Here is a 56317-nt window from a genome sequence, read left to right on the forward strand (position 1 = left end):
CCAGCATGCGCATGCGATAGGCCAGATTTGGCTGACGCACGGCCACGCGTACGCGATAGCCCGACTTGGCGAGGGCGCGCACCACCTGGCTTCCAACGAAGCCGGAGCCGCCAAACACCGTGACCAGACCCTGCATCTTCCATTCCTCAGTCGCTGCGATGATGGGGGGATTAGACGAGCCTGGGGATGTTCGCAAGAAAAGTGAGAAATGCGATTGACGCCGCCAGAACCTTTGCATAAACGTCCCGGCCTCGCAGCGGCCCAACGGGTTGCGCCGCGGGCCCAGGTGGCGGAATTGGTAGACGCGCTGGCTTCAGGTGCCAGTGACCGAAAGGTCGTGGAGGTTCGAGTCCTCTCCTGGGCACCACCCCTCTCGCAAGCATGCGATGAGGCGGTGGCGCCAAGCTTTCCTTACAATAGATACTCCGTTCATCTGGCGTGCATCGCCGACGCTCCACTATAAGACGTCGGAGCGGCGCCGGTCGCGACGACGCCGACGCGTGGAGACGAAAGACACTTGGCCAGCTTTGTTCATGAAGGCGACCTGCCCGACGGCGTGTTCGCCGGGGCGACCGCGATCGCCATCGATTCGGAAACCATGGGCCTGCGCCTCGGACGCGATCCGCTGTGCGTCGTGCAACTGTCGTCAGGCGACGGCGACGCACACGTGGTGCGTCTTGACCGCTCGACCTATCACGCGCCGAACCTGAAGAAGCTGCTGGCCGATCCGGCCGTGCTGAAGCTTTTCCACTTCGGCCGCTTCGACATCGCCATGTTCCTGCTGCATCTGGGCGTCATGACGGCCCCTGTGTATTGCACGAAGATCGCTTCCAAGCTCGCCCGCACCTATACCGACCGCCACGGCCTCAAGGACGTGACGCGCGAGCTGATGAGCGTGGAGCTGTCCAAGGCCCAGCAGAGCTCCGACTGGGGCGCTGATTCGCTGAGCCCCGAGCAGGTGGCCTACGCCGCCTCGGACGTGCTGCATCTGCATGGCCTGCGCGAGCGTTTGAACACCATGCTGGTGCGCGAGGGCCGCATGGCCCTGGCCCAGGCCGCCTTCGACTATCTGCCCCACCGCGCCGCGCTCGACCTGGCCGGCTGGGAAGACGTCGACATCTTCGCGCACGCTTAAGGGAGACGAGCCGTGGCGGACGTGGCGATGAGGGGGGGCTTCAAGCGCGATCTGCGGCGCTGGCGCCGTCGTTCGCGCCTGGTGCGCGGCGCGCGCCTGCTGCTGCCGGTGGCCATCCTCGGCCTGATCGGCGCGTCCGCGGGCCAGGTGATCTGGCGCACGGTGACGGCCGCCGAGCGCGCGCCGGAACGGCCGCAGGCCCAGATCCGCATGCTCAACCCGCGCTTCTACGGGCAGTCCAGCGAAGGCCGGGCCTTCCTGATCACCGCACGCTCGGCGATCCGCGACGACGCCGACCTCAAGCGCGTGCTGCTGGACGACCCGACGCTGACGCTGGGCACCGACGAGCCCAAGCCGACGCGGGTCACCTCCAAGAACGGCGTCTATCGCGAGGACACCCTCAAACTGGTGCTGCGTGGCGACGTGCGCATGGACGACGGGGGCGGCTATCGCTTCGCGTCGGACGAGGCTTTCGTCGACACCAAGACCGGCGTGATCACCGGCGAAACCCTGCTGCAGGGCGAAGGCCCCACAGGACAGGTGAAATCCAACGCTTATTCCGTATATGACAAGGGCGACCGCATCGTTTTCCGGGGCGGCGTGAAAACGCGCCTGGACCGCGTCGACGGCGACGGGAACTAGAGGACGATGCGACAGATGAGGGCGAGGTCGATGAAACGAGCAATGGCGGCCGCTATCGCCGCGAGCCTGCTTGGCGGGCTTTCGGCCGCTCCGGCCCTGGCGCAGAACAGCTCCAGCGCGCCGGTCGACATCTCGGCCGACGAGCAGGAGACCATCTCCAGCCAGTGCAAGACGATCTTCCGCGGCGCCGTCGAGGTGCTGCAGGAGACCTCGCGCCTGCGGGCCGCCAAGATGACCCTCTACAATCAGAAGAAGCCCAAGAGCGGCGACGGCAGCGGCTGCGGCAACGTCGACCGGGTCGAGGCCGAGGGCGAGGTGTTCTACGTCACGCCCAAGCAGACCGTGCGCGGCGACCGGGCGACCTACGACTACGCCTCCAACACCATCGTGGTGACCGGCAACGTCATCGCCATCCAGGGCCAGGACGTGGCCCGCGGCGATCGCATGGTGGTCAACACCAAGACCAACGACGTGCGGATGGAATCGACCACCAAGGGCGCGGGCAAGAAGAACCGCGTGCGCGCCGTGGTCTATCCCAGCACCGCGGACGACGCCAACAAGCCCGCCGCCGGCAAGCCCTGAGACCCCAGATGCAGTTCACCACCCTGGGCGGCGGCTCGACCGAGGACGGTCTCTATGTCGACGGCGTCGGCAAGACCTTCGGCGACCGGCCCGTCGTCAAGAACGTCTCGCTGCGCCTCAAGCGCGGCGAGGTGGTCGGCCTGCTGGGCCCCAACGGCGCCGGCAAGACCACCACCTTCTACATGGTCACGGGCCTGATCGCAGCCGACTACGGCTCGATCTATCTCGACGGCGAGGACATCACGGCCCAGCCGATGTTCCAGCGCGCCCGCCTGGGCGTCGGCTACCTGCCGCAGGAAGCCTCGATCTTCCGCGGCATGACGGTCGAGCAGAACGTCATGGCCGTGGTCGAGATGCGCCAGAAGAACCAGCGCGTGGCGCGCGAGACGGTGACCAGCATCCTCGAGGAACTGCGGATCACCCACATCCGCAAGTCGCCGGCCGTGGCCCTGTCGGGCGGCGAGCGTCGCCGCGTGGAAATCGCCCGCGCCCTGGCCAGCGAGCCGTCCTTCATGCTGCTCGACGAGCCGTTCGCCGGCATCGACCCGCTGGCCATCTCCGACATCCGCGAGGTCGTGAACTACCTGAAGAACCGCGGCATCGGCATCCTGATCACCGACCACAACGTCCGCGAGACGCTGGACATGGTCGATCGGGCCTCGATCATCGCCGCCGGCGAGGTGCTGTTCGAGGGCTCTCCGAAGGAGATCGTCGACAACCCCGAAGTGCGCCGGGTTTACCTGGGCGACAGCTTCGCCGACCGCGCTTAAACGGTTCGGACCAGATTGCGGCGCGGCGAGTGGCCGCGTCGACCCTGAGAAAGGCCTTGCCCAGCAAGGCCTTTTTCTTTTTTCGCGGACGGATGGTCGCACCGGCCCGATATTTGCAGGCGTTCGCGCCCCGTTAACCAGACCGGCCTTTCAATGGCGATCGTAACTTCCGTTCGATTTGCCAGGAGGGCGCGTTGGCGCTCAGCCCCAGACTCGATATCCGGCAGGGCCAGGGCCTTGTCATCACTCCGCAACTGCAGCAGGCGATCAAGCTTCTGCAGCTGTCGAACATCGAGCTGGAAGCCTTCGTCGAGGCCGAGCTCGAACGTAATCCACTGCTTCAGCGCGACGACAGCGACCGCGAGGTCGAACGCGAGGGCGAGCCCGAGCGCGCCGTCGAGAACCTGGGCATGGAAAGCATTTCCGACGCCTCGGCCAACCGCGAGATGGACACGCCCGGCGACGACGTCAGCCCCGGCGAGCGCGCCACCGGCGACGGCGAGGGTTTCGGCGCCGAGCACGCCGGCGGCCAGATCGACTGGTCGCGGGCCGGCGGCGGCGGCAGCTTCGAGGGCGACGACAATTTCGAAGGCGCCCTGAACCGTCCCGAGACGCTCTCCGAACATCTGAACGCCCAGCTGCTGCTGGCCGGCCTGTCGCCGTCCGACGAGGCCATCGCCGCCATCCTGATCGACGCGGTCGACGCCGCCGGCTACCTGCGCGCCGATCTCTGGGAGATCGCCGAGCGGCTCGGCTGCGGGTTCGACCGCGTCGAGCGCGTGCTGAAGGTCGTCCAGGGCTTCGAGCCCTGCGGCGTGGCCGCCCGCGACGTGCGCGAGTGCCTCGAACTGCAGCTGCGCGACGTCAACCGCTACGACCCGGCCATCGCCGCCCTGCTCGACAATCTCGATCTCCTGGCGCGCCGCGACCTGGCCGCCCTGCGCAAGATCTGCGGCGTCGACGACGAGGACCTGCGCGAGATGATCGCCGAGGTCCGCGGCCTCACCCCGCGCCCGGGCGCGGCCTTCCACAGCGATCCGCCCCAGACCCTGGTGCCCGACGTCCACGTGCGCGAGGGCCTGGGCGGCATGTGGCACGTCGAGCTGAACACCGACACCCTGCCGCGCGTGCTGGTCGACCAGCGCTATCACGCCCGCGTCTCCAAGGGGGCGCGCAGCGACCAGGAAAAGACCTTCGTCTCCGACAGCTTCGCCACCGCCAACTGGCTGGTCAAAAGCCTCGACCAGCGGGCCAAGACCATCCTCAAGGTGGCCAGCGAGATCGTGCGCCAGCAGGATGGCTTCCTGGCCTACGGCGTCGAGCACCTGCGGCCGCTGAACCTGAAGACCGTCGCCGACGCCATCGGCATGCACGAGAGCACGGTCAGCCGGGTCACTTCCAACAAGTACGTGGCCACCCCGCGCGGGGTGTTCGAGCTGAAGTTCTTCTTCACCTCGGCCATCCAGTCGTCGGAAGGCGGCGAAGCCCACTCGGCCGCCAGCGTCCGCCACAAGATCAAGGGCCTGGTCGACGCCGAGAAGGCCGAAAGCGACGTCCACTCCGACGACCGCATCGTCGAGATCCTGAAAGCGGCCGGCGTCGACATCGCCCGCCGCACGGTGGCCAAGTACCGCGAGGCCATGCGCATTCCCTCGTCGGTTGAGCGTCGCCGCCTGATCAAGGAAAGCGTGTAGCTGCTCCGGCGCTTTGCCGAATAGCGACGTTTTCGCGCAAGCGATTTGTGCGCGTCCTGCGTTATACCTGCCTTGCGAAACAGGGCCGGGAATGAGCGACGAGAAGCTGTCAGACGTGATCGAGGGGTTCGGCGAGGACCCGCGGCCGGTGCTGACCGTCGCCCAGATGCTCGAAGCCTTCGACAGCCGCGCCTTCGGGGCCACGCTGCTGGTGTTCGGCCTGCTCAACTGCCTGCCGCTGCCGCCGGGTTCCTCGACCCTGCTGTCGCTGCCGATTCTGCTGCTGGCGCCGCAGATCGCCTGGGGCGCCAACGCGCCATGGCTGCCGCGCGGCGTGCTGGAAAAACCCCTTAAGCGCGACGACCTAAGGGGCCTTTTCCGGCGCATCACGCCGGTTCTGCGCCGCCTTGAGGTGGTGACGCGGCCAAGGCTCGGCTTCATGTTCGCGGCCGGCGGAGAGCGGTTCATCGGGGTGATCTGCACGCTGCTGGCCCTGGTGCTGGTGCTGCCGATTCCCCTGGGAAACCTTGCTCCTGGGGCGACCGTGGCCGTCCTGGCCCTGGCGCTGTTGCAGCGCGACGGCCTGCTGGCCCTGCTAGGCTACCTGATGGCGACCGCCAGCGCCGCCCTGCTGTTCCTCAGCGCTGGTGTCGTGACCGCCGCCGTCAAGAGGCTGATCGGGGTCTTTTCGGGACTCTTCTGAGGCCGTTTTCCTCCCGCTTGACACCGCCCCCGGACCGGCGCGTTGATAGGGCATGCAAGTCCAAATATCCGGCAAGCATGTCGACGTTGGTGAGGCTCTGCGAGCGCGAGTCGCCGACGAAATCGCCCTGAGCATCGGCAAGTATTTCGACCGAGGCGGTGACGCCGACGTCGTGATCAGCAAGGAGGGCTACGCCTTCCGTGTCGATTGTTCGGTAAAGCTGGCTTCGGGCCAGCAGCTCATGAGCCACGGCTCTGGCGGCGACGCCCACATGGCGTTCGACCAGGCCCTGGCCAAGATCGAGACGCGCATAAGGCGCTACAAGCGCCGTCTCAAGAGCCACACCGAGGCGGCCACCGCCAAGCAGGCCGAGAACGCGGCCTTCTACGTGCTGCGGGCTCCCGAGGACGAGCACGAGGACGAAGACTGGTCGATCGAGGAGGACCACCCCGCCGGCGCCCCGTCGGCCATGGTGATCGCCGAGACCCAGGCCTCGCTGAAGACGATGACCGTTTCCATGGCTGTCATGGAACTGGACTTGACCGAGTCCCAGGCAATCGTGTTTAGGAACGCCGCCCACGGCGGATTGTCGGTGGTCTACCGCCGGCCGGACGGAAATATCGGCTGGATCGACCCCGAGCGCACCAAGCCGCTGAACGGAAACGGCTCGACCTTGAGCTAGCTGGAGCCTAAGCGGTCCCGGCGCGTTTCGGGACCGCGGCGGCCGAGCTTTCGGCGGCCGGTATAGAGCGAGCTAGTTGAAGTCCATGACTATCGGCGATCTTCTGGACCACGGGGCGGTGACCCTGCGCGTCAGCGCCAAGGACAAGCGCCAGGTTCTCGGCGTCATCGCCGACTTTGCCGGCCGCGTGCTCGGCATCGATTCCGACATCGCCCTCGACGGGCTGATCGAGCGCGAGGCGGCCGGTTCGACGGGCGTCGGCCAGGGCGTCGCCCTGCCGCACGCCCGCGTGCCGGGCCTGGACCGCGTGCGGGCCGTGTTCGTGCGCCTGGAAACCCCCGTCGCCTTCGACGCGCTGGACGACAAGCCGGTCGACCTGTTCCTGGCCCTGTTCGCCCCGCCCGAGGCCAACACCCAGCACCTGCGGGCCCTCGCCCGCGTCTCGCGCATGCTGCGCCAGCCCGAACTGCGCGAACAGCTGCGCCAGGCCCGCTCGGCCGACGCCGTGCACGTGCTGCTGGCCCGCGAGACCGCGACCCCGACGGCGGCCTGAAGCCCTACAGCACCTCGATCTTGTAGCTGCAGCCCGCCAGGGTCTTGCCTGGGTGCGTGGTCACGGTCGAGACGTTCAGCGTGATCCGCGTTTGGGTGGTCAGGCCGTCGGCGGTCTCGGTCTTCTCGGCGATCACCCGCTCGCCCATGAACTTGGCCGGCACGTCGATCGTCGGTTCGATCTTCAGCTGCTGGGCCAGCGGATGCGGATCGGCTTCGTCCAGCACCGCCATGGGCCCCGAACTGTTGAAGGCGATCAGGCTGGTCGTCCGTCCGAACACCTCGATCGGCCTGGCCAGGCGATACTGCTTGAGCATGAAGTTGGGCGACTTCACCTCGGTCAGGCCGAAGTGCTTGCGCGCATCGGCGCCTTCCGTTCCTGCCAGCCAGAAGGCCACGGTGTTGTAGGCCGGCACGTCATAGGTCTCGCAGGCGATCAGCCTGGCCAGATCCACGGTCCTGGGGTCGATCTCGTCGTCCTGAGCGAGGGCGGGGACGGCGCAGGCGAGGGCGGCAAGCACGCTGGCGGCCAGCATCTTGATCATGGGTACGCTCCTGACCGATGGGGTAAGCGCCGCCTCAGCGCGCGAAGATGCTCCGGGTCAGGCACGAGAAGACCAGCCGCCCGGCTTCATCGAGCAGGTCCTGCTGGGCGATGACGATGCCCTTGCCCTCGCCGACAGGGTCCTTGCCCATCACCGTCATGCGGCCGCGTAGCAGTTCGCCGGCCGGCGGGTTGCGCAGCCAGCGCAGGGCGTCGACGCCAACGCGCTTGGTCTGGGGCCAGTCGGCGCTGGCCTCGCTGTCGAGGCGGGTCCAGATCGCGAAGACCATGGCGTCGGGGGCGCCCAGCGACGGGTCCCAGCCGGGCTGGAAGGCGGCGATGAAGACGTCCAGCGCCTTCTCGTCCACCACCGTCGCGCCCAGGCTCACCACCTGGCCGATCTGGATGTCGTCGAACGAAGCCGGCACGCGTGTTCTCCTGTCGAAGCGCCCGTCGAAGCGGACCAGCGACCTGACCACGGCGCCTTGAAGGTTGTCGAGAGCGCGCGCACGGGCCATGTGTCATCGCGAAGTTTCTTTGCAAGGTCGCCGATGCTGTTGCGCAGGTTGTTCGCCGCCGTCCTGGCCCCGCTGGCCCTTCTCGCCGCTGCGCTCCCCGCGAGCGCCGAGGTGGTCAAGACCGGCCACATCGAGGTCGAGCTGGTCTCCCAGGAGGCCGCCGCCGTGCCCGGCTCGACGGTGTTCGTGGCCCTGCGCCAGAAGATCCAGCCCCACTGGCACACCTACTGGCGCAATCCCGGCGACGCCGGCGACGCCACCAAGATCGTCTGGACCCTGCCCGCGGGCTGGACCGCCGGCGACATCGTCTGGCCGACGCCGGAACGTGTGCGCGTGGGCCCGCTGCAGGACTACGCCTACAGCGGCGAGGTGCTGTTGCCCGTGCCGATCACCGTGCCGGCCTCGGCCAAGCCGGGCCAGACCGTGACCCTGAAGGCGGCCGCCGCCTTCCTGGTCTGCGAAGAGATCTGCGTGCCCGAGGACGCGGTGGTGACCCTGTCGCTGCCCGTCGTCGCGGGCCCCGCCAAGCCCGATCCCAAGTGGGGCGAGACGGTCGGGAAGGTGCTGGCCGCCGCTCCCAAGCCCGCCGGCCTGAAGGCCACGTGGAAGAAGGACGGCGAGACCCTGAAGCTGTCGGTGACCGGCGCGGCCCTGAAGGGCGCCGACTTCGCCGACGCCTATTTCTTCCCCTATTCGGGCAAGGCCATCGACCACGCCGCGCCCCAGGCGATCGAGCGCGGACCCGAGGGCCTGACCCTGTCGCTGACCGCCGGCTTCGACTTCGGGCCGGAAGCGACGGAAGCGCCGACCGAACTGTCGGGCGTGCTGGCCCTGAAGGGCGGCTCCTACGAGATCACCGCCACGCCCGGCGAGACGCCCGCAGGCTCTGTAGGGCTAGGCTCGCTTCCTGCGGCCGGCGCCGGTTCGACCGGCGGCTCGCAAGCGGCCGGCGGCGGCGCGGCTGACGCCTTGGGTGTCGGCGGCCTGCCTGTGGCCCTGCTGTTCGCCTTTCTCGGCGGCCTGATCCTCAACCTGATGCCGTGCGTCTTCCCGGTGCTGTCGATGAAGGCGGCCAGCCTCGCCGCCCATGCCCACGATGCCGGCAAGACCCGTGCCCAGGGCCTGGCGTTCCTGGTCGGCGTCGTGGCCACCTTCCTGGCGCTCGCCGGCCTGCTGATCGCCGTCCGCGCCGGCGGCGAGGCGGTGGGCTGGGGCTTCCAGCTGCAATCGCCGGCGGTGGTCGCCGTGCTGTCGCTGCTGATGCTGCTGGTCGCCCTGAACCTGTCGGGCGTGTTCGAGGTCGGCGCCGCCGTCCAGGGCGCGGCGGGCGGCGTCTCGGCCGGTTCTGGCCTGGCCGGCGCCTTCCTGACCGGGGCCCTGGCGGTGATCGTCGCGGCCCCCTGCACCGCGCCGTTCATGGCGGGGGCCCTTGGTTTCGCCCTGACCCAGCCGCCGGCCTTCGCCCTGCTGGTGTTCCTGGCCCTGGCGCTCGGCTTCGCCGCGCCGTTCGTGATCCTGGCCTTCGCGCCGGGCCTGCTGAAGAAACTGCCCAGGCCCGGCGCCTGGATGGACGTGCTCAAGCACGCCCTGGCCTTTCCGATGTACGGCGCGGCCGCGTGGCTGGTCTGGGTGTTCAGCCAGCAGGCCGGCGGCGTCGCCCTGGCCCTGCTGCTGGCCGCCGCCGTCCTGGTGGCCTTTGCCGCCTGGGCCTACGGCCTGGGCGAGACCCGCCGGTTCGCCGGCAAGACCCCGCTGGTCGCCTTCGGCTTCGCCCTCGTCGGCCTGGCCGGCGGCGCCGCGCTGACGGTCGGCGCCCTGAAGGCCCCGGTTCCCGCCGCTGGTCCGCAGACCGCGCAGGCCGCCGGCCCGGGCCTCGCCGCCGAACCCTGGAGCCCCGAGCGCGTCGCCGCCCTTCAGGCCGAGGGCAAGGTGGTGATGGTCGACTTCACCGCCGACTGGTGCGTGACCTGCAAGGTCAACGAGAAGACGGCCCTGGCCGGCCCGCGCCTGGCCGACGCCTTCAAGGCCCAGAACGCCGTCCTCCTGAAGGCCGACTGGACCAAGCGCGACGCGACGATCGCCGCGGCGCTGGCCGAGCATGGCCGCGCCGGCGTGCCGCTCTATCTCGTCTATCCCAAGGGCGCCGGCGCGCCGGTCATCCTGCCCCAGCTGCTGACCGAAGGCCTGGTGATCGAGGCGGTGGAAAAGGCGGCGAAGGGGTAAGATCCCTCTCTCTAAGAGAGAGGCGCTCTCACTTCTGCTTCCTGCCGCCCCAGGGCAGGCGTTCCTTGACCCCGTCCATCGGCGTGCGGGTGGTGGTCACCGGCGGCGGGGCGACGACGACGGGCTTGGGCAGGGGATAGGCGCGCCAGCCGGTCTGGATCAGGGCCTCGAAGCCTTGGCAGCGGGGCATGACCCGCACCGCGCCGGTCCTCGGCTTGGCGAAGGGCGGCGGCTGGGCGACGCTCTGGCGCCGCGGATCGATGAACCGCCAGTCGCCCGGCAGGCCATAGCCCTTCTCGCCGCCGGTCTTCACGGCCTGATAGGCGATGTTGGCCTGGAACGGCTTGACCCCGTACTTCAGCATGGCGCGCAGGAAGATGGCGTCGGCCTCGGCCCGCTTGTCCTTTTCGCCGATGGCGTACAGCCAGTCGTGGACGATGGCGGCGCGGGCCGTCGGGCCCTGCGGGTCGACGAAGCCCTGGCCGTACCAGGGTACGCTGGCGAAGTCGGTGACGTACCAGCGCGGCACGACGATCACCTTGCCGGTCTCGACGTCGCAGTAGGGGAATTCCGCCTCCAGGGTGAAGAGCTTGCGGCCCTCCTTGGACTGGTTGAACAGCATCACCGGCTGCGGCGTCAGCGAGCTGGGCGGGGTGGGGGCCACCACCGGCACGAAGACGGTCGTCTCCTTGGTCGTCGTGCACGCGGCCAGGATCGCGCCCAGGGCGAGGGCGGCGGCGAGCGAAAGCTTGGAGCGAAGCGTCATGATCGTGCGGGGCGGGAGGAAAACGGCGAAGCGATGCCGTCTTCTGGCGGCCGAAATGCGGCGGATCAAGCCTCGCGGTGAAGCTTTGCCGTTCACGACAAAGGATTGCGCGGCCGCTGCGCTGTTCCACCGCAGGGCGATCCGTGAGAATGTCTCGCAAAGCCGGCTTTCGCCCTTCGGAGGTTCCCCATGATCACCCGTCGCCTGATCGTCGCCAGCGCCCCGCTGGTCGTGCTCGCGCCCAGCCTGGCGCTCGCCGCGCCCGCGCCGGCCTTCACCGCCAAGGACATCGACGGCAAGACCCGCTCGCTGGCCGAGTTCAAGGGCAAGACCGTCGTGCTCGAATGGGTCAACGAAGGCTGCCCCTATGTGAAGAAGCACTATTCGGGCAACATGCAGGGCCTGCAGCAGGCCGCCACCGCCGACGGCGTGGTGTGGCTCAGCGTCGTCTCCTCGGCCCCCGGCAAGCAGGGCTATTTCGCCGACGGCGCCCAGGCCAGGACCTGGATGAGCGCCAAGGGCGCCAAGCCGACCACCCTGCTGCTCGACCCCGAGGGCGTGGTGGCCACCGCCTACAAGGCCAAGACCACCCCGCACATGTACGTCATCGATCCGGCCGGCCAGCTGGTCTACCAGGGCGCCATCGACGACAAGCCGTCCAACAAGGTCGAGGACATCGCCACGGCCAAGAACTACGTCGCCGCTGCGCTTTCCGATCTCAAGGCCGGCCGCAAGGTGGCGACGCCGGCCAGCCAGCCGTATGGCTGCGCGGTGAAATACAAGGACGCTTGATCTTCACTCCGTAAAATCCCCGCGAAAGCGGGGACCCAGGTGTTTTATCGTCGAGCGCCGCCGGTTTCAGAAAAAGCCCGGGCCCCCGCTTTCGCGGGGGTTTTACGGAGTTATGGACCACGTTGTTTGTGGGCCGCCCCTACGCCGCCGGCTGTGGCGGGGCGGTAATGACCTCGACGTTGTCGTTCAGCAGATAGACCATGTCGCGCAGGGCCTGGTCCTGGGTCTTGACGGTCTTGGCGTCGGCCATGGCCGTCAGCTTTTCCGGCAGGTCCGCAGCTATGCCGCGCAGGATGCATTTGAGGTCGTCGACCGCGCCGCGCTCCTTCAGGGTGACGTGGCCCTTCATGTCCAGCGCCGACAGGGCCTCGATCTCGGCCTTGAAGGCGGCAAAGCCCGGCAGGGCGACGGCCGGGGCGGCGGGATCCTTGGGCAGGGCCTCGCGATAGCCTTCGACGCGGGTCTTCAGGGCGGCGGCGCGCTTGACGATGTCGGCGAACAGCGGCTCGCCGGCCACCGAGGGAGGGGCCTGGCCGGGCTGCACGACGGCGGGCTGGTTCACCGGCGCCGCCGAACCGGTCGAAGCCAGCCACAGCATGGCGGAAAAAGCGATCGCGTCGCAGGACATCGGCTACTCCGGTCGAAAAACGTCATTGGTCTTCATGACGCCGAGACGGACCTTTGGTAAGCCCGGGCCCGTAAACGCCGTTTTACCACAAGCGTGGCAGCCGAAAGTGGACGCCGGTTTCGGCGGCCGCCACGCGCCCAACAAGACATGGAGACGACCTTGTCCGATCTCGACGCCGCCTGGATCCGCCTGGAAACCGCCGCCAAGGCCGCCGGGGAGAAGCGCATCGTCGAGTTCTTCGACACCGAGCCCCAGCGTCTCGAAACCCTGACCCTCGACGTCGCCGGCCTGCACCTGGACCTCTCCAAGCAGGCCTGGGACGAGGCCGGCCTGGAAGCCGCGCTCGATCTGGCCCACGCCGCCGGCGTCGAGGCCGCCCGCGCCCGCATGCTGGGTGGCGAGGCGATCAATTCGTCGGAAGGCCGGGCCGTGCTGCACGTGGCCCTGCGCGCCAAAGGCAACGCCGACATCAAGGCGCAAGGCGTTCCGGTGATGGCCGACGTCGAAGCCGTCCGCAGCCGGATGAAGGCCTTCGCCGAGGCCGTCCGGTCGGGCGCGATCAAGGGGGCCACGGGCAAGCCGTTCAAGGCGATCCTGCACATCGGCATCGGCGGCAGCGACCTTGGGCCCCGCCTGCTGTGGGATGCGCTGCGTCCGGCTAAGCCGGAGATCGACCTGCGTTTCGTGGCCAATGTGGACGGCGCCGAGTTCCTGCTGACCACGGCCGATCTGGACCCGGAAGAAACCCTGGTCGTGGTGGTCTCCAAGACCTTCACCACCCAGGAGACCATGTCCAACGCCGCCGCCGCCCGCGCCTGGCTGGTCGCGGCCGTGGGCGAGCAGGGCGCCAACGCCCACCTGGCCGCCGTCTCGACCGCGCTGGACAAGACCTCGGCCTTCGGGGTCGCCGACGAGCGGGTGTTCGGCTTCTGGGACTGGGTCGGCGGCCGCTATTCGCTGTGGTCGGCCGTCAGCCTCTCGGTGGCCGTCGCCGCCGGTTGGGACGTTTTCCAGGGCTTCCTGGACGGCGCGGCCGAGATGGACGCCCACTTCGCCACCGCGCCGCTGGAAAAGAACGCTCCGGTGCTGGTCGCCCTGGCCCAGATCTTCAACCGCAATGGTCTGGACCGCCGGGCCCGCTCGGTCGTTCCGTATTCGCACCGTCTGCGCCGCCTGGCTTCGTTCCTCCAGCAGCTGGAGATGGAGAGCAACGGCAAGTCGGTCGGTCCGGATGGCAAGCCCGCCCAGCGCGGAACCGCCACGGTGGTGTTCGGCGACGAGGGCACCAACGTCCAGCACGCCTACTTCCAGTGCATGCACCAGGGGACCGACATCACCCCGATGGAGCTGATCGGCCTTTCCAAGTCCGATGAAGGTCCGGCCGGCATGCACGAGAAGCTGCTGTCGAACCTGCTGGCCCAGGCCGAGGCCTTCATGGTCGGCCGCACGACGGAAGACGTGGTCGCCGAGCTGCAGGCCAAGGGCGTCTCGGAAGCCGAGATCGCCACGCTCGCCCCGCAGCGCACCTTCGCCGGCAACCGTCCGTCGACCCTCGTCCTGCTCGATCGCCTGACGCCGCAGACCTTCGGCGCCCTGATCGCCCTCTATGAGCACAAGACCTTCGTCGAGGGCGTGATCTGGGGGATCAACAGCTTCGACCAGTGGGGCGTGGAACTGGGCAAGGTGATGGCGGGCCGCATCCTGCCGGAACTGGAAGCCGGCGCGACGGGCAGCCATGATCCGTCGACGACCGCGCTGATCGGGCGGCTGAAGAAGTAGCCGCCTGCGGCGGCCCCCTCAGTCGCTCTGCGACAGCTCCCCCAGAGGGGGAGCATTTGGGCGCCTTAGATCCTCCCCCTCTGGGGGAGGTGGCCCGGAGGGCCGGAGGGGGTCGCGCAAGCGACCTAGAACGTCTTCCTCACCCGCAGGCTGACGAAGGTCCGCGGATCGATGTCGCGGACTTCCTGGTAGCGCACCGGCCGGGTGACGCGGTCGGCATAGACCGTGCGGGTGACGACGAAGTCGTCCCAGACGTTCAGCTGGACGCGGATGGCCAGGGTGTTGGTCGGCTTATACTCGGCGAAGGCCTCGTAGTAGGCCGCGCCGCGCCACTTGTTGGTCTGGTCGGGGTCGTAGGTGCCCTGGCCCAGCAGCGGCAGCCAGTTGATCCCCCATTGCACCTGGCCGCGCATCAGGTCCTGCGAGAAGCCGATGTTGGCCTGGGTCGGGCGCACCTGCGAGATCGGCCGGTCCTTGTGATCGGTCGGATCGGTGACGTGGGTCTCGTTCCAGTCGTTCTTGAAGGTGAAGCGGCCGCCCTTCACGCCCAGCTTGTCGGTGGGCACGACGATGTTCAGCGACAGCTTGTCGAGCGTGCCGTCGCCGATGTTGCCGGTCGCCGACAGGCCGCCGGGCAGGGGCAGGCGGTCGATGACGCCGATGATCTCGTCGTGGCGCCAGCCGATCGACACCACGCCCTCGCCCCAGAACCGCCGCTCGTAGGTCAGTTCGCTGATCCAGCGTTGCTCGGGCTCCAGGTCGACATTGCCGCCATAGACCGTGCCGTCGCCGAATTCGGCCGAGGCTGCGAAGTCGCCGAAGTCCAGCTGACCCAGCTCTCGCTCGAAGCGGAAGCGCAGCTGGTGGTCGGCCTTGGGCGTCCAGGTCGCCTGGAAGCGGGGCTTGGCGTAGAAGAAGCTCTTCTCCTGGTCGGCGTCGCCCGACTGGCTGATCGTCGAGGTCTCCAGGCGCACGCCGCCCTCGAGGGTCAGCTTGGGGTTCACCCGCCAGGTCGTCTTCAGGAAGGCCTCGCCGCGCGTCTCCTCGACCTTGACCGAGGCCGAGGGCAGGGGAACGGCCGTCCCGCCCACCGAATAGGCCTGCTTCACGTCGAGCATGTTGTAGGCGACCTCGCCGCCGAACTCGAAGGTCAGGCCGGGCTTACGCTCGTGGCGGATGGTGGCGCGCAGGATGGATTCCGAAGAGTCGCCCTCAGCTCCGAACAGCTCCTGCGGGCTGACCACGCCGCTGAGCGTGGCGTCGCTGGTGGCTTCGCTGTCGAATTTCTCGAACTCGTGCATCACCCGAGTCTCGAGGTTCCAGCGCGGGGCCAGGGGACGGGTGTAGGTCAGGCCGAGCTCGCCGGAGCGGCTGTCCTCCTCATAGGCGGTGCGGCGCTTGGTGGTCGCCGAGGTCAGTTCCTGCCAGTCCTGCCAGTCGTTGACGCCGTAGCGGGCGGTGGCGTCGATCTTGCCGCCCGCGAAGGGGCCGGCGTAGTTGCCGCGGATCGAGCGACCGCCGCCGTAGCCGTCGTTCAGGAAGGCCTCGTCGCGCAGGATGTTGCCCGCGCCGTCACGACGCACCGAGCGGCCTGCGCCGTTGGAGTCGCTGCTGCTGGTGCCGTCTGACAGGGTGACGCCCCAGCTCTTGTCGCCGTCGCGGGCGGTGAATTGGTAGGAGCCGCCCCAGACGTCGTGGCCGCCGTCGAAGATCTGGCTGTTCACGGTGAGGATCGACTGGCGGACCGCGCCCTTCTTCAGGATCACGTTGGCGACCACGCCATAGCCCTGCATGTCGATGCCCGGCGCGCCGCCGCGGATCAGCTCGATGCGCTCGACCTGGGCGGCGGGGGTGCGCGAGAGCACGTTAGAGCCGGTCTCGGCCTTGGAGGCGGGGCGGTTGTTGTTGATCAGCACATTGCCGACCGCGCCCTCGAAGCCGCGGGTGCCGGCGCCGTCGTTGAGCACGAAGCCGGGCAGGCGGCCCACCATGTCCAGAGCCGTGTTCGGACGCAGGCTGGTGAAGAAGTCCGGCACGAAGATCAGCACGCCCTTCTGGGTCGCGTCGTCCAGCGGCGCTTCGCTGACCGGGCCGGTCGGAACCGGCGCCTGGGCGGCCTGGGCGCTGTCTGCGGCATGCGCCGCGCCGGCGGCGAGCAGGGCCGCGGCCGCGGTGGCGAACAAGACGGTCTTCGACATCAACTTTCCCCTCAATCCCGGGGAAGGTCTTGCCGCGCGCGACCGGCGTTCTCAAATTAAACGCAGGAAATGTGGATTAAATATCCGAAATCATTACGGGAAATTCAGGTTGAGACTTCTTCGTCCGCGCCAATAAATCCTCCCCCTCTGGCGGAGGTGGCCCAGAGGGCCGGAGGGGGTGGCGCGGCGTCGGCGGATCTACCCCCTCAGTCGCTTCGCGACAGCTCCCCCAGAGGGGGAGCATCTTAGTTGGAACGCCGCTTGTAGAACTCCGCCTCGACGATGCTCAGCGCGCCGCCGGTCTTGACCTTCTCGGCGCCGGTGTCGAAGCCGCCCTTGGCGCCGGTGACCTCGACGATCTTGCCGAAGGCGTCGCGGTCGGCCGTGGCGCCGGTCAGGGCGATGCGCAGGCGCGAGCCCTTGGCGGCCTTCAGCGGCAGGGTGACATAGCCCAGGCTCTTGGGGGCCTCGCCCTCCCAGACCACCTTGCCGTCCATGGTGATCCGCAGCGGATAGGAGCGGATGCGCCAGCCGATCAGCTTCAGCGAAATTTCGTCGACCGTTTGGGCCTTGGCCAGGCGGTACTCGATCCAGGCGTTCTCCAGCTGGCCGTCGCTGGCCCAGTGGCTGGCTTCGTCGTCGTCGACGCTGGCGGAAACCTTGTCGGCGTTCGAGCCGGCGGTGATCTCCACGGCCTTGATGGTGTCGCGCCGGATCTTGAAGGCCGGGGTCGAGGGCGTGGGGCCACGCGCCAGACTGACGGGAAGCAGCGGCGCGTCGGCGGGAGCGGCTACGGCGTCGAGGGTCAAGGTGGCGGGTTTCAGGCCCTCGGCCTTGGCGGTGATGCTGACCTTGCCGGCCGCCAGGGTCGAGCGCAGGGCCACGCGGTTGATCCCGCCTTCCACCGGCAGGGCCTTGGCCAGGATGTAGTTGTCGTCCTTGCGGTTGGAGCCCGCGTACTGGGTCACGGCGTCGACGCCGGCCGGGCCCTTGGTCACCGGCTCGCCCGAGGCCGAGACCGGGGTGTCGGTCGGCTTGGCCCCGCTCCTGGAGTCGCCCTGGGCGATGCCGCCGCGCCATTCGGCCGGGCCGGCCACGTCGAAGCTGACCAGGTCCAGCGCGGTCGGCACGCGCCGGCCCTCCGCATCCACCGCCTCGACGTCTACCAGGGCGATATCGGCCGCGTCGGCCTTCCAGCCGCCGGGACCGGTGCGCGGAGTGAGCTTCAGGGCGACGGCCGGACCCGTCGTGACCCGTTCGTCGCGCGAAACCTCCTTGCCCTTGGCGTCGCGGGCGACCGCCGTCAGGGTTCCGGGTGCATAGGCCACGCCCTTGAAGGTGAAGAGGAAGCCGTCCGACTTTTCACCCTTGCCCAGCGACTTGCCGTTCAGGACCAGCTCGACGCTGTCGGCGCTGGAGACGACCAGCACGTCCTTCACCGTGCCGGCGGCGTAGTTCCAGTGGCCGACGATGTGCGAGCGGGGCTTTTCCACGTCGACCCAGCCGTCCCACATCACCTGGTGGGCGAAGAAGCCCTCCTTCTTGATCCGCATGGCGTCCACCTCGCCGCTGCGGCGGTAGTTGTTGTCGCCGCGGAAGTGGGTGTTGCTGTCGGAGAAGATGATGTTGACGCCGCCGGCGCTAACCCGCTCGCCGCCGCCCGGGCGCTCGACCCAGTAGTCGTTCCAGCGCTGCACGGTCTCGACGACCATGCTGTCCTGGTTGCGGTTGTAGCTGGGGCTGTCGGCGTGGAACGGGGCGGTGAAGGCGTCCTGGAACTTCCGCGCGGACTCGTCGCGGGAATATTCCATCGCCCACATCGGCTTGCCGGCGCTCTTGTTGATGTAGAGCATCTCGCCGCCGTACTCGGCGACCTTGCTGTCGAGCATCTCGCGCGAGCCGATGGCGCGGCCGCCGTGCGGATCCAGCCGATCGCGAACGGCCTTCAGCTGCGCCATGTGCGCTTCGCTGATGTTCTCGTTGCCGCCCTCGTAGAAGATGATCGACGGGTTGTTGCGGAAGACGACGATGGCGTCGGCCATGGCCTCGACCCGCTGGTCCCAGCGGCGGCCGGAGACGTCGCTCTCGGCGTCGCCGGCCGGCATGGCCTGCATCAGGCCGACACGGTCTGAGCTTTCCACGTCCTGGCGGGCCGGGGCGATGTGCATCCAGCGCACCAGGTTGCCGCCGCTCTCCACCATCAGGCCGTTGGAGAAGTCGCTGATCCACGGCGGGATGTTGGTGCCCAGGGCCGGCCATTCGTTGCTGGTCCGCTGGGCGTAGCCGTGCACCTGGATGGCGCGGTCGTTGAGGAAGACGGTCCCGTTCCTGAACTCGGTCTTGCGGAAGCCGGTGCGGGTCAGGGCGCCGTCGACGACCTTGCCGTCCTCCACCAGCTCGGTGGTCACCGCATAGAGATAGCCGTAGCCCCAGCTCCAGAAGTGCAGGTCCGATAGCCGCTGGCTGGCCGACACCGTCTTGGTCTCGCCCGGCGCGATGGTGACGGCGGGGGCGGTGAACTGGCCGGCCGGCTTGCCGTCGACGTCCTTCAGCGTGACCCGATAGGCGAAGGTGCGGGGCCTCGCGCCGTCGTTCCTCACCTGGCTCTCGGCGTGGATCGTGGCCTTGCGGCCCTTGATGTCGAACTGGTCGGCCCAGACATAGACGCCGGTGGTGCCCAGGCTGGTGTAGAGCGGCAGGGTCTGGTGCAGGTCGCCGGTCAGGTGCAGCCGCACCGCCCGGTGGATGCCGCCGTAGTTCACATTGAAGTTGTTGTTGTTCCACTGGAAGCCGCTGCCGGTGGCGCGTTCCTTGTATTTCCAATCGTTGTCGACCCGCACGGCGATGACGTTGACGAACGGGGCGGGCTTCAGAAGCTTGGTCGCATCCACCCCGAACGCCGTGGCGCCGTTCTCGTGGCCGCCGGCCCGCACGCCGTTGACATAGACGTCGCCGGCCTGGCGCACGCCCTCGAAGTCGAGGATGGCGCGGCCGCCCATGGCCGGACCCGCATCGGCCGGCAGCACGAAGCGCTTGCGGTACCAGGTGATGCCGGTCGAGTGCTCGTGGATGTCGCGCGAGAAGGCCTCGTCCTCGTTGAAGGCGCGGGGCAGGGTGACCGGCTTCCAGGCGGCGTCGTCGAAGGCGGCGGCTTCAGCGCCTGCAAGGTCGCCCGTGGCCATGCGCCAGTCGTCGTTGAACGGGATCTCGCCGGCCAGGGCCGGCGCGGCGGCCAGGGCCAGCAGGCTGGCGGCGCCCAGAAGCGTCAACGAACGTCGCATGGACCTCTCCCTCATATTGGTCAGGCCAATTTTTTGTTGAGCGGAGATGTGGCTTGACCGCTGCGCGCTGTCAAGTCGATGCGGGCGGGGAGGCGACGGCAAGATCACGACACCGTGCGGAGGTCGGGCTTGATAAAATCCTAGGTTGAGTATCTTGTGTCGCTGTCGGGGCCGGGAAGGCTTCGAAGGGCGCGCCGCAGTTCCGGCAACAACCCGCTTTCGTCATCGGAAAACCAGCTTCAACAAAGGGAGGACGCCATGCGCGTGATCACTCGGCGTGAGCAATCCAAGAAGGCCGGCGAGGGCTATGGAGCCGCGGCCCTGGCCGCCACCGAGGGCCTGTCGGACGTCATTTTCGACGGCCGTCCGACGCCGCGGGAAATTCTCGCCCGCAACTGGCTGCCGGAAGGCGCGGTGCACCAGCAGCGCACCCTTTCCACCCAGGTCGACAGCGACCGCTATCTTCTCGGGCCACAGGTGGTCATCACGCGCGACGACATGCGGCGGGTCACCTGGGCGGCGGGGGTGGAGGCCGGCGCTCTGGTCCTCAGCCAGTACGCGGGCCCGAACGTCGAGCGTAACACCGGCCAGCGCATCGAGCGCCGCGTGCTGACACGCGCCCCGGTCTGGCGCTACGCCCTGGCGCTCGACAAGTTCAGCGGCCAGCCCGGCGTGGCCTGGATCGCCGGCGCGCCCGGCCGCCGCACCCTGTGGCTCGACGGCGAGGCCGTGAAGACCAAGGCCGCCGATGTCGACTTCCCGTTCCTGGCCTTCAGCCAGGTGCCGGTCGGCCGCGTTCAGACCAAGGCCCCGCCGTTCGGCGTGCTGGGCTACAAGGATCGCACGAGCGGCAAGCTGTACCTGCGCCGGATCGAGGGCGGCAAGCTGGGCGAGGAGCAGGTCGTCGGCGAAGGGACCCTGGGCGGGGTGTCGTTCGCCATCCACGGCGACGAGGTGCTGGCCCGCGTCGACCTTCTGAAGAACGGCCAGCCCGTGCCGGCGCTGATCCGTTCCAGCGACGGCGGCCGCCGCTATTCCAAGCCCGAGCCGATCGACCTGTCGGGCCTGAAGGGCTTCACGCCGGCGCCCGGCTACGCCAAGCCGATCGTCGACAAGGGCGGCAGCTTCCACGTGCCCCTGGCCCTCAACGATCGCGACGAAGCCCTGGCGGTGAACTACGTGGTCGCGGAAAAGGCCCTGGTCGAGGCGATCCGGGTCAAGGGCCTGACCCGCAAGGTCGCGGTCGAGGTGTTCCCCAGCACGGTCGGCGGCCGCAACAGCTTTGGCAACGGCGTCAGCGACGGCCACGGCCTGATCATGGTGCTGAGCACCGAGGAGGGGCAGCTGTTCTCCAGCAACTCGTCGGCCGGCGGCATCTACTTCCCGCCGTCGGCCCTGCTGAACTACGAGATGCCGCTGGTCGCGGGCTTCTCGGCCTCGGAGTGCTACAGCGCCGGCCAGAAGGCCAACATGGTGAGCATGGACTACCTGTTCGTGGAGTCCAACGACCTGGGCGAGCCGATCTCCTCGCGGCTGCATTTCGAAACCTGGGACATGCCTCTGCCGCTGCCCCAGGCGACGGCCACCGCTCGCGGCTCGACGGTGGAGCTGAAGATCCAGGCCGATTGCGATCTCGAGCCGGGCAAGGTGCGGATCGCCTTCGACGACCCGGCCGTCACCGTCACCGACGTGACGATCAAGGATCTGAGATCGGCGGTGATCGAGACCGACACCCGCGACGTCAAGGGCAAGGTCCTGACCTTCGACGTCCTGACCCTGTTCCATCGACACCATGGCGAGGTCGTGATCCACTAAGGCCGGCCGGGGGCGGCGGACGCACGCCGCCCCTGCGCCCTGGAGAACCCATGCCGCTTGCGCGGTTCAGCCACCTGGCCCTCAACGTCTCCGATCTGGCGCGATCGGAGGCGTTTTATCTGCGCGTGCTCGAGCCGCTGGGCGTGGTCGGAGCCGACGGCGAGGTCGGACGCTACCGCCGCCTGACCAACCAGGCCGACCTGGTGATCGTTCTGGCCCAAGCCGAAGCGCGCTTCGCGGCGCGCGGCCACCATCGCAAGGCTCCGGGCCTGCATCACCTGGCGCTGGCCGTCCCCGAGCGCGAGGACCTGGACAGGATGCAGGATCATCTGGCCGAACTGGGCGTGCCCCTGCTCGGCGAGGGGCGCTACGCCTTCGACTATCGCGGCGGGTACTGCGGGCTGATGTTCGAGGATCCCGACAGGATCACGATCGAGATCGCCTGCCACGACCCTCACGCCTATTTCTGTCCCGACAGCCCTACGGGATGACAAGCCCGGGCGGCTGGGCTATACGCCGCCGCGATGAGCCGCACGCCGCACCACCATGGCTGCCACCACCATCCGACCTCGCCTCGCGGGATCGGCCGGGTCCGCACGCTCTAAAGTCGAGCGACCCAGCCAGAGCCCCGCCTAGCGGATGGGGCTTAAGTGCAAGCGCCATCCGTCGAAGCCTAGAGATCTCTAAGGACCGACGATGACCGACGCTTCCGACGACGCCAAGAACCAGGACTTCCGCCCCGAGGCCCGCGCCCCGCGCGGCTTCGCCGACAAGCGCGCCCGCGACCTGCGCGCCGAGAAGTCGATCCTCGAGGCGGTCTCGGCCGTCTACGAACGCTACGGCTTCGAGGCGCTCGACACCGGGGCCTTCGAATATGCCGATGCGCTCGGCAAGTTCCTGCCCGACAGCGACCGCCCCAACGAAGGCGTCTTTGCTTTGCAGGACGACGACGACCAGTGGATGGCCCTGCGCTATGACCTGACCGCGCCGCTGGCCCGCTTCGCCGCCCAGAACTGGGAAACCCTGCCCAAGCCGTTCCGCCGCTACGCCTTTGGTCCGGTGTGGCGCAACGAGAAGCCCGGTCCCGGCCGCTTCCGCCAGTTCATCCAGTGCGACGCCGACACCGTCGGCTCGGCCCGCCCGGAGGCCGACGCCGAGATCATCGCCATGGCCGTCGAGGGCCTGCAGGCCGCCGGCCTGCCGCGCGGCGCAGCGGTGCTGAAGATCAACAACCGCAAGCTCCTCAACGGCCTGCTCACCCAGGCCGGCGCGACCAGCGAAGGCCAGAAGCTGGCCGTGCTGCGCGCGGTCGACAAGCTCGATCGCCTGGGCGTCGACGGCGTGCGCCTGCTGCTGGGCGAGGGGCGCCTGGACGACAGCGGCGACTTCACCAAGGGCGCGGGCCTGGGCGGCAAGGCCATCGACTCGGTGCTGGATTTCGTCCAGGCGGGTGTGGGCGGTCGCAGCGCGACGCTGAACAACATCGCCAAGGTCGTGGCCGGTTCGGCCGAGGGCGACGAGGGCCTGGAAGAGCTGGCCAAGATCGACGCGGCCCTGACCAGCCTGGGCGTCGCCGACGACCAGGCGATCATCGACCCGTCGATCGTGCGCGGCCTGGAATACTACACCGGCGCGGTGTTCGAGGCCGAGCTGCTGCTCTCGACCACCGACGAGAAGGGTAACAAGGTCACCTTCGGCTCGATCGGCGGCGGCGGCCGCTACGACGATCTGGTGGCTCGCTTCACCGGCCAGCCGGTGCCGGCCACGGGCTTCTCGTTCGGCGTCTCGCGCCTGGCGGCGGCTCTGCGGGCGGCCGGTCGCGAGCCGGCCTCGGCGGCGCGCGGTCCGGTCGTGATCATCAATTTCGATCAGGCCCACATGGGCGAATATTTCGCCGTCGCTAGCGAACTCCGCGCGGCGGGCGTCCCGGCCGAGGTCTATCTGGGGACCTCGGGCATGCGCCCGCAGATGAAGTACGCCGACCGCCGCCTGTCGCCGGCCGCCATTATGCTGGGCGGCGACGAGATCGCCGCCGGCACGGTGACGATCAAGGACCTGGACCTGGGCCGCGAGCTGGCCTCGGGCGTTGCCGACAACGCCGCCTGGAAGGCCGAGCGGCCTGGCCAGCAGACCATTCCGCGCGGCGACCTGGTCGCCGCCGTCAAGAAGATCATCGGGGGCTGATCCGTTGAGGCTAGAGCGTTCCATCCCTGCGGAGGCGCTCGACGCCATCCGCGCTCCGTTCCTTCTCGCCGGCGCCGTCCCCACCGACGCCCCGGTGCTGCAGCCCCTGGGCCTGCTGCTGGACCTGGCCGGCGAGGCGATGCGCTCGCGGCTGTTCGTCGTCTCCGGAGACGGCGGCGACGAGGCCTGCCTGCGTCCGGACTTCACCGTCGCCGTCGCCCGCCAGCACCTGTCCTCGGGCGCGGCGTCGGGCCGCTATCTCTATGAAGGCAAGGCCTTCCGCGTCGCCCCACGCGGCAGCGACCGGGCCGAGGAATTCCTGCAGATCGGCGTCGAGGCCTTCGAGGCCGCCGATCCGGTGGCCGCCGACGCCGAGATCGCCGCCCTGGCCTGGGCCGGCGCCGCAGCCGGCGGTCGCGACGACCTGACCCTGCTGCTGGGCGATGTCGGCCTCTTCGCCGCCTTCGTCGACAGCCTCGATTTGACCCCGCCGCTGGGCGCGCGGCTGAAGCGCACCTTCTCGCGTCCGCGCCAGCTGAAGGCCGAGCTGGAGGGCGAGGCCGCCCCCGTCGCCTCGACCGAGCGCAGCCGCATCGCCGCCCTGCTGGCCGGTTTGCCGGAAGCCGAGGCCGCCGCGGTGCTGCAGGAGCTGTGGTCCCTGGCCGGCATCGAGCCGGTCGGCGGCCGTCGCCCCGCCGAGATCGCCCATCGCCTGGTCGAGAAGGCCGAGGTGGTGAAGGCCGGCCGTCTGTCGCCGCAGCAGGCCGACAAGGTCCGCGCCTTCCTGGCGGTCAGCGATGCGCCGGACGCCGCGCTGGACGCCATCGCCGCCCTGGCTGGTCCCAACCGCAGCCCCCTGGACGCGGCCATCGAAGGCTGGCGCAAGCGCCTGGCCGGCATGGTCGCCGGCGGCGTGCCTGCCGACCGCATCCGCCTGAACGCCGCCTTCGGGCGGGCCTTCGGCTACTACGACGGCTACCTGTTCGAGGTGCGCAGCGCCGCCCTCGGCGAGGAGCGCCCGGTCGCCGCCGGCGGCCGCTATGACGGTCTGCCGGCCCGCCTTAATGGAAAGAGTCTGGGCAGCGAGACCAAGACCGGGGCCGTGGGCTGCATGGTGCGCCCGGCCCGCGCCTATGCCGGAGGCGGCGAATGACCACCGAAACCCCGATGATCTTCGCCATCCCCTCCAAGGGGCGCCTGAAGGAACAGGTCGAGGCCTGGCTGGCCGAATGCGGCTTCCGCGTCGAGATGACCGGCGGCGCGCGCGGCTATTCGGCCGAACTGTCGGGCCTGCCCGGCGTGTCTGTGCGCCTGCTGTCGGCGGGCGACATCGCCGCCGGCCTCGACAGCGGCGACCTGCACCTAGGCGTCACCGGCGAGGACCTGCTGCGTGAGCGCGGCGACGACATGGACAGCCGGGTGATGCTGCTCCGGGCTCTAGGGTTCGGCCGCGCCGACCTGGTGGTGACGGCGCCCAAGAGCTGGCTCGACGTCGACACCATGGCCGACATCGACGAGGTCGGTCACCTGCACCTGGCCAAGACCGGCCGTCGCCTGCGGGTGGCCACCAAGTACGTCACCCAGACGCGGGCCTTCTTCGCCCGTCACGGCGTCGCCGACTACCGCATCGTCGAGAGCAGCGGCGCCACCGAGGGCGCTCCGGCCGCCGGCGCGGCCGAACTGGTGGTCGACATCACCACCACCGGCGCCACCCTGGCGGCCAACGGCCTGAAGGTGTTGTCCGATGGCGTCATCCTGAAAAGCCAGGCCCAGCTGACCGCCTCGCTTGTCACGCCGTGGACGGAGGGGCAGCTCGACTCGTTGTCGCGTCTGCTGTCGGTGGTCGAGGCCAAGGGGCGCGCCCGCACCCTGGCCACCCTGATCTGGCCCGCCGAACAGGACGCCGCCGGCCAGGCCGCCGTCGCCCCGTTCGTCGAGGCCGGCGGTTCGCGCCGGGCCAACGGCGCTCTCCTGGCGACCGGCGACCTGTTCGCCGCCGCCGCGGCCCTGGCCCAGGCGGGCGTCGAACCGGTAACCGTGTCGCGTCCCGACTATGTGTTCGAATCCCGCTCGGCGGTGCTGGAGGCGCTCAAGGGGCGGTTGAACGGCTGATATTTGACAAGTATGTCAAAAATTACCGAACCGAACGGTGCTTAGTTTGACTAAAGCGTCCAAACTACGGGTCTGATGTCAAAAAAACGTCGAACCCCTTATGGAATCTAGATCGTTGCCGTTGACACGATCTCGGTTTTGCCGTTTTCTGACTGGGCAAGAGAGAAACGGGTCCACAGAGAACCCCCTCTCTTCGGCGTTTCGGGGAGGAAACGCCCGCCTAGATCGAATGATCGAGAAATAGCCAGACCCGCTGCGTCTATCCCCCGCAGCGGGTCTTGGTGTATCTGGGCCCTGGCTTAGCTTTTCGACAAAAGCGTCAAAAATGGCGAACGCGCGTTTAAGCGTGGCCGTTGGTGGTTTGGCCGCGCCCTGCGCCTCATTCGTCATCCCGGGCGGAGGTTCGCATGGCGGACCGTAGACCCGGGACGCATGGGGGCTGGGCGCAGCGCTTGTCGAAGCCTCCCGGCGGTCGCCGACGCATTGCGGCCGCCCCTGGGTCCCGGCTCTTCGCTGCGCTACGGCCGGGATGACGAGTGTGGGAGGCGGTTACGCCCCCAGGTCCAGCGACCAGATCTGGTCGACCAGATTCTGGCCGAACCGCTGGCAGGGCGTCTCCTCGGTCACCTCGAAGCCCGCGCGCTGATAGAGCTTCCGCGCGGCGCTTAGGGCCGTGACGGTCCACAGGTCCAGCCGCTGGTAGCCCAGGGCCCGAGCGCGGGCGATGCAGGCCTCGACCAGCATCTGGCCCACGCCCATGCCGCGGGCGTCGGGCTCTACATAGAGCAGCCGCAGCTTGGCCGCGCCCGGCGTCTCGCCACGGACGAGGAAGATCGAGCCGACCATCCGGCCGTCGGCCTCCGCGATCCAGGCGTCGTCCCTGGCCGGATCGAAGGTCTGGTGGAACCTGGCGACGATCTCGGCGATCAGGGCCTCGTGGTCGCGGCCCCAGCCGTACTCCCGCGCGTAGATCACGCCCTGGCGGGCGGTGACCATGCCCAGGTCGCCAGGCTCCAGGCCGCGCAGGGTGGCGGCGGGTGGAGCGTCGCTGTCGAACACCGCGTTGATGTCCCGCGCCGCCGCCAGCAGCCGGGCGCGGCGCAGTGGGTGCAGGCGCTCGATCAGGCCGCCGACGCTGGCCTTGGTGTTGGCCTCGAGGGTGGCGAACGCCGCGCGGCCGTCGTCTGTCAGCGACAGCAGCTGGTGGCGGCCGTGGGCCGGGTTGTCGCGCGCCGTGACCAGGCCGCGCTCGGCGAAGCGCTTGAGGGTGCGGCTGACCTGGGCCGGATCCAGCCCCAGGGCGCGGACGATCTCGGCGGCTACCGGCTCGGTCCGCGTGGCCAGCTCGTACAGCACGCGGGCTTCGCTCAATGTGAAGGGGCTGCCGTCGTAGTTGGCGTCCAGCAGGCCCGACCGGCGGGTATAGGTCCGATTGAAGGCCCGCAGGGTGGCGACGTCCTGGTCGTGCTGGCTGGTCATGGCGACTCCGATGTTGACGGAGTCAATATTCTTGAGTGTTGACTGAGTCAATGTGTCGAGGTTCTACAGCCCCAGCCCCTCCACCGATCGTTCCGCCAGCTTCGCCGCCGCCGCCGGGCTGATGGCCACGGCCTTGCGGGCGTCGAGGTCGAAGGTGATGGCGCTGACGGTCGAGGTTCCCCACGCCTGGCCGGTGTCGGGGTTCAGCAGCCAGTGGGCGCAGCGCATGACGCGGCCCTCGCTGCCGATGAGGCCCGAGCGCACCTCCAGCCGGTCGCCCAGGCGCGGCCAGGCCAGATAGACGATCCGGTACTCCAGCACGGCCCCGCCCACACGGCCAGGCGCCGGATCGGCGGCTTCGGCGACGATGTCGCGCAAGGGGGCGATGAAGGCGCCGATGCCGTCGGAGACCCGGCCGATGAACTGCTCGGCCCGCATGCGTCCGAAGACGTCGCTTTCGCCGGCGCCCAGGGCCCCCAGGCCGATACAGGCAAGGCCCAGTTCGTCGGCGCGGTCCAGGCCGGCCTGCGGGACGGCCGGCGACAGGTCGACGCTGCGAGCCTGGGCGCGTTCGGGAACCTCGACCTTCAGCGCCTTGGTCCGTTCACGGACGATCGAAGGCCAGGGGAAGGCCTCGCCCTCGCGCGGCGTCACATGGGCCACGGTGGTCTGGAAGGTGGCGGCCAGCTCGCCGGTGGCCGAATGGACCAGCAGTTGCAGGAGTTTCGCCTCGCTCTCGCCGATCTCGATCACCCCGCCCAGCATGTGCAGCGGCGCGCCGGCGTGTGCTTCCTTGAGGAACCGGATGTGGTGCTCGCGGACCACCAGGGTGGCGTTGGCGTGCGGGGCGAAGGCGTGGGGCAGGCCCATCTCGGCGGCGAGACCCATGAGCCCCTCCATCGCCCGGACGACGTAGAAGCGCACGTTCATGTGCCCCATCTCGTCGCAGTCCCAGGTGTTGACCCCGCCGCGCCAGATCTCAACGCCGGGCCAAGTCTCCTGGCCGAGAGAGGCTGGGGCGTTCGTCATGGTCGATCCCTGGAATGGCGGGGCCGAAACCCTCGTCCTTCGACAGGCCCAGGAAGAGGACTTCTACTGCACGCCGGCAATAGCCCTCATCCTGAGCTTGTCGAAGGACGAGGGCGAACCCTCTGTCGAGGCCAGCCTAGACGGCTTTTCCGCGCCGCCGCAATCGTGGAGCCGAGGCGCCTATTCCTTGCAGTCGGCGCAGCGGCCGTGGGCCTCGATGGTCACGCCGGTCAGGGCGTAGCCGGCCGCCTGGCCCGCGGCGATGATGTCGGCGGTGGCTTCGGGCTCGAACTCGCGGGTGGCGCCGCAGCAGTCGCAGATCAGGAACGCGGCGGCGTGGCCGTCGGCCTCGCGGCGGCAGGCGACATAGGCGTTGAGGCTCTCGATGCGATGGGCGAAGCCCTGCTTCTCGAGGAACTCCAGCGCCCGATAGACGGTCGGCGGCTTGGCCGGCGGGCCATCGACCGCGAAGGTGGAGATCAGGTCGTAGGCCTTCACCGGCTGGCCGGCCTGCAGCAGCAGTTCCAGCACCCGGCGACGCGGCGCGGTCAGGCGCTGTTCGGCCGCCGCGCAGCGGGTCTCGGCCGCGGCCAGTTCGGCGGCGAGCGCATCCCCGGCGACGCCGTGGTGGTGGTGGTCGTGATCGCACGCAATGTGGGCCATGGGCCACAGGTAGAGGTCCCGACCCTCCGGCGCAAGCTACAGCAGCGGCTTGGCCACCAGGGCGGTCTCGGCCTCGCACCGCAGCTTGTCGGGCGCCGGCGCGGTCTGGCGCACCGCAGTCATTTCGGCCCGCACCGCCGCCAGGTCGGCCTTGAAGGTTCGGGAGCGTCGCAGGGCCTTTTGCAGGTTGAGGGCGTTGCGCCGCCCGGCCTCGACCGAGCTCATGTTGTGCACGCCGCAGACCACCCGGCTCTCGCCGAAGCCCTGCGCCCTGGCCAGGATCGCCGGGGCGCGGTCGGGGGCGGCCTCGGCCAGCAGCAGGCCGACGGTCCAGCCCCAGGTCGAGTGGCCGGACGGGTAGTCGGGCGACACGGCCAGGCCCACGGTCTTGGGCAGGCAGATCGGCGCGTCCTCGAACAGGTAGGGGCGGGGACGCAGGTGCTTGAACTTGGGGCCGGCCACGGCGGCGCGCACGTCGCCGCGCATCTTCTCCATCATCGCCAGGAGCTTCGGATTGGTCTGCGGCGTGATGCTGGCCCCCAGGGCGCAGGCATAGCCTTCGAGGATCCGGCTCTTGTCGGCGTCGGCCTGGGCCAGCGACCAGCGGGGACCGTCCTTCAGCGGGCGGGTGGCGCGGAAGATCTCGCGGTCGCGCCGCTCGGCGGCGGTCCCCTCCTTCGGCGGCGGGGGCAGGTGGTCGCGGGCGTCGAAGGCGCGGGGATGCAGGTAGCGGTCGTCGTCGTCGCCGGGCAGGGCGGCGCAGCTCGCCAGGGCGAGCGCGGCGACGGCGACGGTGGGCAGGCGCATAGAAAAAGGGTCTCGGAAATCACTTCCCGGGACCCTGCAATCTTGGCCTTCGCCGATCAAGCCTACTTGCCGAACAGCTTGTTCCAGCGCGGCTTCTCGCGGCCTTCCCAGGCCTTGCGGTGGTAGGCGTCGCTGGCGATCAGCGGCACCACGGTGGTGGCTTCGGCGAAGACCATCTGCTCGTAGGTGGTCGAAACCTTGCCCCACGAGGCGGCTTCCTTGAGGGTCGACGACGAGCAGGCGCCGTCGCGCACGTCGGCCACCGTGATCTGGATGGCGTACTTGTGCATGTCGGCCTCGACGCCGAGGATCTCGGCGCAGACGACGGTGTCCTGGGCGAAGTTCTTGGGCACGCCGCCGCCGACCATGAACAGGCCGGTGGTGCCGGCAGCGATCTTGACATCCGTCAGTTCACGGAAGTCGGCCACGGCGTCGATCATCAGGTAGGGCGCCTTCTCGGCGATCTTTTCCTTCTGGTGCTTGACCAGGCCGAAACCGGCCGAGCTGTCGACGAAGGCCGGGCAGAAGATCGGCACGCCTTCTTCGTAGGCGGTCTGGATCAGGCTGCCTTCCTTCTTGGCGTTGCCTTCCGACAGCCACTTGCCCATCTCCCAGATGAACTCGCGCGAGGAATAGCCGCGCGGCTCCAGGCGATTGCAGATCTCGAGGATCGTGTGGTCGCAGGCCTGCAGTTCTTCTTCGTCGATGTAGGTGTCGTAGATGCGGTCGATGTAGTTGTCGCGCAGGACGTTGTCGTCGACCGGGCCGGCGGCCTGATAGTGCTTGAAGCCGAGGGCTTCGAAGAAGTCCATGTCGACGATGCTGGCGCCGGTGGCGACCACGGCGTCGATCATGCCGTTCTTCACCATGTCGCGGTAGACGTGCATGCAGCCGCCGGCCGAGGTCGAACCGGCCAGGATCAGCCAGGTCGAGCAGCCCTTGTCGGCCAGGGCCATGTTGAAGATGTCGGCCGCGCGGGCGGTGTCGCGCGAGCTGAACGACATCTTGCGCATGGAGTCGATGATCGGGCGGGCGTCGTACGACTTGATGTCGACGTGCTCCACGACGTTCTGGAGCAGCTCGGCCTTCTGGTTGTTCGGAACGGGAGCGTTCATCGCTTCGGTTTCCCTGACTTTGGACGCCCGTCGTTGGAAGAAACCCTTCGCCGGGACGGAGCGACCGACGGGGGGAAACAGGTTTTACGCCGCGCCGGCCCCCTCAGTCGCTCCGCGACAGCTCCCCCGGAGGGGAGCATCTCGGCGCTCCAGATCCTCCCCTTTGGGGGAGGTGGCCCAGAGGGCCGGAGGGGGTAGCGCGGCGTTGAGAGAACTAAACGCCTAAGACGTCAAATCAGCGACGACGCTTGCGCTTGCCGGCCGCGCCCTTCGGACGCGAGAAGCGCACGACCTTGCGTTCCTCGGCCTCGGTGCGAACCATCGGGATCGAGCGCTTGGCCAGGCCGTACATCGAGGCCATCGGCGCGTCCTGCACCTCGATGGTGTCGGTCTCGCCAAAGCCGTTGAAGCGGGTCGACATCGCCACGCCGTAGGCGCCCAGCATGCCGATCTCGATGTAGTCGCCCTCGTCCACGCTTTCCGGCAGCCAGAACGGGCCGGGCATGTGGTCGACGCTGTCGCAGGTCGGGCCGTAGAAGCGGAAGGGCTTGAGGCCTTCTTCCACGACTTCGCCGTTCTTGCGGTACAGCTTCACCGGGAAGGGCCACTTCATGTGCGCAGCGTCGAACAGTGAGCCGTACGACCCGTCGTTCAGATAGAGCGCGTCGCCCTTCTTCAGCTCGACCTTGACCAGCAGCGACGAGGCCTCGGCGCACAGGGCGCGGCCCGGCTCGCACCACAGCTGCGTGGTCTCGTGAACCATCATCTCGGCGAAGCCGCGGTCGATGGCCGCCAGGTATTCCGACAGGTCCGGCGGGACCATGCCCGGATAGATCGACGGGAAGCCGCCGCCGACGTCGACGACGTCGGCCAGCACGCCGGCGCGCACCAGGGCGCGGCTCGCCTGGGCCATGGCGGCCTGGTAGGCCGTGGGCCGCATGCACTGGCTGCCGACGTGGAACGACACGCCCATCAGGTCCTGGGTGGCGCGACGGGCGGCCAGCAGCAGGGCGGGGGCGCTATGCAGATCGACGCCGAACTTGCCCGACAGCGAATAGGCCGCGCCTTCGGCCTGCACGCCCATGCGGACGATCAGGTTCAGGTCCTTGGCCTGGCCGGTGCTGTCGATGATCTTGGCCAGCTCCTCGTGCGTGTCGAACGAGAAGGTGCGCACGCCGTGGTCGAAATAGGCGGCCGAGATGGCGCGCCGGCTCTTGACCGGGTGCATGAAGGCCATGCGCGAGCCGGGAGCGTGCTCGGCCACGAGCTCGATCTCGGCCACGGACGCGACGTCGAACGACCGCACGCCGGCGTCGACCAGCTCGCGGATCACCCACGGCGAAGGATTGGCCTTCACCGCGTAGAAAACGTCGCCTTTGAATTCAGACTGGAACCAGCGCGCCGCTACCGACACCGCGTCCGGTCGCACGAGTGCGACAGGACGTTCCGGTGACCGCTCACGGACCAGGTCCAGGGGCGTGTGGTACGTGGACAATGCACGTAACCCCCTGTTGGAAGTTAAACCCAGGCCGGCGTTAGCAGCGCTTTAGAGGACTTCGGGTCCGCCGGAGCCGTGCGAGATAGGGGCATAGGCGAAGGATGTAAAGTCCCTTTTGATCGTGGCGGGCGAGGCGAATTGATCCACCGGCCGTCACAAATCCGTTGCGCGTGCGCCGCAAAGCAGGGAACGGATTTGCCCGCGCCGGAAACCACGTTAAGGATTCGACCCGACCATGACGTCGGACCCAGTTCTCTCGATCCGCGCCGTATCCAAGACCTTCGGGTCGCGGAAGGCCCTGAACGCCGTATCGCTCGACGTGGCGCGGGGCGAGATGATCGCGCTCATCGGTCCTTCGGGCTCGGGCAAGTCGACCTTGCTGCGCTCGATCGACGGCCTGCAGAGGATCGATGACGGTGATGGGGCGATCAGCGCCTTCGGCGGTCCCGTCCAGGCCAAGGGGCGCGTTTCGGACCAGGTGCGCAAGGCGCGCATCCGCATCGGCTTCATCGCCCAGCAGTTCAACCTCGTCGGCCGGCTGTCGCTGTTCAGCAACGTGGCGCTGGGCTCGCTGGGACGCATCCCGCTGGTGCGCGGCCTGCTGGGGGCCTGGCCCAGGGAGACCCGCGAGGCGGCCATGGCCGCCCTGCACCGCGTGGGCATTTCCGACTATGCCGGCCAGCGCGCCAACACGCTTTCGGGCGGCCAGCAGCAGCGCGGCGCCATCGCCCGGGCTTTGGTCCAGAAGGCCAAGATCATTCTAGCCGACGAACCGGTCGCCTCGCTCGACCCGGTGTCGGCCCGCAAGGTCATGGAGATCCTCCGTGACCTGAACGCCAGCGACGGCCTCACCGTCATCGTCACCCTGCACCAGGTGGACTACGCCCTGCGCTACTGCGACCGGGTCGTGGCCCTGAAGGCGGGACAGAAGGTCTATGACGGTCCCGCCGACGCGCTGGACCGTGACAAGCTCATCGAAATCTACGGCCCGGAATTCGAGGACGTGTTCTGGGAAGGAGCCCCGCAATGATCCGCCGCAGCCTGATCGCCGGCCTTGCTCTGAGCGCGCTGGCGCTCGCCGCCTGCTCGGGCCCGTCCGAGGCGCCCGCGTCGAAGGACACGGTGACCTTCTCGATCCTGTCGACCGAGTCCGCCCAGAACATGGAGAGCTACTGGAAGCCCATCCTGGAGGACATGGAAAAGCAGACCGGCCTCAAGGTGAAGCCGTTCTTCTCGTCCAACTACTCGTCGCTGATCGTGGCCATGGGCGCCAAGCAGACCGACCTGGGCTGGTTCTCCAACCAGTCGGGCCTGGAGGCGGTGCGCCGCTCGAACGGCGAGGTCTTCGCCCGCACCTTCGATCCCTCGGGCGTCGACGGCTACAAGTCGGTGGTCATCGTCCCCAAGGACAGCAAGCTGACGGTCGAGCAACTCCTGAAGTGCGACAAGTCGCTGAACTTCGGCATCGGCGACAAGAAGTCGACCTCGGGCACCCTGGCGCCGATGACCTATCTGTTCATCCCGGCTGGCAAGAAGCCCGAGACCTGCTTCAAGACCGTGCTGACGGGCAACCACCAGGCCAACCTGTTCGCCGTGGCCAACGGCAAGCTGGACGCCGCCACCAACAACTCCACCAGCCTGCGTCTCAACGCCGAGCGCAAGGACGGCCAGTCCGACAAGGTCAAGGTGATCTGGGAGTCGCCGACCCTGCCGGAAGACCCGATCATCTGGCGCAAGGACCTCGACCCGGTCGTGAAGGAAAAGCTGCGCCAGTTCTTCCTGACCTACGCTCAGGGCGACACGCCCGAGGCCGCCGGGCAGCGTGAAAATCTCCGGCGGCTTTCGATCGGCGGTTTCAAGCCGGCCGACGACAGCCACCTGCTGACCGTGCGCGAGATGGAGGCCCTGGAGACCTTCGGCCTGGCCAAGGAAGGCGGCGACGCCGCCAAGATCGCCGACGCCCAGAAGAAGCTCGACGGCGTCCGCGCCGAACGCCTGGCCGCCGAGGCCAAGGCCGGCCTGCCCGCCAACTGACGATGAGCGAGACCCCGATCCCGGCCCCGCCGAAGCGCTCGGCTTCGGCCATCGGCTTCGACCTGCTGCTGTGGGGCGGCGTCGCCGTCCTGCTGGTGGTCAGCTTCAAGCCGGCCGAGATCGACAAGTTCCCGGACCTGTTCGCGGGATCGGAGCGCATGCGCGACTTCGCGCGCGGCTTCTTCTCGGCCTTCACCGACCTCGACGCCTTCATGGCGATGGACTGGTCGCTGTTCGTCGCCAAGATGTGGGAGACGATCCAGATGGCGCTGTGGGGCACGGCGCTGGCCGTGCTCGTGGCCGTGCCGCTGGGCATACTGGGCGCGCGCAACATCACGCCCTGGTGGATCCAGCAGCCGGTGCGCCGCCTGCTCGACCTGATCCGCTCGATCCCCGACCTGGTGGTGGCGCTGATCTTCATCACCGCCGTGGGCCTGGGGCCCTTCGCCGGCGTCATGGCCATCATGTTCAACACCGGCGGCGTGCTGGCCAAGTTGTTCGCCGAGGCCGTGGAGTCGATCGACAAGGGCCCCGTCGAGGGCGTGCGCGCCACCGGCGCGGTCAAGCTGCAGGAGATCATCTGGGGCGTGATCCCGCAGGTGGCCCCGCTGTGGACCAGCTACGCCCTCTATCGCTTCGAAAGCAGCGCCCGCGCCGCCACGGTGCTGGGGCTGATCGGCGCCGGCGGCATCGGCCAGATCCTCATCGACTCGATCAACGCCTTCCAGTTCGACCAGACCGGCTGCATCGTCCTGGTCATTGTCGTGGCGGTGTCGATGATCGACCTGCTGTCCCAGGCGATCCGTTCGCGGCTGCTGTAGGGCGCAGGCCAGGCCGACGCGTTCAAATTTTCGGCGACGGTTTTGTGTCGCTTCAGGACGGTCCGGTGTCCGGCGGCGCTGTCGCCTGGCGTGACAAGGTCAAGCTTGATCCGTGCAGAATATTTCGCAAGCATGGTTGCGACCGCGATCCTGTATATCGCCGTTCGTTCCGAGGTTTCTAAGTTGGCGGCGGCGCCCTGCGGTCGGCGCGGAAATCTTGTCGCTAAACCAATAGTTTCAAGAACGACTTTCAACGTCGAAAACGAACGTTGTTATCTGCAATTTGTGCGCGGGCGCGACGCGGGATGTCGGCTGTGGCGCAAATTTATCACGTCTTGAAACATACATATTGGTGTCGCCGAAGCGTCATCGCTGGCGTTTTATCCCCCGCCCCACCAAGAAGGGGTACACATACATGCGTAAGTATTTCGAAGGCGCGGCCATCGCCGCCCTCATGCTCGCCACGGCGCAAGTTGCGTACGCCGCCGATGTCGCGCCCGCCGCGCCCGCCGATGACGCCACCGCCCTGGACAACGTCGTCGTCACCGCCACCAAGCGCGAAACCAATCTGCAGAACACGCCGATCGCCATCTCGGTGCTGAGCGCGACGGCCATGGCCGACCGCCACGCCGAAAGCCTGATCAGCCTGCAGGACGGCGCCATCCCGTCGCTGCGCGTCGCCACGTTCGAAGCCCGCCAGTCGGCCCTGACCATCGGCATCCGCGGCATCGTGCCGTTCGACGCCAACCAGACCGCCCGCGACCAGGGCGTCGGCGTCTATATCGACGGCGTCTACCTGGGCCGCCAGCAAGGCCTGAACGCCGCCCTGCTCGACCTGGAGCGCATCGAGGTCCTGCGCGGCCCGCAAGGCACGCTGTTTGGCCGTAACACCGAAGGCGGCGCGCTCAGCATCGTCACCAAGGCCCCGACGGGCGAGTTCGGCGGCCGCGTCGTCGCCGGCGTCGGCAACTACGGCTCCTACACCGCCGAGCTGCACCAGGACTTCCAGGAGTTCGCCAACCTGTCGGTCAAGGTCGACGCCCTGCTTCAGCACCAGGATCCGACCACCAAGAACCCGCTGGAAGGCCAGGCCGGCTGGAACCAGTACGACCGCAAGGGCGGCCGCATCAGCGCCCTGTACCAGCCGACCGACAAGTTCAGCGCCCTGGTCGCCTTCGACTACGCCAAGGACGAGAACACCCCGTTCTTCAGCCAACTGGTCAGCTACAACCCCTATGGCAAGCGCGTGCGCACCCAGGCCGAGCTGCTGACCGCCGCCAGTGCTCCGGCCGGCACGATCAACCCGCTGTCGCCGCTGATCAAGGTCCACACCGACCGCCAGTCGGTCTCGGACATCGGCACGATCCAGCAGCCCAGCGTCGACGAGACCGGCGGCCTGATGGCGAACCTGAAGTACCGCTTCGCGCCGAACCTCGAGCTGCGCTCGATCACCGCCGCCCGCGCCGTGGCCACCAACCAGTGGGACAACTCGGGCATCGCCTCGCGCAACGTCTTCGCGCCGAACGCCAACTTCGGCCGCTACAGCCTGTCGGACCTCTATCAGCGCCAGTTCAGCCAGGAGTTCCAGCTGGTCGGCGACTTCGGTGACAACTTCACCTATGTCGGCGGTCTCTACTACTTCAAGGAACACGTGAAGGAGTCGGCCGCCACGCCGTTCACCAACCAGTGGAACGCCGACGGCACCGCCTACACGATCCGCTCGGCCTACGGCACCTCGAAGAACGCGGCCGGCACGGCCGGCTGGCAGCGCGGCACCCGCTTCATCACCCGCGCCTCGGAAGCCGACGCCGAGAGCTACGCGGTCTACGGCCAGGGCACCTACACCCCGCCGTCGATGGACGCCCTGCACCTGACGCTCGGCGGCCGCTACACCAAGGACAGCCGCGAGGGCACGCTCTACGTCGTCAACGGCAAGGCTACGAACTTCAAGTTCGACTACGACAAGGGTCGCTTCGACCCGATGATCAACGTCGCCTACGACGCCGCCGAGAACATCAACCTCTACGCCAAGTTCTCGACCGGCTACCGCGCCGGCGGCGCCAACGCCCGTTCGCAAAACTTCCAGGCCTTCGATCCGGAAAAGGTCAAGTCCTACGAAGTCGGCGCCAAGATGGACCTGCTGGAGAACCGCCTGCGCGTGAACCTGGCCGCCTACGCCATGGATCGCACCGGCACCCAGATCGACTTCGACAGCGTCGACACCACCCCCGGCAGCCCGACCCAGGGCGCGCACACCGAGGAAACCCGCAACGCGCCGGGCACCTCCAAGATCCGCGGTTTCGAGGCCGACATCACGGCCAAGGTCACCGACGACATCGTGGTCGGCTTCTCGTACGCCTACACCGACGTGAAGGTGCCGGACGCGCCGTTCCCGTTCACCGGCAACTCGGTGGTTCCGCAGGGCACGCCGTTCCCGGTCAACGTGGTCTACACGCCGCCGAACGCCGCCTCGGCCTATATCGACTACAAGAAGCCGGTCGGTTCGATGACCTTCCGCGCTCACCTGGACGCCAACTACGCCGACGCCCAGTATTCGTTCCAGACCGAATTCGCCGACACCTCGGCGACCGGTTCGCGGACCGAGTACGTGGCGGCCAAGACCGACAGCAGCTTCATCGTCAACGGCAACCTGACCCTGGCCGACATCAGCATGGCTGACGGCGCCGCCTCGGCCAGCCTGTCGCTGTGGTCGCGCAACCTGCTGAACGAAGAGCACATCTACCGTATCTCGGCCGCCAACCGCGGCACGATCGGCGACTACGCCAACTTCAACCCGCCCCGCACCTACGGGCTGGAACTGCGCGTGAAATACTAGGCCCGGATCTACCGGCTCCGGGTTCTCCGGAGCCGGAACAAGGGTTCGGAAATGGCGAAGGGCGGTCCAGCGATGGGCCGCCCTTCTGCTTTTACGGTTCGGACGGCGGCGCCCTTCGGGCGGGCTGTTCGTCTGTGGGCGGATTTCCCAACGCGCCGTCGGCGCCGACTCTGTCACGGAAAAATCACCGTTCATCGAACGCGAAAACAGTTGTCGTCGACTTGTCGTAAATCGGTATCCGAACCGTCACGGGCCCCCGTTAAAGCCCCAGAACGTCGTTATCCCGTCCGCCATGGGCCGCGGAAAACAGGCGCAAACCTAAAAGGGGGGTGTCTCGTAATGAGTGTCAGTGCCTCTTTGCTTTCCCGCTCGGCGCTGGGCTTTTCGCTCGCCCTGGGCCTCGCCGCCGCCGCCCAGGCCCAGGACCTGGGCGTGAAATGGAGCGGTTCTCCGCAATTCTCCAATGACGACGTGGCCTTCAAGGTCCGTGGTCGGATCCTGCTGGACGCCGTGTTCCAGGACGTCCAGCGCGACGGTCCGGGCGGCGACTTCGACACCCGCAACGTGCGCGGCCGCCAGGTCTTCCTCGGCATCGAGGGCAAACTGAACAACTACTTCGCCTATAAGGCCGAGGGCGGCGCCGTGAACGGCGGGGCCTGGGCCTGGGACGACGTGCTCATCGAATACAAGCCGAGCGAGCCGGTCTCGCTGATGTTCGGCAACATCAAGGCCGCCGGCCTCGAGAACCTGACCTCGACCCGCTTCATCACCTTCATGGACCGCGGTCCGTACGGCGACTTCGGCGTCGACTCCTACCTGCTGGGCGTGGTGGCCAAGTACCAGGGCCTGAACTACAGCCTGACGGGGGCGGTGCAGGGCGCGCCGATCAACACCGCCGACCTAGCCAACGCCAGCGCCGACTCCAAGGAGCGGATCACCCTGACCACCCGCGCCCACTGGGCGCCGGTCAACGGCGACCTCGACAAGCTGCACCTGGCGCTGTCCTACCGCTACCGCAACCGTGGCGACGAGGGGGCCTTCGCCTACACCGGCCGCACCAATACCGCCTACAGCAACGCCACCTTCTATACCTCGGGGGGCATCGGCAACCGCGACAACACCCTGGCCTTCGAAGGCGCCTATGTGCACGGGCCGTTCTCGGTGCAGGGCGAGTACGCTTCGATCGACGTCACCCGCCTGGGCGGCGCGGGCGTCGGCGGCGACCCGAAGATCAAGGTCGGCTACGCCTACGTGACCTTCTGGCCGACCGGCGAGATGCGCAACTACGACGCCATGGCCGGCGAGTTCAAGCGGCCCAAGATCCTCAATCCGGTGACCGCCGGCGGCTGGGGCGGTGTCGAACTGGCCCTGCGCTACGACATCGCCGACACCACCGCGGCCTACGAGACCCTGAAGACCAAGCCGGCCACCTCGCAGGCCGGCGAATACAAGGCCGTCACCTTGGGGCTGAACTACTACCCGACGTCCTACGTCCGCTTCCAGGCCAACTACACTGACGGCGACGTCGACAACTTCGGCGCCAACCAGGACTACAGCATCAAGCAGTTCCAGCTGCGCGCTCAACTGGACTTCTAGAGCCGTGTTTCGCCGGGCGGGCGAGACGCGCTCGTCCGGCCCCATCCTTTCCCTGTCAGGAAATCCACGATGAAGAAGCTTCTGTCCTGCGCGGCCGGCGCGCTCGCCCTGTCGGGCCTGGCCGCCGTCCCCGCCCACGCCGCTCGCGACTATGTCTGGGCCGCCGGCTCCTCGACCGTGTTCCCGTTCGCCACCCGCACCGCCGAGAACTTCGCCAAGAAGTCCGGCAAGAAGGCCCCGAAGGTCGAGAGCCTGGGCACGGGCGGCGGCATCAAGCTGTTCTGCGGCGGCGCGGGCGAGGGCTTCCCCGACATCGCCAACGCCTCGCGCCCCATGAAGCGCAGCGAGTTCGACCAGTGCGCCGCCAAGGGCGTCAAGGACATCATCCAGATCAAGATCGGCTTCGACGGCATCGTGGTCGCCACCGACAAGGACGGCGCCGACTACAACTTCAAGACCGAGCAGCTGTTCCTGGGCCTGGCCGCCAACGTCTACAAGGGCGGCCAGTGGGTGAAGAACACCACCAACAGCTGGGACGACGTCGGCGGCGGCCTGCCGGGCAACAAGATCCTGGTCTACGGCCCGCCCCCGACCTCGGGCACCCGCGACGCCTTCGTCGAGCTGGCCATCGAGGCCGGGGCCCGCAAGTTCCCGTCGATCGACGCGATCCGCTCCGACAACGAGAAGCTGTTCAAGGCCAAGGTCGACCCGCTGCGCAATGACGGCTGGGTCGACGCCGGCGAGAACGACAACGCCGTGGTGGGCACCCTGACCAAGACCCCCGGCGCGCTGGGCGTGTTCGGCTGGTCCTACCTCGAAGAGAACATGGACAAGATCAAGGGCGCCTCGATCAACGGCGTGCGGCCCTCGGCCCAGACCATCGCCGATGGCTCCTATCCGCTGTCGCGCTCGCTGTTCATCTACGTCAAGAAGTCCAATATCGGCGTGACGCCCGGCCTGGAGGACTTCCTGAAGGAGTTCACCTCTGACGCCGCCACCGGTCGCGGCGGCTACCTGCAGGGCCGCGGCCTGATCCCTCTGCCCCCCGGTCAGCATCAGGCCCAGAAGGACGTGGTGGCCAAGAAGACCGCCATGGCTCGCCCGGCCTCGTAAAAAAGGGCGCATTTCGGGGCGGTTTTCGCCCCGCGACCGAAGATTGCGTCGCGGTCCTATGGGCCGCGGCGTTTTCTTTTGTATAGTGCCCTCCGGTCCGCCCGCGCCGCGTAATGAAAGTCTGGGCCGTGGCAGCCGTCCGGCGCCGCGTCACTTGCCCCTAGGGACAATGATACTCCTCGCGCTCGCCGTCGTTCTGTTCCTCGTTCTGTTGAACGGGGTCTTCGCCATGTCCGAACTCGCGGTGGTCTCCGCGCGGCGGGCCAGACTACAGAGCCAGGCCGACAGGGGAGACCGCGGGGCCAAGATCGCCCTTTCCCTGGCCGAGCATCCGACCCGCTTCCTGTCGGCCGTGCAGGTGGGCATCACCCTGATCGGCATCCTGGCCGGCGCCTATGGCCAGGCCACCATCGCCGGCGCGCTGGACAAGTGGCTCGAGCCGCAGCCGGTGATCGGCCCGCATTCGGAAATCATCGCCACGACCATCGTCGTCGTCGGCCTGACCTACGTCTCGGTGATCCTCGGCGAGCTGGTGCCCAAGCGCCTGGCCCTGATCTTCCCCGACACCATCGCCCGCGCCATGGCGCCGTTCCTGGCCCTGGTGGCCACCGTGCTTCGCCCGTTCGTGACCCTGCTGACGGTGTCGACCGCCGCCATCCTCAAGCTGATGGGCGTGCGCGACGAGCGCAACAGCGGCATCACCTCCGAAGAGGTCGAGACCGTCCTGGCCGAAGGCGCCGACGCTGGCCTGATCGAGCCTGAAGAGCGCTCGATGATCCAGGAGGTGCTGCGCCTGGGCGACCGCCCCGTCCGCGTGGCCATGACCCCGCGCCGCGACCTCTACTGGATCTCGCTGTCGGACGAGCCCGAGGCCGTCCTGGCGGAGGTGCGCGAGTGCCCCTATTCGCGCATCGTCGTGGCCATGGAAGGCGACCTGGACGGCGAGATCGGCGTGGTGCTTAAGAAGGACCTGCTGGACGCCTGCCTCGGCGGTGAGCCGCTGGACCTGCGCGCCCACATCCAGCAGCCGATCGCCATTCCGGAGACCATGTCGCTGCTGCGCGCCATGGCCGTCTTCAAGCAGACCTCGCTGCACGTGGCCCTGGTGGTCGACGAGTTCGGCTCGGTGCAGGGCGTCATCACCCCGATCGACCTCCTGGAAATGATCGCCGGCGACTTCCCCGAGGATCACGACGAGGGCGAGCGCCGCATCCTGCGCCGCGAGGACGGCAGCTGGCTGGTCGACGCCCGCCTCGACATCCAGGAGCTCAACGACGCCCTGGGCGAGAACTTCGAGGCCGAGGGCGGCTATCACACCGTCGCCGGCCTGATCCTCGACCGCCTGGGCCGCATCCCGGCCGAGGGCGAAATCCTGCACCTGGGCGCCTTCGACGTGGAGATCGTCGACATGGACGGCTCGCGCATCGACAAGGTCATCCTCAAGGCCGGCAAGGGCCGCGAGGGCGACGAGGGCTGACGCGGGGCCAGGCATGAGCCATCCGGGGCCCTGGGGCGGCGAGCCGCCGCCCGAGCCGCAGACGCCGGCTCCGCCGCGCGCCTCGTGGCGACGCTGGCTGGTCTGGTTCGTCGTGGTCTCGGCTGGCCTCGCCGTGCTGGGCCTGCTGCTGCGGGCCTCGCCCTGGGCGCTGCGCGAGACCAATGGCTGGTTCTACCTCGCCTGGGGCGGCCTGCTGGCCGCGGCCCTGTCCACCGGTCTGCTGCGGGCGACCCGCCGCCAGGCGCTGCATGGCCTGGGCTATGCGGCGATCTGGGCCGGGATCGTGCTGGTGCTGGCCGTCGGCTACCTCTATCGCGGCGAGCTGGCCGAGGCGCCCCAGCGCCTGCGCATGGCCCTGAACATCGGCGAGCCGGTCGCCACGGGCGAGCGAGAGCTGCGCGTGGCCCAGGACGCCAGCGGCGCTTTCGTCATCGTCGGCCAGGTCAACGGCCAGCGGGTTCTGTTCCTGGTCGACACCGGCGCCACCAACACCGTGCTGAGCCCAGCCGACGCCCAGCGGATCGGCGTCGACATGGCCTCGCTGCGCTTCGACCAGACCAGCGAGACCGCCAACGGCCTGGGCTACGGCGCCCAGTGGACCGCCGAGCGCCTCGAGATCGGCCCGATCCGCCGCGACCGCTTCCCGATGGACGTCAACCAGGCCCCGATGAGCGCCTCGCTACTGGGCATGAGCTTCCTCAACACCCTGGACTCCTACGAGGTCCGCGGAGGGCAGCTGATCCTGAGGTGGAGGGAGTAGGCTGACCCTCCCCCCGTGGGGGAGGAGGCCGAAGGCCGGAGGGGGGGGACGTTTTCAGCTTTCGAGGCATTGGGGGTGTTCGCGAGAACCCCCCACCGATCGCTACGCGATCGCCTCCCCCATAGGGGGAGGTTTCTCAGGCCGCCGTCTTGCGGCGGATCCGCGCCAGGCGCCGCAGGCGGCGCCAGAAGCGGGTCTTTTCCGGCTCGGGGTAGGGCTGCAGGTTCTTGAAGAACTCCTCGGCGCAGGCGCGCCACGAGAAGCCCTCGGCGAACTTGCGCACCGCGGCGTGGTCGATGTCGAGGCAGGCGAGGCAGGCCTCGCGCAGGCCGTCGGTCTGGCCGGGCGCCAGCACGCCGGCGCCGGAGCCCGGGATGATGTCGATGGGGCCGGGGGCCGAGAACGCCGCCACCGGCACGCCGGCGGCCATGGCTTCCAGGATCACCAGGCCGAAGGTGTCGGTCAGCGAGGGGAAGCAGAAGACGTCGGCGCAGGCGAAGTGGCGGGCCAGTTCGTCGCCGAACTTGGCGCCCAGGAACTTCACCTCGGGATATTTCTCGGCCAGTTCCTCGCGCTGGGGACCGTCGCCGATGACGACCTTGGTGCCCGGCAGGTCGAGGCTGGCGAAGGCCTCGATGTTCTTCTCGACGGCCACGCGGCCGACATTGAGGAAGATCGGGCGGGCCAGGCCCTCGAACAGATCCGGCTCGTCCGACTGGCGCGGCTTGAAGACGTCGGTGTCGACGCCGCGCGACCAGGGCGAGATATTGCGGAAGCCGTGGCGCACCAGTTCGTCGCGCATGGTGGGCGTGGCCACCATCAGGCGGCCCGAGGGCTTGTGGAACCAGCGCATGTAGGTGTAGCCGGCCGCCAGCGGCAGCGGCAGGCGGGCCGAGACGTACTCGGGGAAGCGCGTGTGGTAGCTGGTCGTGAACGGCAGCTTCCATTCCAGGCAGATGCGGCGAGCGGCCAGGCCGATCGGGCCCTCGGTGGCGATGTGGATCGCCTCGGGCTCGAACGACTTGAAGCGCTCCTGCACCGGTTCGTAGGCGCCGATCGCGAGCTTGATCTCGGGATAGGTGGGCAGCGGGAAGGTCGGGAACTGGTCAGGGCTGACCACGTCCACCTCATGGCCCATGGCGCGAAGCTCGGCCATCACCTTGGTGAGGGTCCGAACCACGCCGTTGACCTGCGGTTCCCATGCGTCGGTGGCGAGAAGTATCCGCATCAGGCGGCGGCAGGCTCCGGCAACGGGGGCTCGACGGCGAGCGCCCGGGCCCGGTCGATCACCGACCAGGACCTCATCTTGGACCATTCGAGGATTTCGAGCTGGCCGTCCATATGCTCCACCAGAGCGGTGCAGCTTTCAACCCAGTCACCGTCGTTGACGTAAAGAATACCGTCGATCTCCCGCATCTCGGCCTTGTGGATATGGCCGCAGATGACGCCGTCGACGCCGCGGCGACGGGCTTCGTCGGCGACGGCGGCTTCGAAGTTCTCGATGAACTGCAATGCGTTCTTCACCTTGACCTTCAGATAGGCCGAGAGACTCCAGTAGCCGAACCCCATCCTCCGCCGCGCGCGGTTGAGCAAGGTGTTCAGCATGAGGATGGTTCTATAGGACCAATCCCCCAGGAAGGCGAGCCACTTGGCGTGCTGCACGACGCCGTCGAATTCGTCGCCGTGGACCACCAGGTAGCGCTTGCCGTCGGCGGCCTCGTGGATCACGTCGCGGGCTACGACCACGCCGCCGAAGTGGGTGCCGCAGAAGTCGCGCACGCGGTCGTCGTGGTTGCCGGGGACGTAGATGACTTCAACGCCCTTGCGGGCCAGGCGCAGGATCTTCTGCACCACGTCGTTGTGGCTCTGGGGCCAGTACCAGCCGCTGCGCAGCTTCCAGCCGTCGACGATGTCGCCGACCAGGTAAAGCTTGTCGCATTCGACGTGGCGGATGAAATCCAGCAGAAGCTCGGCCTGGCAGCCGCGCGTGCCCAGATGGATGTCGCTGATGAAGATGCTGCGATAGCGGCGGATCTCGGTGTCGGCGGCCATGAAGGCTTCCCCAGCGCTGCGGCGGGCCGCCCCCGCGACGACCGCCATCCCAAGCGAGAAACAGGATGGCGGATAAGCTGATTGCATGTCGCTTTAATGAAACCGTCCGGGTTCGGCGCCGATTGCGACGGCGAGTCGCGGAAGGGTGGGGAGGGACCTTGCCAGGCGCCGTTACGGAAGCTCTTCTTTCGATCAGCGGGCGCCGTTGTGGCAGGCGCTCAGCTGACGACTTGAAACCGCCGCGATCCCTTGCATTGATTGGGAAAACGACTGTTGCAGCGCAGCATCGTCCGCACTAGATGACCCCGATGGACGCCGCCCGCCTCGCCAAGGACACACCGAAGTCGCTGAAGACGCGCGCGCGCATCCTCGACTGCGCCATGCGTCTGTTCGCCGAGATCGGTTATCACGCGGCCACCAACCCGGTGATCGCCGACGCCGCGGGCCTGACGCGCGGGGCGATGCTCTATCATTTCCCGACCCGCGAGGCCCTGGTCGAGGCCGGCGTGGCCCACGTCCAGGCCGCCCGCTCGGCCCTGTTCCGCGCCGCCGCCGACAGCATCCCATCCGGCGCCGACGTCACCGAGCACGCCATCGACAGCTACTGGGACCTCCTGCAGAGCGAGCCGTTCCTGGCCTTCGCCGAACTGGAGGCCGCCGGCCGCACCGACCCGGCCATCCAGGCCCTGCTGGCGCCCGCCCAGGCCGAGTTCGACCGCGCCCAGGCCGGCGACCACTTCCTGAAGATCCTGCACGCGGGCGCCGGCCCGCGCTTCCAGGCCAGCCGCGACCTCGCCCGCTTCATGCTGGAAGGCCTGGCCCGCACCACCCTGACCTACGACGGCGAAGGCCGTCGCGAGCGCTTGCTGATGCTGATCAAGCGCGCCACCCACATGCTCAACCGCAAGGGCGACATCCAGGACCTCTGGCCGGACTGAGAGCCCCGGATCCTCCCCCTGAAGGGGGAGGTGGCCCGAAGGGCCGGAGGGGGAAGTGTCCGATGAAGTCAGCGCAGCCCCAATCGCAGCAGTCCCTTCCCCCTCAGTCGCTCCGCGACAGCTCCCCCTTCAGGGGGAGCATATGGAGCCACGAAAAAGGGCGCCGGCTTTCGCCGACGCCCTTTCCGCCGCCTCCCCCCGAAGGCGGGGCGCTTCCTAAGTCCTGATCAGAACTTGTAGCGCAGGCCCAGCAGGATCTCGCGACCCGTGTGGTGGTAGACCACCGGCATGTTCTGCGTGCCGGTGAACTGGTCCTGGTATTCGTCGGTCAGGTTCACCCCTTCCAGGGTGATCTTGAACTGGTCGTTCAGCGTGTATTGCACCGAGGCGTCGACGTTGAAGGTCTCGTTGGTGCCGTCGTAGGGGATCGGCGCGGCCGTGGTGTTCTCCTGGCCCAGCACGCGGGTCAGGTAGCGGTCGCGGTACGAGGCCGAGACGCGGGCGCTCCACTTGGCGTCTTCGTAGTAGAGCGTGGCGTTGTAGCCCTTGCGCGACAGGCCCGTCAGGTCGGTCGTCGCCACCACGGCGCCAGTCGAGTTCACATAGTCGACGTCCGACTTCACGTAGGTGTAGTTCAGCAGCACGCCGGTATTGGCCAGGAAGCCGGGCAGGAACTTGAACGGCTGCTGGTAATTGACCTCGAAACCCTTGACCTTGCCGCCGTCGGTGTTGACCGGGGTCGAGAAGTTCCATTGCGCCGAGGGGCTGCAGCCGACCGTCGTGCCGCAGGCGGCGATGGCGACGCTGTCGGGGATGCCGAACGGGTTGCCGGTGAAGGTGGTCGAGGTGGTGACCGTCTGCACCAGGCTGTCGATGTTCTTCTGGAACAGGGCCAGCGACAGCAGGGCCTGGCTCTGGAAGTACCATTCGAACGCCAGGTCGAAGGTCTTGGCGCGGAACGGATCCAGGTTCGGGTTGCCGGCGGTGACGCTGCGGGCGGTGCCCGAGACGCTGACCGTCGAGCCCGGGGTCAGGCTGCCCAGGTCCGGACGCGACATCACCTTGGCCGCGCCGAAGCGGATCAGGAAGCTGTCGGTCGGCTCCAGCACCAGGTTCATCGACGGCAGGGTGTCGTCGTATTCGCGGCCCGACGAGATCGCGACCGGCGCGCCGCCGACATAGGTGTAGCCGGTGGCGTACTGCTTGGTCTTCACGTAGCGGACGCCGAAGTTGCCGCGCAGGCCCCAGTCGCCCACTTCCGTGCGGAAGTCGGCCTGGGCGTAGCCGCCGCGGTTCTCTTCGGAGACGCTGCGGTTGTTGCCGAGCGAGGGCTCCGAACCCAGGCGGAAGGCGCCGCCATAGGCGGTCGGGTCGTTGAGGCTGAGCGCCGAGACGGCCTTGGCGATGCTCGGGAGGATGGTCTGGGCGCCGCCCAGGGTGGCCAGGGTGGAGAAGTTGGCCAGCGACATGGCCGCGATGGCCGCCGGGATCACCGTTTCCTGGTTGGTGGTCGTGCCCACCGTCCGGCGCATCTCGGTGGTCTCGAAGTCGTACTGCTTGAAGTTCAGGCCGGCGTTCAGCGTCCAGGTGTCGTTCAGCTTGTAGACGCCCCAGGCCTGGGCGGCGTCATAGGTGTTCAGGGCCGTCTGCGGGCGCAGGCGGATCTGGGTCAGGCGCCACTTGGTCGGGTCGGTCAGGGCGGCGTTGCCGTAGTTGAACTTTGGATTGCGGCTGTCGGTGTAGTCGTAGCCATAGCCGTCGACGTTGAAGTAGTCGAAGCGCAGCGTCGTCTGGACCGGGTTGGTGTGGTCCGACTCCGAGTGGCCGACGAAGCCGTTGATCGTGAACTTGTCGTTGATCTGGTGTTCGCCGGTCAGCGAGAACTGCGTGAACTTGGTGCGCAGCTTGTCGAAGCGGTTCTCGACGGCCAGGTCGACGTCGTCGAACACGCCCTTGACCATCACGCCGTCCTGGATGGTCGAGGAGACCACGTTGGTGTCGGCGATGCCGCAGCTGGTGGCGACGTTGGCGGTGGTGCAGGGATTGCCGGTGCTGAAGGATGGGGCCTCCAGGTAGGATTCCTCGCGCGTGCCCTTCAGGTCGGCATAGAGGGCGTCGAACGAGATCGTCGTGCCCTCGAAGGGCTGGAACTGCAGGGCGAAGGTGGCGCCCAGACGTTCCTGGTCGTTCTGGAAGCGGTCGACGCGCGGGAAGCGCGGGTGCAGGGCGGCGTTGTTGGCCTGGGCGGCGGCGTTCGGGTTGGCCAGGGCCGGAAGCGTGGCGTTCGAACCGCAGCGGGTGAGGTCGGGAACAGTGTAGCCCGGGCTGCCCACGACTTCGGAAGTGCGGTTGCAGGCGTCGAAGCCCGGGCCGAAGGCGTTGCCGGTGGCCCAGCGCACCGAGCTGTGGCCTTCCTCGACGGTCTTGCGCTTGGTGTAGGCGATCGAGAACAGCGCCCCGAGCTTACCGTCGGCCCAGGTGTTGGAGATCATGAAGGCGCCGCGGGGCGTCGTCTTCTCCGACAGGTCGTTGAAGCCGGCCTGGGCCGAGGCCGACATCGCAAAGCCGTTGTAGTCGAACGGGCGGGCGGTGCGCAGGTCGACCGTGGCGCCCAGCGAGCCCTCTTCCGTCGTCGCCTCGGCGGTCTTGCGCACCGTGATCGAGTTGAACAGGTCCGAGGCGAAGATGTTGAAGTCGAACGAGCGGCCGCGGTTGGTGCCGCCCGACGAGTCGGCGCTGCCCGCCGTGGTCAGGGCTTCCATGCCGTTGATGCGCACGCGGGTGAACTGGGGGCCAAGGCCGCGCACCGAGATCTGGCGGCCTTCGCCGCCGTCGCGGGCCAGGGCGACGCCCGGGATGCGCTGGATGGATTCCGACAGGTTGAGGTCGGGGAACTTGCCGATGTCCTCGGCCAGGATCGAGTCGACGGCCCCGGCTTCCTCGCGCTTGACGTTGAGGGCCTTGGCCAGGCTGTTGCGGAAGCCGGTGACCACGACGGCCTCGACGGCGTCGTCCTCGGTGGTGGCTTGGGCTTCCTGGGCCATGGCCGAACCCGCGGCCGCCAGGGCCATGGCGACGGCGCCGGCCGAGACGCTGATCTTCAGAGCGCGCAGGCGCGCAGCATGTCCGTAGGACATTTGTTCCTCCTCCCGTTCGTTTCGTTGCGGCGCGGCCTTGGAGAGACCCCGCCGTGGCTTCGAAACAGTCCCGCGTCCTTCCCACGCGACCGTTCTCGGCCGTCATTCTGGAAACCGGTGTCACTCCTTGTTGGAGTTCTCTGACACCGGTAGCAACGAACGCGTAACAAACACCGGAGGACGCATCAAGTGATGGGACCGGTAACAGTTGTAACGACCGGCGCGAACGTGGCGCCGGCGCTACGAAAGTGCGGGATTCAGCGCTGAACCACCTTGTGCAGGCCGTCGAGCATGCCCCGGCGATGCTCCGCCGGCAGGCTGGCGCCGACGTTGCGCAGCAGGCGCAGGGCCGACAGGTGGACGTCGACGGCGTCCCAGCGCCAGGCCTGGGCCTCGGCGCAGGCGTCGACCAGGGCGCACAGCGATACGGCCGCCTCGTCGACCCCGGCGTCGGCCGCGAAGCCGGACACGTCCACGACCTTCAGGGTCATGGTGTAGAGGGTCTCGAACTCCTCGCTGGCGCGATCGGGAGCGCCGGGGCCGAAGCGGGCCTCGATGGCTTCCAGGGCGGAGTCCAGGGCGGCCAGCGAGCTCTCGCGCAGGGCCTCGACATTGGCCTCGGCGGCGGCGAGCGCGTCCTTGGCCATGAGGCCGCCGCGGTCCTTGATCATCGAGGCCAGGCGGTTGGGCGGACGGAACTTGCGAACGGTCATATCTGCACCTTCGCGATCTTCATCAGATTGTTGATTTCCTCTTGGGACATGTTGGGCTCCTGGGCATCCCCAACCTCCCCCTGAAGGTCGTCCTTGCGTCGGCCGTCCGTCCCCGGCGGCGGCCCCTCGTGCTTGAACCGTCGATCGGGCCCGATGTACGTATCGCACTCGATGAAGGCTCGCTCCTCGCGCGCCACCCAGAAAATCCGCTCCAGCAACACCTTGGGCGTGATCGGCTTGGCGACGGTGAAGTTGGCTCCCGCGTCCCGGTTCTTGAACACCTGCGAGATGCGGGTGTGGCCAGTGACCAGGATCACCGGGACATAGCGGTTCTGCTCGGGCGCCTCGCGCCGCAGCCACTGGATGAACTCGTAGCCGTCGACCTCGGGCATCTGCACGTCGCTGATGATCAGGTCGAAGGTGTGGATCTTCACCAGGGCCTGGGCGTCCTTCACCGACTCCGCACGGTGCAGGGTGCGCACGCCGAAGCCGGAGACGACGCCCGACAGGATGTCTAGGGACGCGCCATTGTCGTCGAGCACCAGCACGGTGGCCCGCTCGAGATTGATCCGAGTCGAAGGATTTAGCGGCTCGGGCATCGACGCCTCAGAAGAAGTCGAGCTCGCCGGCCTCGGCGCCCCAGCCGGAATGCTCCTGGTCGGAACGCAGGCGCACGACGAGGTCGGCCAGGCCCAGGCCTTCGAGCAGCGGGTCGACCGACAGGCTCCATTCGCCCGAGGCGTGCTGGCTGATGCGGGCCAGAACATCCGACAGGCCGTGCAGGCGCTGGCTCAGTTCGTCCAGGGCCTGAAGCCGGGTGATGTTCTCGAGGGCTGCGCCGCCGGTGGCCAGCTCGCCCGCCACGTGCTCGCACTCGCGGCAGATCGTCGCCGCGGCCGCCAGTTCGGCCGCCAGCCGGCGCGACAGTTCGCCCACCGGAAGCTGGTGATCCGGCGAGACGACGATATCGGCGGCGGCGGTCGACGGGGCGGTCATGAGGACTAGAACAGCTCCAGGTCGCCGGCGTTGGACGCGGGCTGGGGAATGGGGGCGGGACGACGCACTTCCTGCGGCGCGTTGTCGACGGCCACGAGGCGCTGGCGCACCCGGCCGGTGACCGGCCAGAACTCGACCCGGCGGGCCGAGACGCCGCCGACGCTGGACGAGACGATCGGAATGCCTTCGTCGCGCAGGAAACGCTCGGCGAAGGCCGCATTGCTGGCGCCGACGTCCGACAGGCTGTCGAACAGCTTGCCGCCGCCGAAGATCTTGGCTTCCAGCCGCTCGCGGCGGGCGCCCTTCTTCAGCAGGCCGTTGATCAGCAGTTCCATGGCGTAGGCGCCGTAGCGCACCGCGTCGCCGCCGTTGCCGCCCCGGCCGTCGCCGGCGTCGGGCAGCAGGAAGTGGTTCATGCCGCCGACGCCCGCCTGCGGGTCGCGGATGCAGGCGGCGATGCACGAGCCCAGCACCGTGGTCATCACCACGTTGGGATCGGTCGAGACATGGCTCTCGCCCTGGGTCACGTGGACCTTGGTCGCGCGCAGCTCGTCGTCGTGAGAATAATCCCTGCCGATCATGTCAGCTGTCCGAACACTTGCTCGATCTTGTCGCGCAGGCCCTGCACGGTGAACGGCTTGACGCAGTAGTTGTTGACCCCGAACTGCACGGCGCGCTGCACCAGTTCGCGGTCGGCGCGGCCGGTCAGCATGACGAAGGCGGTCTGGCGGATCGGCGGGTGCGAGCGCACGGCGCGCAGCAGGGCCAGGCCGTCCATCTTCGGCATGTTGAAGTCCGAGATCACCAGGTTGGCCGGCTTGGCCAGCAGGTTCTTCAGGGCTTCTTCGCCGTCGGGCGCCTCGCGGATGTCCTTGAAGCCGATCTGCTGCAGCGCGTTGCGGATCAGCGCCCGCATGGTCAGCTGGTCATCGACGACGAGAACGGAAATGGAGCTTGCTTGGGGCATGGGACTATCGCCTCGCGGAGGCCAGATCGAGGATGGATTGGCCGATGGAGGACAGGGAAACCTGCTTCTCCACGGCCCCGATTTCTTGGGCGGCGCGCGGCATGCCGTAGACGACGCAGCTGGCCTCGTCCTGGCCGACCGTGCGGGCGCCGGCCTGGCGCATCTGCAGCAGCCCCTGCGCGCCGTCGCGGCCCATGCCGGTGAGGATCGCGCCGACGGCCTTGTCTCCGACGGCCTGGGCCACCGAGCGGAACAGCACGTCGACCGAGGGGCGGTGACCGCTGACCGGATCGCCGGCCACCAGGCGGCAGCGCAGGCCGGCCGAGCGGACGACTTCCAGGTGCGTGGCGCCGCCGGGAGCGACATAGACCTTGCCGACTTCAAGCGGGGCGCCGTCGACGGCTTCCTGCACCTTGGCCCCGCTGGCGCGGTCGAGGCGCGCGGCGAAGCTGGCGGTGAAGGTCGCCGGCATGTGCTGGGTGATGACGGTCGGCGGGCAGGTCTCGGGGAACTGCGACAGGATCGTCAGCAGGGCTTCCACGCCGCCGGTCGAAGAGCCGATGGCCACCACGTCGCCCGAGGGCAGGTAGGCGCCGCCGCGACGGGCCGGGGTCGCCGGCGCGTCGGCCTTGGTGCGGACCGAGGCGCGGGCCGCGGTCTTCACCTTCTCGGCGACTTCAGCCAGCGCCTCGGCGGTGCCGGTGGCGGTGGTGGGCTTGCCCACGCAGTCGACCGCGCCCAGTTCCAGCGCGCGCAGGGTCATCTCGGCCCCGGCCTGGGTCAGGCTGGAGACCATGACCACCGGCATCGGCCGCAGGCGCATGATCTTCTCGAGGAACTCGATGCCGTTCATGTTCGGCATCTCGATGTCGAGGGTCACGACGTCGGGGTTCAGGGCCTTGATCATGCCGCGGGCCTCGAACGGGTCGCCGGCGGCGCCGACCACCTCGATCTCGGGATCGCGGTTGAGGGCGGCGGTAATCAGGCCGCGCATGGTCGCCGAGTCGTCGACGACGAGGGTGCGAATCTTGGCCATGCTCAGACCCCCGTCTTGCGATAGGCGGTCAGGCCGCAGCTCTCGAAGCCGCGCACATTGGCGCCGACGCGTTCGGAGTGGCCGACATAGAGCTTGCCGCCCGGCGCCAGCAGCGGCGCGAAACGGCTCCAGACCCGCTCCTGGGTCGGTTCATCGAAATAGATCACGACATTCCGGCAGAAAATGGCGTCGAACGGACCCTTCATCGGCCACGACGGGCCGTTGAGGTTCAGCTCGCGGAAGGCGACGAGGCTGCGCGCGGCCTCGCAGACCCGCCAGGCGCGGCGGTCGCTCGGATCACGCTCGAAGAACTGGCCGCGCATCGATTGCGACACGCCTTCCAGCAGGTGCTCGTCATAGACGGCGGCCCGGCCGGTGGCCAGGACGTTGGTGTCGATGTCGGTGCCCAGGATGCGGATGTCCAGTTCGGCCGCATTCGGCCAGACCGACAGCACCGTGAAGGCCATAGAATAGGGCTCCTGGCCCGACGAACTGGCGGCGGACCACAGACGAAGGCGGCGGCCGGCGCGCACCTGGTCGGCGATCGGCTCCAGGATGTTGGCGCGCAGGTCGTCGAAGTGGTGCGGCTCGCGGAAGAAGCGGGTGACGTTGGTCGTCAGGGCCCGCAGCATCTCCTGGCTCTCGTCGAGGCCCTGCTCGCTGGTCACGAAGGCGCAGTATTCCTTGAACGAGCGCAGGCCCAGGGCGCGCAGGCGCTTGGCCAGGCGCGAATAGACCAGCGTGGCCTTGGTGTCCGGCAGGCTGATGCCGGCCATGCCGTAGAGGATCTCGGCGATACGCTTGAAGTCCTGGGTGGTGAAGGCGAACTCGCCGTCGACCAGGGCCTCGCGCCGATCGGTGGAGGAGGGAGCGAAGGTCATCAGGCGGCCAGGGCCTCGCGCTCAGGCAGCAGGCGATCGAGCGAGATCTCGCTGATCATCCGGCCGTCGATGGAAATGATGCCGCGGATGAAGCTGCGAACGGCGTCGCAGGCCAGGTCCGGGGTCGGCTGCACGAGGTCGTCGGTGATCGACAGGATGTCCGACACCGCGTCGACCAGCATGCCGATCATGCGGTCGCCGGCCTTGACCACGATGAACACGCTGCGGACGGTCGGCTCGATCACCGGCATGCCCAGGCGGCAGGCCAGGTCCATGATCGGCAGCACCGCGCCGCGCAGGTTGATGACGCCGCGCATGTAGCCGGGCGACTGCGGAAGGGTGGTGGCCGGCGACCAGCCGCGGATCTCGCGGACGGCCATGATGTCCACGCAGTATTCCTGCTCGCCCACGCGGAACGAGATCAGTTCGCGGCGTTCGCCCGTGACGGTGATTTCTTCGGTCATCGGCTTATTCCGCGGCGATCAGGGTGGGTTCGGCGGGACGGGGCGGTTCGCGGCGACGCAGGCTGATCACCGCGTCGACGTCGAGGATCAGGGCCACGCGGCCGTCGCCCAGGATCGTCGCGGCGGCGACGCCGTCGACCTGCTGGTAGTTCTGCTCCAGCGACTTGATGACCACCTGGCGCTGGCCGTGGATGGCGTCGGCCACCAGGGCGGCGCGCGAGCCGTCCTCGCCCTCGACCAGCAGCACGACGCCCTCGGTCGGCGGCGGCGAGCTGTCGCGGTAACCGAGCGTCAGGCCGACGTCGATCAGCGGCACGAAGCTGTCGCGGACGGCCAGCACCGAGCCGACCGGGCCCAGCGGGCGAACTTCTTCGGGCTTGGGGCGCAGGCTTTCGACGATGGCCGCCAGCGGCACCACCAGGGTCTCGCCGGCGACGTCGACCACCATGCCGTCGAGGACGGCCAGGGTCAGCGGCAGGCTGAGCGTGAAGGTCGAGCCCTGGCCCGGACGCGAGGTGATCGAGATGCGGCCGCCCAGGGCCTGCACCGAGCGCTTGACCACGTCCATGCCGACGCCGCGGCCCGAGACGTCCGAGATCTTGTCGGCGGTCGAGAAGCCCGGGAGGAAGATCAGGTTGTCGATCTCCTCGTCGGTCAGCTGCAGCTCCGGCGAGATCAGGCCCTTCTTGATCGCGATCGAGTGGACGCGCTCGCGGTTGATGCCCTTGCCGTCGTCGGAGACCTCGATGACGATCCGGCCGCTGCGATGCAGGGCGGCCAGGCGAACGACGCCTTCCGGATTCTTGCCGGCCGCCTTGCGCTCCTCGGGGCTTTCCAGCCCGTGGTCGATGGCGTTGCGCAGCATGTGGGTGATCGGGTCGGACAGGCGCTCGATGACCGTCTTGTCGACCTCGGTGTTCTCGCCGTCCATCACCAGGCGGGCCTGCTTGCCCGTCATGCTGGCGACTTCGCGGACCAGGCGCGGCATGCGCTGGAACACCGACTTCACCGGCTGGGCGCGGATGGCCATGACGCTGTCCTGGATCTCGCGCGTCAGCTGTTCCAGCTCGTCGAGGCCCATGGCCAGGTTGGAGGAGGGGGCGATGCCGTATTCGCCGACGCGCTGCGCCAGCATGGCCTGGTTGATGACCAGTTCGCCGACCAGGTCGATCAGGCGGTCGATGCGCTCGGGATCGACGCGGATCACCGACTGGCCCGGACCGGGGACGTCGATCTGCTGGGTCTTGGCGGCGGCCGGGGCGGCGGGAGCCGCAGCGACGGGGGCCGGGGCGACCGGCGCGGCGACCGGAGCCGGAGCGGCTTCGACGACCGGGGCTGCGGCCACGGGTTCGGGGGCGGCTTCGATCACCATCGGGGCCGGAGCCTCGGCGACGATCGTCGGCTCAGGCGCTGCCGGGGCGGCGGGCGCCGGGGCGTCGCCGGCCAACAAGGCGGCCAGGGCGGCGTCGGGGGCCAGGCCCTCGCCGCGGGTGATTTCCAGGTCGCAGTCGCCGTCGACGAATTCGAAGACCTCGCGGATGGCGGTCTCGTCTTCCTCGGTCTCCAGGCGCACCGTCCAGGTGGCGTAGGCGGCTTCGGCGTCCAGCATGTCCAGCGGCGGGATGGCGCTGGCGTCCAGGGTGGCCTCGATCGGGCCCAGGCGCGCCAGTTCGCGCAGCAGCAGGGCGGTCTCGTTGGCCTTGCGGTAGAGGTCCGACTTCGGACGGATCGACACCGTCCAGACATTGCCCGCGGCGGCGGCGACGTCGGCCGCCTGCTCGTCGATGGTGATCGTCATCGGCTGGAAGTCGAAGCCGAGGTCGTCGTCGTCCAGGGCGTCGTCGGCCCCGATCAACGCTTCGGCCGGGGCGGCGGCGACGGGCGCGGCTTCGAAGGCGGCCGCCTCGACCACGGGCGCGGCGACGGGAGCCGGCGCGGCGTTCGGGTCGGTGCAGGCCTTAAGTTCGGCGGCCATGGCGGCCGAGACGGCTTCGTCCACGACGCCCAGGCCGCGGGCCGAGCTGACGTGGTCGGCCAGCACGTCCGAGGCGCGCAGCAGGGTCACGACCAGGTCCGGGGTCGCAGGCACTTCGTTGGAACGAACGGCGTCGAGCAGGGTCTCGAACACGTGGGCGAAGCGCACCAGCGGCTCGAGGCCGAAGGCGCCGGCGCCGCCCTTGATCGAGTGGACGGCGCGGAACACGGCGTTGACGGTGTCGCCGTCGTCATTGCCGTCCTGCATGGCCAGGAGCCCGCCTTCGAGGTCGGCGAGCAGTTCCTCGCA

At 68.4% G+C, this 56317-nt stretch carries 50 protein-coding genes, 1 tRNA gene and 1 pseudogene (2 of these 52 cut by a window edge); 27 read left to right on the top strand and 25 right to left on the bottom strand.

Translation table 11 applies throughout. The features are described 5' to 3' along the window. Nucleotides 1-136: the beginning of a complex I NDUFA9 subunit family protein gene (locus ACODR1_RS07785; RefSeq protein ID WP_488879944.1), read on the bottom strand. 836 nt of this gene lie to the left of the window's left edge; 136 of the gene's 972 nt are visible here — the first part of the coding sequence; the start codon lies at nucleotides 134-136; its stop codon lies off the left edge, out of view. Between the two features lie 144 nt (nucleotides 137-280). Between ACODR1_RS07785 and ACODR1_RS07790 the strand changes: the two genes are divergently transcribed. The 9 genes from ACODR1_RS07790 to ptsN all read left to right on the top strand — a co-directional run bounded on the left by ACODR1_RS07790 (nucleotide 281) and on the right by ptsN (nucleotide 6761). After that, nucleotides 281-367, top strand: a tRNA-Leu gene (locus tag ACODR1_RS07790). A 150-nt stretch (nucleotides 368-517) separates the two neighbouring features. Further along, a complete protein-coding gene (locus ACODR1_RS07795) occupies nucleotides 518-1135 on the top strand; it encodes a ribonuclease D (protein WP_488879945.1) in 618 nt (205 codons plus the stop codon). Nucleotides 1136-1147: 12 nt separating this feature from the next. Then, on the top strand, nucleotides 1148-1777 hold the full coding sequence (lptC, locus tag ACODR1_RS07800; protein WP_488879946.1) for an LPS export ABC transporter periplasmic protein LptC: 630 nt from the start codon (nucleotides 1148-1150) through the stop codon (nucleotides 1775-1777). A gap of 42 nt (nucleotides 1778-1819) precedes the next feature. After that, nucleotides 1820-2359 carry an LptA/OstA family protein gene (locus ACODR1_RS07805; RefSeq protein WP_488879947.1) on the top strand — a complete coding sequence of 180 codons (540 nt, stop codon included), beginning with the start codon at nucleotides 1820-1822 and terminating at the stop codon, nucleotides 2357-2359. 8 nt (nucleotides 2360-2367) lie between these two features. Further along, nucleotides 2368-3129: an LPS export ABC transporter ATP-binding protein gene (gene lptB / locus ACODR1_RS07810; protein ID WP_488879948.1), complete on the top strand. Its 762-nt coding sequence runs from the start codon at nucleotides 2368-2370 to the stop codon at nucleotides 3127-3129. A 194-nt stretch (nucleotides 3130-3323) separates the two neighbouring features. Further along, nucleotides 3324-4823 (top strand): RNA polymerase factor sigma-54, encoded by a 1500-nt coding sequence (rpoN, locus tag ACODR1_RS07815; protein ID WP_488879949.1) that lies wholly within the window; start codon nucleotides 3324-3326, stop codon nucleotides 4821-4823. Between the two features lie 91 nt (nucleotides 4824-4914). Beyond that, the gene (locus ACODR1_RS07820) at nucleotides 4915-5526 is read left to right on the top strand and encodes an exopolysaccharide biosynthesis protein (RefSeq protein ID WP_101720592.1); all 612 of its coding nucleotides are present in this window, start codon (nucleotides 4915-4917) and stop codon (nucleotides 5524-5526) included. Between the two features lie 52 nt (nucleotides 5527-5578). Then, nucleotides 5579-6208 (top strand): ribosome hibernation-promoting factor, HPF/YfiA family, encoded by a 630-nt coding sequence (hpf, locus tag ACODR1_RS07825; RefSeq protein WP_101720593.1) that lies wholly within the window; start codon nucleotides 5579-5581, stop codon nucleotides 6206-6208. Between the two features lie 85 nt (nucleotides 6209-6293). Further along, nucleotides 6294-6761: a PTS IIA-like nitrogen regulatory protein PtsN gene (gene ptsN, locus ACODR1_RS07830; RefSeq protein WP_165258971.1), complete on the top strand. Its 468-nt coding sequence runs from the start codon at nucleotides 6294-6296 to the stop codon at nucleotides 6759-6761. A 4-nt stretch (nucleotides 6762-6765) separates the two neighbouring features. Here the strand turns inward: ptsN and ACODR1_RS07835 are convergent, their stop codons facing one another. After that, on the bottom strand, nucleotides 6766-7305 hold the full coding sequence (locus ACODR1_RS07835) for a hypothetical protein (RefSeq protein WP_488879950.1): 540 nt from the start codon (nucleotides 7303-7305) through the stop codon (nucleotides 6766-6768). Between the two features lie 34 nt (nucleotides 7306-7339). Beyond that, on the bottom strand, nucleotides 7340-7732 hold the full coding sequence (locus ACODR1_RS07840; protein WP_488879951.1) for an acyl dehydratase: 393 nt from the start codon (nucleotides 7730-7732) through the stop codon (nucleotides 7340-7342). Between the two features lie 123 nt (nucleotides 7733-7855). Here ACODR1_RS07840 and ACODR1_RS07845 point away from each other — a divergent pair, with 123 nt between their 5' ends. Beyond that, complete coding sequence (locus ACODR1_RS07845) at nucleotides 7856-10045, top strand: protein-disulfide reductase DsbD family protein (RefSeq protein ID WP_488879952.1); 2190 nt, start codon at nucleotides 7856-7858, stop codon at nucleotides 10043-10045. 28 nt (nucleotides 10046-10073) lie between these two features. Here ACODR1_RS07845 and ACODR1_RS07850 read toward each other — a convergent pair whose 3' ends face one another. Then, on the bottom strand, nucleotides 10074-10811 hold the full coding sequence (locus tag ACODR1_RS07850; protein ID WP_488879953.1) for a DUF1353 domain-containing protein: 738 nt from the start codon (nucleotides 10809-10811) through the stop codon (nucleotides 10074-10076). Nucleotides 10812-11000: 189 nt separating this feature from the next. Between ACODR1_RS07850 and ACODR1_RS07855 the strand changes: the two genes are divergently transcribed. Next, a complete protein-coding gene (locus ACODR1_RS07855) occupies nucleotides 11001-11603 on the top strand; it encodes a redoxin domain-containing protein (protein WP_488879954.1) in 603 nt (200 codons plus the stop codon). A gap of 139 nt (nucleotides 11604-11742) precedes the next feature. Here the strand turns inward: ACODR1_RS07855 and ACODR1_RS07860 are convergent, their stop codons facing one another. Continuing rightward, nucleotides 11743-12231 (bottom strand): hypothetical protein, encoded by a 489-nt coding sequence (locus ACODR1_RS07860; RefSeq protein WP_488879955.1) that lies wholly within the window; start codon nucleotides 12229-12231, stop codon nucleotides 11743-11745. 159 nt (nucleotides 12232-12390) lie between these two features. Between ACODR1_RS07860 and pgi the strand changes: the two genes are divergently transcribed. Next, on the top strand, nucleotides 12391-14010 hold the full coding sequence (gene pgi / locus ACODR1_RS07865; RefSeq protein WP_488879956.1) for a glucose-6-phosphate isomerase: 1620 nt from the start codon (nucleotides 12391-12393) through the stop codon (nucleotides 14008-14010). Nucleotides 14011-14135: 125 nt separating this feature from the next. Here the strand turns inward: pgi and ACODR1_RS07870 are convergent, their stop codons facing one another. Both ACODR1_RS07870 and ACODR1_RS07875 read right to left on the bottom strand, forming a co-directional pair. After that, on the bottom strand, nucleotides 14136-16208 hold the full coding sequence (locus tag ACODR1_RS07870) for a TonB-dependent receptor plug domain-containing protein (RefSeq protein WP_488879957.1): 2073 nt from the start codon (nucleotides 16206-16208) through the stop codon (nucleotides 14136-14138). Between the two features lie 245 nt (nucleotides 16209-16453). Further along, the gene (locus ACODR1_RS07875; RefSeq protein ID WP_488879958.1) at nucleotides 16454-19489 is read right to left on the bottom strand and encodes a DUF4982 domain-containing protein; all 3036 of its coding nucleotides are present in this window, start codon (nucleotides 19487-19489) and stop codon (nucleotides 16454-16456) included. Between the two features lie 258 nt (nucleotides 19490-19747). Here ACODR1_RS07875 and ACODR1_RS07880 point away from each other — a divergent pair, with 258 nt between their 5' ends. The 5 genes from ACODR1_RS07880 to hisG all read left to right on the top strand — a co-directional run bounded on the left by ACODR1_RS07880 (nucleotide 19748) and on the right by hisG (nucleotide 25600). Beyond that, a complete protein-coding gene (locus tag ACODR1_RS07880; RefSeq protein ID WP_488879959.1) occupies nucleotides 19748-21304 on the top strand; it encodes a hypothetical protein in 1557 nt (518 codons plus the stop codon). A 50-nt stretch (nucleotides 21305-21354) separates the two neighbouring features. Beyond that, nucleotides 21355-21795: a VOC family protein gene (locus ACODR1_RS07885; RefSeq protein WP_488879960.1), complete on the top strand. Its 441-nt coding sequence runs from the start codon at nucleotides 21355-21357 to the stop codon at nucleotides 21793-21795. A 205-nt stretch (nucleotides 21796-22000) separates the two neighbouring features. Beyond that, nucleotides 22001-23488: a histidine--tRNA ligase gene (gene hisS / locus ACODR1_RS07890; protein ID WP_488879961.1), complete on the top strand. Its 1488-nt coding sequence runs from the start codon at nucleotides 22001-22003 to the stop codon at nucleotides 23486-23488. After that, the gene (locus ACODR1_RS07895; RefSeq protein WP_488879994.1) at nucleotides 23424-24641 is read left to right on the top strand and encodes an ATP phosphoribosyltransferase regulatory subunit; all 1218 of its coding nucleotides are present in this window, start codon (nucleotides 23424-23426) and stop codon (nucleotides 24639-24641) included. The genes hisS and ACODR1_RS07895 overlap by 65 nt, the downstream gene beginning before the upstream one ends. Beyond that, complete coding sequence (hisG, locus tag ACODR1_RS07900; RefSeq protein WP_488879962.1) at nucleotides 24638-25600, top strand: ATP phosphoribosyltransferase; 963 nt, start codon at nucleotides 24638-24640, stop codon at nucleotides 25598-25600. Before ACODR1_RS07895 ends, hisG begins: the two co-directional genes overlap by 4 nt. A 549-nt stretch (nucleotides 25601-26149) precedes the next feature. On the opposite strand, the gene ACODR1_RS07905 is transcribed toward hisG, so the two are convergent. Continuing rightward, entirely contained in the window at nucleotides 26150-27079 is a 930-nt protein-coding gene (locus tag ACODR1_RS07905) for a bifunctional helix-turn-helix transcriptional regulator/GNAT family N-acetyltransferase (protein ID WP_488879963.1), read from the bottom strand. A 63-nt stretch (nucleotides 27080-27142) separates the two neighbouring features. Then, entirely contained in the window at nucleotides 27143-28108 is a 966-nt protein-coding gene (locus ACODR1_RS07910; protein ID WP_488879964.1) for a thioesterase family protein, read from the bottom strand. Between ACODR1_RS07910 and ACODR1_RS07915 the strand changes: the two are divergent. Next, nucleotides 28107-28231 (top strand): annotated as a pseudogene (locus tag ACODR1_RS07915) (hypothetical protein); the annotation flags it as partial. The gene ACODR1_RS07910 and the pseudogene ACODR1_RS07915 sit on opposite strands and share 2 nt — an antisense overlap. A 57-nt stretch (nucleotides 28232-28288) precedes the next feature. Here the strand turns inward: ACODR1_RS07915 and ACODR1_RS07920 are convergent. The 4 genes from ACODR1_RS07920 to ACODR1_RS07935 form a co-directional block, all read right to left on the bottom strand. Beyond that, nucleotides 28289-28771, bottom strand: a complete 483-nt coding sequence (locus tag ACODR1_RS07920; protein WP_488879965.1) for a transcriptional repressor — start codon at nucleotides 28769-28771, stop codon at nucleotides 28289-28291. Between the two features lie 36 nt (nucleotides 28772-28807). After that, nucleotides 28808-29578, bottom strand: a complete 771-nt coding sequence (locus ACODR1_RS07925; protein WP_488879966.1) for an acid phosphatase — start codon at nucleotides 29576-29578, stop codon at nucleotides 28808-28810. 62 nt (nucleotides 29579-29640) lie between these two features. Then, nucleotides 29641-30693, bottom strand: coding sequence for a 1,9-bis(guanidino)-5-aza-nonane synthase (locus ACODR1_RS07930; RefSeq protein WP_420808238.1), 1053 nt, complete (start codon nucleotides 30691-30693; stop codon nucleotides 29641-29643). 235 nt (nucleotides 30694-30928) lie between these two features. Further along, nucleotides 30929-32188, bottom strand: a complete 1260-nt coding sequence (locus ACODR1_RS07935; protein ID WP_488879967.1) for a type III PLP-dependent enzyme — start codon at nucleotides 32186-32188, stop codon at nucleotides 30929-30931. Between the two features lie 238 nt (nucleotides 32189-32426). Between ACODR1_RS07935 and phnC the strand changes: the two genes are divergently transcribed. The 8 genes from phnC (at nucleotide 32427) to ACODR1_RS07975 (ending at nucleotide 42849) form a co-directional block, all read left to right on the top strand. Then, nucleotides 32427-33221 (top strand): phosphonate ABC transporter ATP-binding protein, encoded by a 795-nt coding sequence (gene phnC, locus ACODR1_RS07940; RefSeq protein WP_488879968.1) that lies wholly within the window; start codon nucleotides 32427-32429, stop codon nucleotides 33219-33221. After that, on the top strand, nucleotides 33218-34225 hold the full coding sequence (gene phnD, locus ACODR1_RS07945) for a phosphate/phosphite/phosphonate ABC transporter substrate-binding protein (RefSeq protein WP_488879969.1): 1008 nt from the start codon (nucleotides 33218-33220) through the stop codon (nucleotides 34223-34225). Before phnC ends, phnD begins: the two co-directional genes overlap by 4 nt. 2 nt (nucleotides 34226-34227) lie before the next feature. After that, on the top strand, nucleotides 34228-35046 hold the full coding sequence (gene phnE, locus ACODR1_RS07950) for a phosphonate ABC transporter, permease protein PhnE (RefSeq protein ID WP_488879970.1): 819 nt from the start codon (nucleotides 34228-34230) through the stop codon (nucleotides 35044-35046). A gap of 415 nt (nucleotides 35047-35461) precedes the next feature. Then, complete coding sequence (locus ACODR1_RS07955) at nucleotides 35462-37882, top strand: TonB-dependent receptor (protein WP_488879971.1); 2421 nt, start codon at nucleotides 35462-35464, stop codon at nucleotides 37880-37882. A gap of 339 nt (nucleotides 37883-38221) precedes the next feature. Continuing rightward, entirely contained in the window at nucleotides 38222-39478 is a 1257-nt protein-coding gene (locus ACODR1_RS07960) for an OprO/OprP family phosphate-selective porin (protein ID WP_488879972.1), read from the top strand. A 69-nt stretch (nucleotides 39479-39547) separates the two neighbouring features. Continuing rightward, entirely contained in the window at nucleotides 39548-40591 is a 1044-nt protein-coding gene (locus ACODR1_RS07965; RefSeq protein WP_488879973.1) for a substrate-binding domain-containing protein, read from the top strand. A gap of 169 nt (nucleotides 40592-40760) precedes the next feature. Next, nucleotides 40761-42068 (top strand): hemolysin family protein, encoded by a 1308-nt coding sequence (locus tag ACODR1_RS07970; protein WP_101720621.1) that lies wholly within the window; start codon nucleotides 40761-40763, stop codon nucleotides 42066-42068. A gap of 13 nt (nucleotides 42069-42081) precedes the next feature. Beyond that, entirely contained in the window at nucleotides 42082-42849 is a 768-nt protein-coding gene (locus tag ACODR1_RS07975) for a retropepsin-like aspartic protease family protein (RefSeq protein WP_488879974.1), read from the top strand. Between the two features lie 136 nt (nucleotides 42850-42985). Here ACODR1_RS07975 and ACODR1_RS07980 read toward each other — a convergent pair whose 3' ends face one another. Together ACODR1_RS07980 and ACODR1_RS07985 are read right to left on the bottom strand one after the other, a co-directional pair. Continuing rightward, nucleotides 42986-44077: a glycosyltransferase family 4 protein gene (locus ACODR1_RS07980; protein WP_488879975.1), complete on the bottom strand. Its 1092-nt coding sequence runs from the start codon at nucleotides 44075-44077 to the stop codon at nucleotides 42986-42988. Continuing rightward, nucleotides 44077-44901: a UDP-2,3-diacylglucosamine diphosphatase gene (locus ACODR1_RS07985; RefSeq protein ID WP_101720624.1), complete on the bottom strand. Its 825-nt coding sequence runs from the start codon at nucleotides 44899-44901 to the stop codon at nucleotides 44077-44079. The genes ACODR1_RS07980 and ACODR1_RS07985 overlap by 1 nt, the downstream gene beginning before the upstream one ends. A 308-nt stretch (nucleotides 44902-45209) precedes the next feature. Between ACODR1_RS07985 and ACODR1_RS07990 the strand changes: the two genes are divergently transcribed. Next, a complete protein-coding gene (locus tag ACODR1_RS07990; RefSeq protein WP_488879976.1) occupies nucleotides 45210-45839 on the top strand; it encodes a TetR/AcrR family transcriptional regulator in 630 nt (209 codons plus the stop codon). A gap of 227 nt (nucleotides 45840-46066) precedes the next feature. On the opposite strand, the gene ACODR1_RS07995 is transcribed toward ACODR1_RS07990, so the two are convergent. From ACODR1_RS07995 to ACODR1_RS08040, 10 genes are all read right to left on the bottom strand, one after another. Continuing rightward, nucleotides 46067-48976, bottom strand: a complete 2910-nt coding sequence (locus ACODR1_RS07995; protein ID WP_488879977.1) for a TonB-dependent receptor — start codon at nucleotides 48974-48976, stop codon at nucleotides 46067-46069. Nucleotides 48977-49233: 257 nt separating this feature from the next. After that, entirely contained in the window at nucleotides 49234-49689 is a 456-nt protein-coding gene (locus ACODR1_RS08000; RefSeq protein ID WP_488879978.1) for a chemotaxis protein CheE, read from the bottom strand. After that, nucleotides 49686-50288, bottom strand: coding sequence for a response regulator (locus tag ACODR1_RS08005; protein ID WP_488879979.1), 603 nt, complete (start codon nucleotides 50286-50288; stop codon nucleotides 49686-49688). The genes ACODR1_RS08000 and ACODR1_RS08005 overlap by 4 nt, the downstream gene beginning before the upstream one ends. A 7-nt stretch (nucleotides 50289-50295) precedes the next feature. Further along, the gene (locus ACODR1_RS08010) at nucleotides 50296-50685 is read right to left on the bottom strand and encodes a DUF8776 family protein (protein ID WP_101720628.1); all 390 of its coding nucleotides are present in this window, start codon (nucleotides 50683-50685) and stop codon (nucleotides 50296-50298) included. A 5-nt stretch (nucleotides 50686-50690) separates the two neighbouring features. Next, nucleotides 50691-51266, bottom strand: a complete 576-nt coding sequence (locus ACODR1_RS08015) for a chemotaxis protein CheD (RefSeq protein ID WP_101720629.1) — start codon at nucleotides 51264-51266, stop codon at nucleotides 50691-50693. After that, nucleotides 51263-51652, bottom strand: coding sequence for a response regulator (locus tag ACODR1_RS08020; protein ID WP_058347350.1), 390 nt, complete (start codon nucleotides 51650-51652; stop codon nucleotides 51263-51265). The genes ACODR1_RS08015 and ACODR1_RS08020 overlap by 4 nt, the downstream gene beginning before the upstream one ends. Nucleotides 51653-51656: 4 nt before the next feature. Continuing rightward, a complete protein-coding gene (locus ACODR1_RS08025) occupies nucleotides 51657-52688 on the bottom strand; it encodes a protein-glutamate methylesterase/protein-glutamine glutaminase (protein WP_101720630.1) in 1032 nt (343 codons plus the stop codon). A gap of 2 nt (nucleotides 52689-52690) precedes the next feature. Next, nucleotides 52691-53569 (bottom strand): CheR family methyltransferase, encoded by an 879-nt coding sequence (locus ACODR1_RS08030; RefSeq protein WP_101720631.1) that lies wholly within the window; start codon nucleotides 53567-53569, stop codon nucleotides 52691-52693. Then, a complete protein-coding gene (locus ACODR1_RS08035) occupies nucleotides 53569-54033 on the bottom strand; it encodes a chemotaxis protein CheW (RefSeq protein WP_101720632.1) in 465 nt (154 codons plus the stop codon). Before ACODR1_RS08035 ends, ACODR1_RS08030 begins: the two co-directional genes overlap by 1 nt. Nucleotides 54034-54037: 4 nt before the next feature. After that, on the bottom strand, nucleotides 54038-56317 hold the 3' portion of the coding sequence (locus ACODR1_RS08040) for a chemotaxis protein CheA (protein WP_488879980.1). It continues 42 nt past the right edge of the window; only the last 2280 of its 2322 coding nucleotides appear in the window; its start codon lies beyond the right edge, outside the window; its stop codon occupies nucleotides 54038-54040.

The organism is Caulobacter sp. FG7, assembly GCF_057808875.1.

Coding starts and splice junctions, on each gene's coding strand:
- ACODR1_RS07805 (WP_488879947.1), top strand. CDS start 1,820: ATGGCGGCCGCTATCGCCGCGAGCCTGCTTGGCGGGCTTTCGGCCGCT.
- lptB (WP_488879948.1), top strand. CDS start 2,368: ATGCAGTTCACCACCCTGGGCGGCGGCTCGACCGAGGACGGTCTCTAT.
- ACODR1_RS07820 (WP_101720592.1), top strand. CDS start 4,915: ATGAGCGACGAGAAGCTGTCAGACGTGATCGAGGGGTTCGGCGAGGAC.
- hpf (WP_101720593.1), top strand. CDS start 5,579: ATGCAAGTCCAAATATCCGGCAAGCATGTCGACGTTGGTGAGGCTCTG.
- ptsN (WP_165258971.1), top strand. CDS start 6,294: ATGACTATCGGCGATCTTCTGGACCACGGGGCGGTGACCCTGCGCGTC.
- ACODR1_RS07835 (WP_488879950.1), bottom strand. CDS start 7,305: ATGATCAAGATGCTGGCCGCCAGCGTGCTTGCCGCCCTCGCCTGCGCC.
- ACODR1_RS07845 (WP_488879952.1), top strand. CDS start 7,856: ATGCTGTTGCGCAGGTTGTTCGCCGCCGTCCTGGCCCCGCTGGCCCTT.
- ACODR1_RS07850 (WP_488879953.1), bottom strand. CDS start 10,811: ATGACGCTTCGCTCCAAGCTTTCGCTCGCCGCCGCCCTCGCCCTGGGC.
- ACODR1_RS07855 (WP_488879954.1), top strand. CDS start 11,001: ATGATCACCCGTCGCCTGATCGTCGCCAGCGCCCCGCTGGTCGTGCTC.
- ACODR1_RS07860 (WP_488879955.1), bottom strand. CDS start 12,231: ATGTCCTGCGACGCGATCGCTTTTTCCGCCATGCTGTGGCTGGCTTCG.
- ACODR1_RS07870 (WP_488879957.1), bottom strand. CDS start 16,208: ATGTCGAAGACCGTCTTGTTCGCCACCGCGGCCGCGGCCCTGCTCGCC.
- ACODR1_RS07875 (WP_488879958.1), bottom strand. CDS start 19,489: ATGCGACGTTCGTTGACGCTTCTGGGCGCCGCCAGCCTGCTGGCCCTG.
- ACODR1_RS07880 (WP_488879959.1), top strand. CDS start 19,748: ATGCGCGTGATCACTCGGCGTGAGCAATCCAAGAAGGCCGGCGAGGGC.
- ACODR1_RS07885 (WP_488879960.1), top strand. CDS start 21,355: ATGCCGCTTGCGCGGTTCAGCCACCTGGCCCTCAACGTCTCCGATCTG.
- hisS (WP_488879961.1), top strand. CDS start 22,001: ATGACCGACGCTTCCGACGACGCCAAGAACCAGGACTTCCGCCCCGAG.
- hisG (WP_488879962.1), top strand. CDS start 24,638: ATGACCACCGAAACCCCGATGATCTTCGCCATCCCCTCCAAGGGGCGC.
- ACODR1_RS07905 (WP_488879963.1), bottom strand. CDS start 27,079: ATGACCAGCCAGCACGACCAGGACGTCGCCACCCTGCGGGCCTTCAAT.
- ACODR1_RS07910 (WP_488879964.1), bottom strand. CDS start 28,108: ATGACGAACGCCCCAGCCTCTCTCGGCCAGGAGACTTGGCCCGGCGTT.
- ACODR1_RS07920 (WP_488879965.1), bottom strand. CDS start 28,771: ATGGCCCACATTGCGTGCGATCACGACCACCACCACCACGGCGTCGCC.
- ACODR1_RS07925 (WP_488879966.1), bottom strand. CDS start 29,578: ATGCGCCTGCCCACCGTCGCCGTCGCCGCGCTCGCCCTGGCGAGCTGC.
- ACODR1_RS07930 (WP_420808238.1), bottom strand. CDS start 30,693: ATGAACGCTCCCGTTCCGAACAACCAGAAGGCCGAGCTGCTCCAGAAC.
- phnC (WP_488879968.1), top strand. CDS start 32,427: ATGACGTCGGACCCAGTTCTCTCGATCCGCGCCGTATCCAAGACCTTC.
- phnD (WP_488879969.1), top strand. CDS start 33,218: ATGATCCGCCGCAGCCTGATCGCCGGCCTTGCTCTGAGCGCGCTGGCG.
- phnE (WP_488879970.1), top strand. CDS start 34,228: ATGAGCGAGACCCCGATCCCGGCCCCGCCGAAGCGCTCGGCTTCGGCC.
- ACODR1_RS07955 (WP_488879971.1), top strand. CDS start 35,462: ATGCGTAAGTATTTCGAAGGCGCGGCCATCGCCGCCCTCATGCTCGCC.
- ACODR1_RS07960 (WP_488879972.1), top strand. CDS start 38,222: ATGAGTGTCAGTGCCTCTTTGCTTTCCCGCTCGGCGCTGGGCTTTTCG.
- ACODR1_RS07965 (WP_488879973.1), top strand. CDS start 39,548: ATGAAGAAGCTTCTGTCCTGCGCGGCCGGCGCGCTCGCCCTGTCGGGC.
- ACODR1_RS07970 (WP_101720621.1), top strand. CDS start 40,761: ATGATACTCCTCGCGCTCGCCGTCGTTCTGTTCCTCGTTCTGTTGAAC.
- ACODR1_RS07975 (WP_488879974.1), top strand. CDS start 42,082: ATGAGCCATCCGGGGCCCTGGGGCGGCGAGCCGCCGCCCGAGCCGCAG.
- ACODR1_RS07980 (WP_488879975.1), bottom strand. CDS start 44,077: ATGCGGATACTTCTCGCCACCGACGCATGGGAACCGCAGGTCAACGGC.
- ACODR1_RS07985 (WP_101720624.1), bottom strand. CDS start 44,901: ATGGCCGCCGACACCGAGATCCGCCGCTATCGCAGCATCTTCATCAGC.
- ACODR1_RS07990 (WP_488879976.1), top strand. CDS start 45,210: ATGGACGCCGCCCGCCTCGCCAAGGACACACCGAAGTCGCTGAAGACG.
- ACODR1_RS07995 (WP_488879977.1), bottom strand. CDS start 48,976: ATGTCCTACGGACATGCTGCGCGCCTGCGCGCTCTGAAGATCAGCGTC.
- ACODR1_RS08000 (WP_488879978.1), bottom strand. CDS start 49,689: ATGACCGTTCGCAAGTTCCGTCCGCCCAACCGCCTGGCCTCGATGATC.
- ACODR1_RS08005 (WP_488879979.1), bottom strand. CDS start 50,288: ATGCCCGAGCCGCTAAATCCTTCGACTCGGATCAATCTCGAGCGGGCC.
- ACODR1_RS08010 (WP_101720628.1), bottom strand. CDS start 50,685: ATGACCGCCCCGTCGACCGCCGCCGCCGATATCGTCGTCTCGCCGGAT.
- ACODR1_RS08015 (WP_101720629.1), bottom strand. CDS start 51,266: ATGATCGGCAGGGATTATTCTCACGACGACGAGCTGCGCGCGACCAAG.
- ACODR1_RS08020 (WP_058347350.1), bottom strand. CDS start 51,652: ATGCCCCAAGCAAGCTCCATTTCCGTTCTCGTCGTCGATGACCAGCTG.
- ACODR1_RS08025 (WP_101720630.1), bottom strand. CDS start 52,688: ATGGCCAAGATTCGCACCCTCGTCGTCGACGACTCGGCGACCATGCGC.
- ACODR1_RS08030 (WP_101720631.1), bottom strand. CDS start 53,569: ATGACCTTCGCTCCCTCCTCCACCGATCGGCGCGAGGCCCTGGTCGAC.
- ACODR1_RS08035 (WP_101720632.1), bottom strand. CDS start 54,033: ATGACCGAAGAAATCACCGTCACGGGCGAACGCCGCGAACTGATCTCG.